At 64.1% G+C, this 50,465-nt stretch carries 51 protein-coding genes and 1 tRNA gene (1 of these 52 running past the window's edge); 26 read left to right on the plus strand and 26 right to left on the minus strand.

The annotated features are described in order from the left end of the window. The 3 genes from phnE to phnC all read right to left on the minus strand — a co-directional run. Positions 1–790: the 5' portion of a phosphonate ABC transporter, permease protein PhnE gene (phnE, locus tag AC2FLM_RS14820; protein ID WP_496858941.1), read on the minus strand. Its footprint begins 92 nt before the window's first position; only the first 790 of its 882 coding nucleotides appear in the window; it begins with the start codon at positions 788–790; its stop codon lies off the left edge, out of view. Positions 791–854: 64 nt separating this feature from the next. Further along, positions 855–1,757, minus strand: coding sequence for a phosphonate ABC transporter substrate-binding protein (gene phnD / locus AC2FLM_RS14825; RefSeq protein WP_496858943.1), 903 nt, complete (start codon positions 1,755–1,757; stop codon positions 855–857). A gap of 60 nt (positions 1,758–1,817) precedes the next feature. Continuing rightward, the gene (gene phnC, locus AC2FLM_RS14830) at positions 1,818–2,639 is read right to left on the minus strand and encodes a phosphonate ABC transporter ATP-binding protein (RefSeq protein WP_496858945.1); all 822 of its coding nucleotides are present in this window, start codon (positions 2,637–2,639) and stop codon (positions 1,818–1,820) included. Positions 2,640–2,813: 174 nt separating this feature from the next. Between phnC and rpe the strand changes: the two genes are divergently transcribed. Beyond that, a complete protein-coding gene (rpe, locus tag AC2FLM_RS14835; protein WP_496858947.1) occupies positions 2,814–3,503 on the plus strand; it encodes a ribulose-phosphate 3-epimerase in 690 nt (229 codons plus the stop codon). 43 nt (positions 3,504–3,546) lie between these two features. Here rpe and AC2FLM_RS14840 read toward each other — a convergent pair whose 3' ends face one another. After that, positions 3,547–3,762: a hypothetical protein gene (locus tag AC2FLM_RS14840; RefSeq protein WP_496858949.1), complete on the minus strand. Its 216-nt coding sequence runs from the start codon at positions 3,760–3,762 to the stop codon at positions 3,547–3,549. Positions 3,763–3,854: 92 nt separating this feature from the next. Here AC2FLM_RS14840 and AC2FLM_RS14845 point away from each other — a divergent pair, with 92 nt between their 5' ends. Beyond that, a complete protein-coding gene (locus tag AC2FLM_RS14845; RefSeq protein ID WP_496858951.1) occupies positions 3,855–4,742 on the plus strand; it encodes a LysR family transcriptional regulator in 888 nt (295 codons plus the stop codon). A 114-nt stretch (positions 4,743–4,856) separates the two neighbouring features. Here AC2FLM_RS14845 and AC2FLM_RS14850 read toward each other — a convergent pair whose 3' ends face one another. From AC2FLM_RS14850 to AC2FLM_RS14895, 10 genes are all read right to left on the minus strand, one after another. Then, positions 4,857–6,347 (minus strand): class I adenylate-forming enzyme family protein, encoded by a 1,491-nt coding sequence (locus AC2FLM_RS14850; RefSeq protein WP_496858953.1) that lies wholly within the window; start codon positions 6,345–6,347, stop codon positions 4,857–4,859. 22 nt (positions 6,348–6,369) lie between these two features. Continuing rightward, positions 6,370–7,140 carry an oxepin-CoA hydrolase, alternative type gene (locus AC2FLM_RS14855; protein ID WP_496858955.1) on the minus strand — a complete coding sequence of 257 codons (771 nt, stop codon included), beginning with the start codon at positions 7,138–7,140 and terminating at the stop codon, positions 6,370–6,372. Beyond that, entirely contained in the window at positions 7,137–7,508 is a 372-nt protein-coding gene (locus tag AC2FLM_RS14860) for a PaaI family thioesterase (protein WP_496858957.1), read from the minus strand. Before AC2FLM_RS14860 ends, AC2FLM_RS14855 begins: the two co-directional genes overlap by 4 nt. A gap of 43 nt (positions 7,509–7,551) precedes the next feature. Beyond that, positions 7,552–8,679: an acyl-CoA dehydrogenase family protein gene (locus AC2FLM_RS14865; protein WP_496858959.1), complete on the minus strand. Its 1,128-nt coding sequence runs from the start codon at positions 8,677–8,679 to the stop codon at positions 7,552–7,554. Between the two features lie 5 nt (positions 8,680–8,684). Beyond that, positions 8,685–9,875 (minus strand): acyl-CoA dehydrogenase family protein, encoded by a 1,191-nt coding sequence (locus tag AC2FLM_RS14870; RefSeq protein ID WP_496858960.1) that lies wholly within the window; start codon positions 9,873–9,875, stop codon positions 8,685–8,687. A 106-nt stretch (positions 9,876–9,981) separates the two neighbouring features. Next, positions 9,982–11,157 (minus strand): acetyl-CoA C-acyltransferase, encoded by a 1,176-nt coding sequence (locus tag AC2FLM_RS14875; RefSeq protein WP_234221603.1) that lies wholly within the window; start codon positions 11,155–11,157, stop codon positions 9,982–9,984. Next, positions 11,154–13,253, minus strand: coding sequence for a 3-hydroxyacyl-CoA dehydrogenase NAD-binding domain-containing protein (locus AC2FLM_RS14880; RefSeq protein ID WP_496858962.1), 2,100 nt, complete (start codon positions 13,251–13,253; stop codon positions 11,154–11,156). Before AC2FLM_RS14880 ends, AC2FLM_RS14875 begins: the two co-directional genes overlap by 4 nt. Before the next feature lie 140 nt (positions 13,254–13,393). Beyond that, a complete protein-coding gene (locus AC2FLM_RS14885; protein ID WP_496858964.1) occupies positions 13,394–15,013 on the minus strand; it encodes a tripartite tricarboxylate transporter permease in 1,620 nt (539 codons plus the stop codon). After that, a complete protein-coding gene (locus tag AC2FLM_RS14890) occupies positions 15,013–15,543 on the minus strand; it encodes a tripartite tricarboxylate transporter TctB family protein (protein WP_234140081.1) in 531 nt (176 codons plus the stop codon). The genes AC2FLM_RS14885 and AC2FLM_RS14890 overlap by 1 nt, the downstream gene beginning before the upstream one ends. A 57-nt stretch (positions 15,544–15,600) precedes the next feature. Continuing rightward, on the minus strand, positions 15,601–16,545 hold the full coding sequence (locus AC2FLM_RS14895) for a tripartite tricarboxylate transporter substrate binding protein (protein ID WP_234140082.1): 945 nt from the start codon (positions 16,543–16,545) through the stop codon (positions 15,601–15,603). A gap of 168 nt (positions 16,546–16,713) precedes the next feature. Here AC2FLM_RS14895 and AC2FLM_RS14900 point away from each other — a divergent pair, with 168 nt between their 5' ends. Then, positions 16,714–17,487, plus strand: coding sequence for an IclR family transcriptional regulator (locus tag AC2FLM_RS14900; RefSeq protein ID WP_496858967.1), 774 nt, complete (start codon positions 16,714–16,716; stop codon positions 17,485–17,487). 2 nt (positions 17,488–17,489) lie between these two features. Here the strand turns inward: AC2FLM_RS14900 and AC2FLM_RS14905 are convergent, their stop codons facing one another. From AC2FLM_RS14905 to AC2FLM_RS14920, 4 genes are all read right to left on the minus strand, one after another. Beyond that, the gene (locus AC2FLM_RS14905) at positions 17,490–18,182 is read right to left on the minus strand and encodes an FkbM family methyltransferase (RefSeq protein ID WP_234217129.1); all 693 of its coding nucleotides are present in this window, start codon (positions 18,180–18,182) and stop codon (positions 17,490–17,492) included. Between the two features lie 185 nt (positions 18,183–18,367). Next, positions 18,368–18,682 carry a 2Fe-2S iron-sulfur cluster-binding protein gene (locus tag AC2FLM_RS14910; RefSeq protein WP_496858969.1) on the minus strand — a complete coding sequence of 105 codons (315 nt, stop codon included), beginning with the start codon at positions 18,680–18,682 and terminating at the stop codon, positions 18,368–18,370. Positions 18,683–18,692: 10 nt separating this feature from the next. Next, positions 18,693–19,982, minus strand: coding sequence for a type I glutamate--ammonia ligase (locus tag AC2FLM_RS14915; RefSeq protein WP_496858970.1), 1,290 nt, complete (start codon positions 19,980–19,982; stop codon positions 18,693–18,695). 39 nt (positions 19,983–20,021) lie between these two features. After that, positions 20,022–21,281 carry a cytochrome P450 gene (locus AC2FLM_RS14920; RefSeq protein WP_496858971.1) on the minus strand — a complete coding sequence of 420 codons (1,260 nt, stop codon included), beginning with the start codon at positions 21,279–21,281 and terminating at the stop codon, positions 20,022–20,024. Between the two features lie 84 nt (positions 21,282–21,365). Between AC2FLM_RS14920 and AC2FLM_RS14925 the strand changes: the two genes are divergently transcribed. Further along, the gene (locus AC2FLM_RS14925; RefSeq protein ID WP_234221610.1) at positions 21,366–22,079 is read left to right on the plus strand and encodes a type 1 glutamine amidotransferase; all 714 of its coding nucleotides are present in this window, start codon (positions 21,366–21,368) and stop codon (positions 22,077–22,079) included. Between the two features lie 81 nt (positions 22,080–22,160). Here the strand turns inward: AC2FLM_RS14925 and AC2FLM_RS14930 are convergent, their stop codons facing one another. After that, positions 22,161–22,811 carry a GntR family transcriptional regulator gene (locus AC2FLM_RS14930; protein WP_496858972.1) on the minus strand — a complete coding sequence of 217 codons (651 nt, stop codon included), beginning with the start codon at positions 22,809–22,811 and terminating at the stop codon, positions 22,161–22,163. Between the two features lie 194 nt (positions 22,812–23,005). On the opposite strand from AC2FLM_RS14930, the gene AC2FLM_RS14935 reads away from it, so the two are divergent. From AC2FLM_RS14935 to AC2FLM_RS14990, 12 genes are all read left to right on the plus strand, one after another. After that, positions 23,006–23,824 carry a cyclase family protein gene (locus tag AC2FLM_RS14935; protein ID WP_234143046.1) on the plus strand — a complete coding sequence of 273 codons (819 nt, stop codon included), beginning with the start codon at positions 23,006–23,008 and terminating at the stop codon, positions 23,822–23,824. A gap of 3 nt (positions 23,825–23,827) precedes the next feature. After that, entirely contained in the window at positions 23,828–24,223 is a 396-nt protein-coding gene (locus AC2FLM_RS14940; RefSeq protein ID WP_496858973.1) for a carboxymuconolactone decarboxylase family protein, read from the plus strand. Positions 24,224–24,363: 140 nt separating this feature from the next. Beyond that, positions 24,364–24,582: a DUF1127 domain-containing protein gene (locus AC2FLM_RS14945; protein WP_496858974.1), complete on the plus strand. Its 219-nt coding sequence runs from the start codon at positions 24,364–24,366 to the stop codon at positions 24,580–24,582. A 221-nt stretch (positions 24,583–24,803) separates the two neighbouring features. Next, positions 24,804–26,006, plus strand: coding sequence for a 3-oxoadipyl-CoA thiolase (gene pcaF / locus AC2FLM_RS14950; protein WP_496858990.1), 1,203 nt, complete (start codon positions 24,804–24,806; stop codon positions 26,004–26,006). A 15-nt stretch (positions 26,007–26,021) separates the two neighbouring features. Continuing rightward, positions 26,022–27,014, plus strand: a complete 993-nt coding sequence (gene paaA / locus AC2FLM_RS14955) for a 1,2-phenylacetyl-CoA epoxidase subunit PaaA (RefSeq protein ID WP_234140093.1) — start codon at positions 26,022–26,024, stop codon at positions 27,012–27,014. A 95-nt stretch (positions 27,015–27,109) separates the two neighbouring features. Then, positions 27,110–27,394 (plus strand): 1,2-phenylacetyl-CoA epoxidase subunit PaaB, encoded by a 285-nt coding sequence (gene paaB, locus AC2FLM_RS14960; RefSeq protein WP_011046505.1) that lies wholly within the window; start codon positions 27,110–27,112, stop codon positions 27,392–27,394. Next, positions 27,394–28,155, plus strand: a complete 762-nt coding sequence (gene paaC / locus AC2FLM_RS14965) for a 1,2-phenylacetyl-CoA epoxidase subunit PaaC (RefSeq protein WP_496858975.1) — start codon at positions 27,394–27,396, stop codon at positions 28,153–28,155. Before paaB ends, paaC begins: the two co-directional genes overlap by 1 nt. Before the next feature lie 4 nt (positions 28,156–28,159). After that, on the plus strand, positions 28,160–28,621 hold the full coding sequence (gene paaD, locus AC2FLM_RS14970; RefSeq protein WP_496858976.1) for a 1,2-phenylacetyl-CoA epoxidase subunit PaaD: 462 nt from the start codon (positions 28,160–28,162) through the stop codon (positions 28,619–28,621). Between the two features lie 10 nt (positions 28,622–28,631). Then, complete coding sequence (paaE, locus tag AC2FLM_RS14975) at positions 28,632–29,705, plus strand: 1,2-phenylacetyl-CoA epoxidase subunit PaaE (protein ID WP_496858977.1); 1,074 nt, start codon at positions 28,632–28,634, stop codon at positions 29,703–29,705. Positions 29,706–29,715: 10 nt separating this feature from the next. After that, positions 29,716–30,474, plus strand: coding sequence for a Phenylacetic acid catabolic protein (locus AC2FLM_RS14980; protein ID WP_234221616.1), 759 nt, complete (start codon positions 29,716–29,718; stop codon positions 30,472–30,474). A gap of 417 nt (positions 30,475–30,891) precedes the next feature. Next, the gene (locus AC2FLM_RS14985) at positions 30,892–32,124 is read left to right on the plus strand and encodes a hypothetical protein (protein ID WP_496858978.1); all 1,233 of its coding nucleotides are present in this window, start codon (positions 30,892–30,894) and stop codon (positions 32,122–32,124) included. An 11-nt stretch (positions 32,125–32,135) separates the two neighbouring features. Next, positions 32,136–32,330 carry a hypothetical protein gene (locus tag AC2FLM_RS14990; RefSeq protein ID WP_496858979.1) on the plus strand — a complete coding sequence of 65 codons (195 nt, stop codon included), beginning with the start codon at positions 32,136–32,138 and terminating at the stop codon, positions 32,328–32,330. A 232-nt stretch (positions 32,331–32,562) separates the two neighbouring features. On the opposite strand, the gene AC2FLM_RS14995 is transcribed toward AC2FLM_RS14990, so the two are convergent. Genes AC2FLM_RS14995 through paaG form a run of 4 tightly spaced genes read right to left on the minus strand, consistent with a single transcriptional unit; the run spans position 32,563 to position 35,705 of the window. Beyond that, complete coding sequence (locus tag AC2FLM_RS14995) at positions 32,563–33,159, minus strand: TetR/AcrR family transcriptional regulator (RefSeq protein WP_496858980.1); 597 nt, start codon at positions 33,157–33,159, stop codon at positions 32,563–32,565. A gap of 3 nt (positions 33,160–33,162) precedes the next feature. Then, positions 33,163–34,473, minus strand: coding sequence for a phenylacetate--CoA ligase PaaK (gene paaK / locus AC2FLM_RS15000; RefSeq protein WP_496858981.1), 1,311 nt, complete (start codon positions 34,471–34,473; stop codon positions 33,163–33,165). A 15-nt stretch (positions 34,474–34,488) separates the two neighbouring features. Beyond that, the gene (gene paaI / locus AC2FLM_RS15005; RefSeq protein WP_234177991.1) at positions 34,489–34,917 is read right to left on the minus strand and encodes a hydroxyphenylacetyl-CoA thioesterase PaaI; all 429 of its coding nucleotides are present in this window, start codon (positions 34,915–34,917) and stop codon (positions 34,489–34,491) included. A gap of 2 nt (positions 34,918–34,919) precedes the next feature. Further along, positions 34,920–35,705 carry a 2-(1,2-epoxy-1,2-dihydrophenyl)acetyl-CoA isomerase PaaG gene (gene paaG, locus AC2FLM_RS15010; RefSeq protein ID WP_234164040.1) on the minus strand — a complete coding sequence of 262 codons (786 nt, stop codon included), beginning with the start codon at positions 35,703–35,705 and terminating at the stop codon, positions 34,920–34,922. Positions 35,706–35,807: 102 nt separating this feature from the next. Here paaG and AC2FLM_RS15015 point away from each other — a divergent pair, with 102 nt between their 5' ends. The 8 genes from AC2FLM_RS15015 to AC2FLM_RS15050 all read left to right on the plus strand — a co-directional run bounded on the left by AC2FLM_RS15015 (position 35,808) and on the right by AC2FLM_RS15050 (position 46,450). Then, on the plus strand, positions 35,808–37,853 hold the full coding sequence (locus AC2FLM_RS15015) for an FAD-dependent oxidoreductase (protein ID WP_496858982.1): 2,046 nt from the start codon (positions 35,808–35,810) through the stop codon (positions 37,851–37,853). Positions 37,854–37,925: 72 nt separating this feature from the next. Next, positions 37,926–38,945 carry a TRAP transporter substrate-binding protein gene (locus tag AC2FLM_RS15020; RefSeq protein WP_496858983.1) on the plus strand — a complete coding sequence of 340 codons (1,020 nt, stop codon included), beginning with the start codon at positions 37,926–37,928 and terminating at the stop codon, positions 38,943–38,945. A 56-nt stretch (positions 38,946–39,001) separates the two neighbouring features. Next, complete coding sequence (locus AC2FLM_RS15025) at positions 39,002–39,508, plus strand: TRAP transporter small permease (RefSeq protein WP_234221620.1); 507 nt, start codon at positions 39,002–39,004, stop codon at positions 39,506–39,508. Next, complete coding sequence (locus AC2FLM_RS15030) at positions 39,505–40,857, plus strand: TRAP transporter large permease (RefSeq protein ID WP_496858984.1); 1,353 nt, start codon at positions 39,505–39,507, stop codon at positions 40,855–40,857. Before AC2FLM_RS15025 ends, AC2FLM_RS15030 begins: the two co-directional genes overlap by 4 nt. A gap of 156 nt (positions 40,858–41,013) precedes the next feature. Then, a complete protein-coding gene (gene paaZ / locus AC2FLM_RS15035) occupies positions 41,014–43,035 on the plus strand; it encodes a phenylacetic acid degradation bifunctional protein PaaZ (RefSeq protein WP_496858985.1) in 2,022 nt (673 codons plus the stop codon). 78 nt (positions 43,036–43,113) lie between these two features. Beyond that, a complete protein-coding gene (locus tag AC2FLM_RS15040) occupies positions 43,114–43,914 on the plus strand; it encodes a PaaX family transcriptional regulator C-terminal domain-containing protein (RefSeq protein ID WP_496858986.1) in 801 nt (266 codons plus the stop codon). A 75-nt stretch (positions 43,915–43,989) separates the two neighbouring features. Next, the gene (locus AC2FLM_RS15045) at positions 43,990–45,459 is read left to right on the plus strand and encodes a flavin-containing monooxygenase (protein WP_496858987.1); all 1,470 of its coding nucleotides are present in this window, start codon (positions 43,990–43,992) and stop codon (positions 45,457–45,459) included. Between the two features lie 13 nt (positions 45,460–45,472). Continuing rightward, positions 45,473–46,450 carry an alpha/beta hydrolase gene (locus tag AC2FLM_RS15050; RefSeq protein WP_496858988.1) on the plus strand — a complete coding sequence of 326 codons (978 nt, stop codon included), beginning with the start codon at positions 45,473–45,475 and terminating at the stop codon, positions 46,448–46,450. Between the two features lie 12 nt (positions 46,451–46,462). On the opposite strand, the gene glpD is transcribed toward AC2FLM_RS15050, so the two are convergent. From glpD to AC2FLM_RS15065, 3 genes are all read right to left on the minus strand, one after another. Continuing rightward, the gene (gene glpD, locus AC2FLM_RS15055; protein WP_234221627.1) at positions 46,463–48,034 is read right to left on the minus strand and encodes a glycerol-3-phosphate dehydrogenase; all 1,572 of its coding nucleotides are present in this window, start codon (positions 48,032–48,034) and stop codon (positions 46,463–46,465) included. Continuing rightward, on the minus strand, positions 48,027–48,800 hold the full coding sequence (locus AC2FLM_RS15060) for a DeoR/GlpR family DNA-binding transcription regulator (protein ID WP_234140112.1): 774 nt from the start codon (positions 48,798–48,800) through the stop codon (positions 48,027–48,029). The genes glpD and AC2FLM_RS15060 overlap by 8 nt, the downstream gene beginning before the upstream one ends. 270 nt (positions 48,801–49,070) lie before the next feature. Then, positions 49,071–49,146: transfer RNA gene (locus tag AC2FLM_RS15065), tRNA-Trp, on the minus strand. Between the two features lie 142 nt (positions 49,147–49,288). Here AC2FLM_RS15065 and AC2FLM_RS15070 point away from each other — a divergent pair. Both AC2FLM_RS15070 and AC2FLM_RS15075 read left to right on the plus strand, forming a co-directional pair. Next, on the plus strand, positions 49,289–49,993 hold the full coding sequence (locus tag AC2FLM_RS15070; protein ID WP_234222186.1) for a lysophospholipid acyltransferase family protein: 705 nt from the start codon (positions 49,289–49,291) through the stop codon (positions 49,991–49,993). A 248-nt stretch (positions 49,994–50,241) separates the two neighbouring features. Next, on the plus strand, positions 50,242–50,465 hold a 224-nt coding region (locus AC2FLM_RS15075; protein WP_496858989.1), incomplete at its 3' end, for a hypothetical protein.

The following is a 50,465-nucleotide window of genomic DNA, read 5'->3' on the forward strand; positions in this document are numbered from 1 at the left end:
GGATAAAGATGGCGGCAGCCTCGTCGTAGCGCCCCTGCCCCCAGGACATGGCGTTGCGCAGCTCATAGCCGATGCCGCCCGCGCCCACAAAACCCAGGATGGCCGAGGCGCGGATGTTGATTTCAAAGCGCAACAGCGCATAGCTGACGAAATTGGGGCCCACTTGCGGGATCACGCCCAGATACATCCGCTGCGCCCAGTTGGCGCCGGTCGATGCCAGCCCCTCGACCGGCTTCAGCGAGGCATTCTCGGCAACCTCGGAGAAGAGCTTGCCCAGTGCCCCGGCGGTGTGGATGGCGATGGCGATCATCGCGGGGACCGGCCCGCCGCCAAGGACAAAGATCAGCACCAGCGCGATCACGATCTCGGGCACCGCGCGGCAGATATCGGCGATGCGGCGAAACAGCGGGATGAGGCGCGGCCAATAGGCCAGACCGCGTGTCGAAAGGAGCGCCAGAACGGTGCCACCCAAGGTGCCCAACAGGGTGGCGGCGGCGGCGATGTTCAGCGTCTCGACCAGCGCGGGCAGGAAATGCACCAGATGGGCGGGCAGCTGCGCCGATTTCTCCAGCGCCTCGGTCAGCACCTCGGCCGGATAGTCGAGGATGCGCCGCCAGCCGTCGATAAACCCGCCCGCGTTGCGGTCGTCGGCGGTTCGGAACCCGGCAGCCATCAAAGAGACAAACAGAATCAGGAGGATACCGCCATAGACCCGCTTGCGCCGGGTCAGCGCGGTATAGTCTTCGCGGATGCGGGCAAGGTCGCCTTGCCCGGCGGTCAGGTCTGTCATGGAATGCTCCCGATGCAGGAACGGGGCCCGCATGGTGCGGACCCCGCTGTGAGGGTAAGCCGGATCAGTTCGACTTGAGCTTGCGCGCCTCGATGATCACCTCATAGGCGTCATGGGTGATCGGCATGAAGCCCTTGGCGTCGCCCTGGAGCACGCCATAGGCGCAGTCCTCGTCCATCGACTTGAGCGAGGCCAGGAGGCCGGTCATCTTGACCTTGACGTCGGCAGGCAGCGCCTTGCGGACGACAAACGGGCCTTCGGGGATGGGTTTCGATTGCCAGATCTGCACCAGGTCGTTCATGTCGACCAGACCGGCATCGACCGCCTTGCGCAGGGCGCCCGAGTTGAACCCGTCTTCCCATGCGCCCAGACCGTCGGCCCAGGTCACGCCGCCGTCAACCTCGCCATTGCTGACCGCGACGATGGTCTGTTCGTGGCCACCGGTGAACTTGACCTCGCCGAAGTAATCGCCCGAGGTCATGGTGGCGCCGGTTTCCTGCGGGATTTCGATCGAGGGGATCAGGAAGCCGCTGGTCGAGTTCGGATCGCCAAAGCCGAACACCTTGCCCTTCATGTCCGCCAGCGAGGTGATGCCGCTGTCCTTGCGGGCAAACCCGATGGAGTAATAGCCGTAACCGCCGTCATTGTTGACCTTAACCAGGATCGGCTCGACCGCTTCGGGGTCGCTCAGATAGGTCTTGGCATAGCCCGAGGCGCCCAGCCAGGCCATATCGATGGTGCCGCCCAACAGGCCCTGAATGACACCGTTATAGTCGGCAGGGGCAAAGAGCTTGGTCTCGACGCCCAGCAGATCCTCGGCCTTTTCGCGCAGGCACTCGTTCGAATTCAGACGGTCCTGGGCGTTTTCACCGCCGAGAATGCCGATGCGGAATTCGGTGATCTCCTGCGCCAGCGCCGGGGTGGCAAGGGCGGTGGTGGCCGCCAGAACTACAACAAGCTTTTTCATCTCTGGTCTCTCCGGTTGGTTGGTCCGGCCCATCCCAAGGCCGGGATCGGTGGAAAAGGGTCAGGCCGTGGCCCCGGCGCGCTGCGGCGCGGGGTGCGGGGCATCGAGCGTGTCGATCTCGGTCGAGGTCGCGGCCTCGGAAAAGCTGGCATCGGCGCCATAGATCTCGCGCGCGACGCCGGTGGTGAGTTGTTCGGGCAATCCGTCGAACACGATGCGCCCGTCGCGCATGCCGACGACGCGGTCGCAATAGCGGCGCGCGGTATCCAGCGTGTGCAGGTTGGCGATGACGGTACGGCCGTCCTCTTCGTGGATGCGGCGCAGGGACTGCATGACCACCTGCGCGTTCATCGGGTCGAGCGAGGCGATGGGTTCATCGGCGAGGATGATCGCGGGGTCCTGCATCAGGGCGCGGGCGATGGCGACGCGCTGTTGCTGGCCGCCCGACAGCGCCTCGGCCCGTTTGGCCGCATGGGCGGCGATGCCGAGCCGGTCGAGAATGTCTATGGCGCGGTGGATATCCTCGGTCGGGTAGAGGTTGAACATGGTGGCCAGCGTCGAGCGGCGGTTCAGCGTGCCGTGCAGCACGTTCGAGACCACGTCCATGCGCGGCACCAGGTTGAACTGCTGGAAGATCATCGCGCATTGCGCCTGCCATGCGCGTTTTTCGGCGCCGCGCAGGCGGGTGATGTCGCGACCCTGAAACAGGATGCGGCCGTCGCTGGCGTCACTCAGCCGGTTTATCATCCGCAACAGCGTCGATTTCCCCGCGCCCGAGCGGCCGATGATGCCGATCATGCAGGGCTTGTCCACGTCCAGCGTCGCGGCATTCACCGCGATATTGTCGCCGAACCGCTTGGTCAGTTTTTCGATGCGCAGCACGTCTTTCCCCCGGTCTTGCTGAGGGGGCTTGCTAAGCCTGCCAGACGAAGCCGATATGTCAGGGGGGTGAAAGTTTTGTAACGCGCCCAGCGCAGCCCTGGGCGCCTGACCCTACCCATCGGATGCGAGAGCCTGTATAGGGCGGGCGACTCTGCAATCCACCGTGAGGCCGCCATGAGCTTTGACCGCAAGATCAAGATCGCCCCGTCGATCCTGTCCGCCGATTTCGCCAATTTCGGCGCCGAGATCCGCGCCATCGAGGCCGAGGGCGCCGATTGGGTGCATGTGGACGTGATGGACGGCCATTTCGTGCCGAACCTGACCTTTGGCCCGATGGCGGTCAAGGCGTTCCGCCCGCATGTGAAGACGGTGATGGACGTGCATCTGATGATCGCGCCGGTCGATCCCTATATCGACGCTTATGCCGACGCGGGTGCCGATGTGCTGACCGCGCATGTCGAGGCCGGGCCGCATATCCACCGCACGCTGCAAGCGATCCGGGGCGCGGGGATGAAGGCGGGCGTGGCGCTGAACCCCGGCACCCCGGCCGAGGCAGTGGCGCATCTTCTGGAACTCACTGACCTCATCTGCGTGATGACGGTGAACCCCGGCTTTGGCGGCCAGAAATTCATCGACATGACCGCCAAGATCGCCCGCCTGCGCGAGATGATCGGCGACCGGCCCGTACATATCGAAATCGACGGCGGCGTTAACCCGAAGACCGCGCCGCTGGTGGCACAGGCCGGGGCCGATGTGCTGGTTGCGGGCTCGGCAGTGTTCCGCGGCGGTTCGGTCGACAATCCGGGCGTCTATGGCCAAAACATTGCCGAGATCCGCGCCGCCGCCGAAGGGGTTTGGGCCTGACACGTCAGGCCAGCAGGCGCGCGCACACCTCCTGAGCCGGACATCAGAACCGGTCGGGACACAGCAGCATTGCAGCTTCGATATCGTAGGCGCTGGAAAACGAGTCCGGCGACCGGGTCAGCATCTCGTCAATGAACTCCCGTCGATGACGCTGGGTGGATCGGCTCTCGGGGGCGGAACGGGGCTCTGGCGCCTTGGAACCGAACAGGCTGTGAAACGGGTTGCGCAAAAAGATGAACGGCAGGCTGAGCGTGGGCATGTAGCGTGTCCCTTCCTTGTCAAAGTCCCCCTCAGCTTAGCCCTGGCCACACCACGCTGGTATCGGGCGCGATTTTGTGCTGTTCTACATATATGAAGAACGGGCTGCGCGACTGGTCGAACCTGCGTGTCTTTCTTGCCGTCTTGCGCGAGGGATCGACCCTTGCCGCCGCAAGCCGCCTGGGCATGTCGCAACCAACCGTGGCCCGGCGCATAGACGTGCTGGAACACGAGACCGGCCTGACCCTGTTCGAGCGCGACACGCGCGGATTTCACCCAACCGCCTCTGCCCGGAAACTCGTCGGCGCGGCAGAAGCGGTCGAGGCCGCCATCGCAAAGCTTGCCGATCAGGCCGGCACGCTCGCTTGTCCGCGCCCGATCCGGATCACCGCCTATGGCGGCAATTTCTCAGCACGGGCGCAGGCGATCTTCAGTGCATTCTCGCTGGCCAACCCCACAATAGCGTTCGAGTTTCTGCCCGATGTCCGGGTTCTCGACCTGATGGCGGGTGAAGCGGATATCGCTTTGCGGCTGGCGATGCGCGAACCTGACCCGGCTCTGATCTGTCGTCCGATCAGCATCGCGCAATGGGGCCTGTTCGGATCACCCGCTTACGCGGCGAAATACGGCCTGCCCTCCTCTGCGGATGCGCTGAGAGGGCACCGCTTCGTCGGCTACCGGCGCGAGGGGGTGCCACCCCGGCTCTATGAATGGCTGGCGCGGCATGTGACCCCTGAGCAGATCGTACAGACATTCTCCGAGATCGACCTGGTTCATGCCGCGATCCGGGCGGGGCACGGGCTGGGGCTGATCAACCTGCGGCTGGTGTCGGACAACCCGGCCTATTTGCCCTGCTTCGGACCGATCGAGGAACTGTCGCGGCCGCATGTCCTGCTGGTGGCCCCCGAGGCATGGAAGCGTCCCGACGTCAGAAAATTCGTGCGGTTCTTCACCCCTCGTTACGCCGCACTCTACCGCTAGGCGGCTTACCCCGCTCCTGATCTTGCCGGCACTCCTGCTTCTTTCTGGTTCGAAATACTCCCGCCGGAGGCTTGGGCGGCCCGCAAGGGGCGTCCAAATGGCCGCTGCCCGTTTTCATTCCAGTCTGTCGGCGAAATGGTCGAGCAGCTTGTGCTTGAGTATCTTTCCGGTCGGCGCGGCCGGCAGCGACGTGGCAAGCACGATCTGGCTGGGACGTTTGTAACCGGCGAGGCGTGCCGCGGCAAAGGCGCGCAATTCTTCGAGATCGGGCGCATCATCCGGCGCGATCTGGACAAAGGCCACCACCTTCTCGTCGCCTCCGACCATGCGCCCGACCACTGCCGACTGGATCACCTGCGGATGGTCGTTCAGCGCCGCCTCGACCTCGGGCGGGTAGACGTTGAAGCCCCCGTGGATGATCAGCTCCTTGCTACGCCCCGCGATATGCAGATTGCCATCGGCGTCGTATCGGCCCAGGTCGCCGGTGCGGAACCAACCGTCTTGTAGCGCCGCCTGGGTGGCCTGCGGGTTGCGGTAGTAGCCCTTCATCACATGCGGGCCACGGGTCAGAACCTCGCCTACCCCATCGCCGCCGCCGGGCACATCTTCGTCCAGCCGGACCTCGACCTGCGGCAGCGGCTTTCCGACCGAGATATCCGGCAGTCCGATCGGGTTGCGCGTGGCCGAGACACCGGCGGTGGTTTCGGTCAGCCCATAACCGTTTTGCAGGGCAACGCCATAAAACGCCTCGGCCTTGCGTTTCCACGCAGGATCAAGGGGCGCCGCGCCCGAGGAGGTATAGCGCAGCGTGCCGCCCGGCAGGTGATCATACCCCTGTTCGCGGGCGTATTGCATCAAGAGCGCATGCATCTGCGGCACGGCGGAAAACAAGGTCACCCCCGAGGTCAGCGCCGCATAGCTGCGCGCGGCGGTGAACCGCGCATCGAGCCGCACCGGCGCGCCGATACAGGTGGCCGCCGTCACCACCGAGGCGAGGCCAAACACATGGGTCACCGGCAGCACGCCATAGATCACGTCATCCGTCGTCATGTCGCGCAGCTCTGCCGAGCTGCGCCCGCCAAAGAGCAGATTGGCATGGGTCAGCATCACCCCCTTGGGCGTGCCGGTGGTGCCGGTGGTGAACAGCATCACCGCCACATCGCTCAGCACCGGATCGGGGTTGCTGTTGTGGGGTGTCGCCAGATGCATCCGGCCAAAGGCGCCTTCGATCGGATGCGCGCCCAGACGCGCGGCATGGGCGGCGGCATCCGTCGATATGTCCGAGGCGCAGAGGATCGCGGCGGGTTCGGTATGGGCGACGATCTTGTCGACCTCGGGCCCGGTCTGGCGCGCGTTGATCGGCACCGCGCAGGCCCCCAGCCGCGAGACGGCAAAGAGGGCGGCCACCACCGCACAGCAATTCTCGGCCAGGATCATCACCCGGTCGTTGGCCTGCACGCCCTGGGCGGCAAGCACATCGACCAGCGCCGAAATGGCGCGGTCCAGATCGCCATAGCTCCAGTCAGCGCCGCCGCTGTCGGAAAACGCGGGCGCGTCGGGGCGGCTGGCGATCTGTGCGCCGGGGTAGTCGTGCCATTTCTCCATCGCCTGATCCCCTGTTGCCCGGTCAGAACCGGGGCTTGCGCTTGTCCAGAAAGGCCGCGATCCCTTCGGCAGCCTCGTCCCCGCCCGCCGCGCGCGCCATGGCATCCCGTTCCGCATCGAGCTGTTGCGCTTCCGAGACCTCATAGGCCTGGGCCACCAGCCGACGGATCACGCCTTGCGCACCGCGCGGCCCCTGCGCCAGCGCATCGGCCAGCGCATGGGCCTGCGCCTCGGCCTCGCCCGGCGCGGCCAGGACGTTGACCACGCCCAGATCGGCCATGCGGGCAGCACTGACAGGGCGGGCCAGCAGGCACATCTCCATCGCCAGCTGCCGGGGCAGCATCCGCGCCAGCGCCGAGGTGAGCCCCGCATCGGGCACCAGCCCCGCCTTGACATAGGCCGCGGTGAATTTCGCACCCTCGGCCGCGACCAGCAGGTCGCAGGTCAGCGCCAGGGAGGCACCCGCGCCGGCTGCACCGCCTTCGACGGCGGCGATCACCGGCACCGGGCAGTCGCGGATGGCGCGGATCAGGTCATGCAACAGATCGACCTTGCCGCGCCGCTCGGCTTCGCTCAGTTGCCGCCGTTCGATCAGCACGTTCAGGTCGCCGCCGGCGCAAAAGAACCCGCCTTCGGACGACAGGATCACCGCGCGGATGCGCGGTTCCGCCGCCTTCTCCATTGCCTCGGCAATCGCGGCATAAAGATCGGGCGACAGCGCGCCGCGCCGGGCGCTGTTCATGTTGACGACTACCAGCCGGTCGCCCCGGTCCTCCACCCGCGCCAGCGTCATGTCTTCTTCCTCAGGCTTCCGCGCTTGAACACGCCCGCCGCCGTTGCCAGCAGGCGGCCGTCCTCGTCGCGCAACTCGCCGTTGACGTAAGCCAGCGTGCGGCCATTGCCCGACGGGATGCCCACCGCCGTCACCCGCCCAGCCCGCGCGGCCGCCACGAATTGCACGTTGAGCGAGACCGTAACCACCGGGGTCGGATCCTCGGGCCGGAACATCGCCGATGCGGTCTGGCCGCAGGCCACGTCCAGCAGCATCGACACCAGCCCGCCATGCAGGATGCCGTGATAGTTCAGGTGCTGTGGCCCAAGGTCGAGGTGACAGACCCGGCTGACGCCGGTCCGGTTGTGGTCAAGTTCATAACCCACCATCGACTGGCAGCCGGATTTATCCCGCGTCCAGGACGCGGGCAGATCAGGCGGCGCTGAGGGCAATGAACCGCTCCAGATGGTAATCGGCATCGCCGAACCGGTGATCGGCCATCACGATGCGCTTGGCGATATGGGCCAGTTCGTATTCCTGCGTCATGGCGATGCCGCCATGCATCTGGATCGCCTCTTCGGCGACCAGCCGGCCAACGCGGGCAATCAGGTTGCGGGCGGCGGCGATCTGGCGGTCGCGGTCGGCGCTGTCGAGGTGGCCGCTCGCATTGATCAGGGCCGAGCGCGCCTGTTCCAGCTCGATCAGCATGTCAGCGAACCGGTGTTGCAGCGCCTGAAAGGTGCCGATGGGGCGGCCAAACTGCTTGCGCGTCATCAGATAGCCGCGCGTCAGTTCCACCGCGCTTTGCATTGCGCCCACGCATTCGGCACAAAGCGCCACATTGGCGGCGGCAATCGCATCCATCAGCGGCGCCAGCCCGCCCCCCGCCGCGCCCAACCGCGCCGACTGCGGCAGGTGGACATTGTCCAGCGTCACCTCGGCGGCGCGTCCCCCCGCCAGCATCGGATAGCCATGCAGCGTCACGCCCGGCGTTCCCACTGGCACCAGGAACAGCGAAATGCCGTCCAGGTCAAAGATCCCGCCGCTTTCGCGGGCCGAGACGATCAGGTGGCCGGCAGCTTCGGCATTCACCACCACCGCCTTGCGACCATTCAGCACGATCTCGTCACCGTCAACGCGTGAGGTGGTCTCCACCCGCGTCAGGTCATAGCGGCTGGCCGGTTCGCCATGGGCCAGCGCCAGATGCGCAGCCCCGCCGATGATCTCCTCCAGCAGCCCGCGCTGGGTATCGTCGCCCAGCGCCGCGATCAGACGTCCGCCCAGAATGGCGGTGTCCAGCATCGGCTCGACGACGCCCGCGCGGCCCAACTCCTCGAACACGGTGGCAATGTCGAAACCGGCGCCGCCAAACCCGCCGTCTTCTTCGGAAAACAGCGCCCCGATCACGCCCAGTTCCGCCAGACCGGCCCAGATATCCGCGCTCATGCCGCTGTCACTGTCCAGGATCGTGTTGCGGACGGATGTCGTGTAACGGTCCGCCAGATAGCGGCGCAGGGTATCCTGCAACATCTGGCGTTCTTCGGTCAGGTTGAAATCCATATCCCTCAGCCCCCCATCTTGACCTTGGCGATGATCCCGCGCTGGATCTCGTTCGACCCGCCAAAGATCGACAGTTTGCGGTTGTTGAAATAATGCGCCGCCACCGGCCCGGCATAGTCGGGGCCAATGGGCGCATTGTCGCCCTCGACCGCTTCCGAGACGAAGGGCATCGCATAAGGCCCCACCGCGCGGCGGGTCAGGTCGTTGATCTCCTGCCGGATGATGGTGCCCTTGACCTTGAGCATCGAACTTTCGACGCCCGGCGCCTGGCCACTGGCGGCCTGGCTGATGATGCGCATGTTGGTGGTGGCCATCGCCATCAGGTCGATCTCGACCTGCGCCAACCGGGCGGCGAAATGCGGGTTTTCGATCAGCGGACGACCGTTGGCCGTCTCGATCCGGGCGATGCGCTTGACCGCGTCCAGACCCGCCTGGCTGAATCCCACGCCCGCTATATTGGTGCGCTCATGGGTCAGCAGGTACTTGGCATAGGTCCAGCCCTTGTTCTCCTCGCCCACCAGGTTCTCGACCGGCACCCGCACGTCGTCAAAGAAGACCTCGTTCACCTCGGGCGTACCATCCAGCAGCACGATGGGGCGCACGGTGATGCCCGGCGTGGTCATGTCGATCAGCAGGAAACTGATGCCTTCCTGCTGCTTGGCCTCGGGGTCGGTGCGGACCAGGCAAAAGATCCAGTTGGCGTATTGGCCCAGCGTCGTCCATGTCTTCTGCCCATTGACCACATAGTGGTCACCGTCCCGCACCGCGCGGGTTTTCAGCGAGGCCAGATCGGACCCGGCGCCCGGCTCGGAGTAGCCCTGACACCACCAGTCGTCGCCCGACAGGATACGCGGCAGGTAATGGTCCTGCTGTTCCTTGCTGCCGAATTTCTGCAGCACCGGCGCCAGCATCGACAGGCCAAAGGGGACGATGCGGGGCGCATAGGCGGCGGCGCATTCCTCTTCAAAGATGTGCCGCTGCACCGCGTTCCACTCGGCCCCGCCAAATTCACGCGGCCAGTTATAGGCCAGCCAACCGCGCGCATTCAGCGTGGCATGCCATTTCTCATGGCCTTCCTTGCCCAGGCTGATGCCGCGCCGCACCTTGTCGGACACCTCCGCCGGCAGGTTCTCGGCCAGAAAGGCGCGCACCTCGGCGCGAAACGCCTGTTCCTCGTCGCTGTAATTCAGGTCCATATCCGCTTTCCTCCCTTGCCGCCGGTCTCCGGCGGCCCAGCCCGGCGCTCTGCGTCGGGCCGCGTCCGGGCGGGCCTCGATGGCCCGCCCGGACGCACACGCCCGCTCAGAAGATCTCGAACAGTCCAGCCGCGCCCATGCCGCCGCCGATGCACATGCTGACCACGCCCAGCTTGGCGCCGCGCCGCTTGCCTTCCAGCATCAGATGCCCGGTCATCCGCGCCCCGGTCATGCCGAACGGGTGACCGATTGCGATCGAGCCGCCGTTCACGTTGTACTTCTCCGGGTCGATGCCCAGCTGGTCGCGGCTATAGAGGCACTGGCTGGCAAAGGCCTCGTTCAATTCCCACAGGTCGATATCGTCGACCTTCAGCCCGTGCCGCTCCAGCAGGCGCGGCACCGCGAACACCGGCCCGATGCCCATCTCGTCCGGCTCACAGCCCGCCACACAGAACCCCTTGAACGCGCCCAGCGGTTCCAGCCCCCGGCGCTCGGCCTCTTTCGCCTCCATCAGCACCAGCGCCGCGGCACCGTCCGACAGTTGCGAGGCATTGCCGGCGGTCACGAAATTGCCCGCGCCCCGCACCGGCTCCAGACCCGCCAGACCCTCCAGCGTGGTCGAGGGCCGGTTGCATTCGTCGCGGTCCACGGTGACCTCGTGCATCGAGATTTCGCCGCTTTCCTTGTCCTTGACCGCCATCTTGGTGACCATCGGCACGATCTCGTCGGCGAACTTGCCCTCGGCCTGCGCCGCCGCGATAAGCTGCTGGCTGCGCAGCGAATATTCGTCCTGATACTCGCGGCTGAGGCCATAACGCTGCGCCACGATATCCGCCGTCTCGATCATCGCCATGTAGATGGCGGGCTTGTGCTCCTGGATCCAGGCCTCGGGCGCCGGGCGCGTCTTGGGCTGCACCATCGAGATGCTCTCGACCCCGCCTGCCACCATCGGACCCGACCCGCCCTCGGTGATTGCCTGCGCCGCAAGGGCAACGGTTTGCAGGCCAGACGAGCAGAACCGGTTCACCGTCATGCCCGATGCGGTGATCGGCAGGCCTGCGCGAATGGCGATCTGGCGGCCGATATTGCTTCCGGTCTCACCTTCGGGGAACCCGCAGCCGATGATGCAATCCTCGATCTCCGAGCCATCCAGCCCCGCGCGCGACACCGCCGCCTGAACCGCATGGCCACCCATGGTGGCCCCGTGGGTCACGTTGAACGACCCGCGAAAGGACTTCGCCAGCCCGGTCCGGGCGGTGGATACGATAACGGCTTGTTTCATGACACGGCTTCCTTGTTCAGATCGTCGAAAGAGCGGCCCTCGGCCACCAGTTGTTCCAAAAGCGGCGCGGGTTGCCAGAAAAAGGCATCCTCCGCCGCCCAGCGCTTGATATCGGCCAGCAGTTCCGGCAGGCCCTGCATGTCGGCCCATTTCAGCGGCCCGCCGCGATAGCGCGGAAAGCCGTAACCGTAGAGCAGGGTCACATCCACATCGAGCGGCCGGCGCGCTATGCCCTCGCCCACCACCTTGGCCGCCTCGTTGACCATCGCCGCCATGTAGCGGCGCACGATCTCGTCCTTGCTGAACGTACGCGGGGTGATCCCCTGCGCGGCGCGCTCACCCTCGATCAGCGGCATCACCTCGGGGTTCGGCACGCGTGCCTTGGCACCGGCGGCATAGTCGTAATAGCCCTTGCCGGTCTTCTGGCCAAAATGACCCGCCTCGCACAGCTTGTCGGCATAGGCGCTGTCACGGGAGCGCGGGTCCAGCCCCTCGGCCCGCTTGCGCTTGCGCACCGCCCAGCCGATATCCAGCCCGGCCAGATCGGCCACTGCGAACGGCCCCATTGCAAATCCGAACTCTTCCAGCGCTTCGTCGATCTCATAGGGCGATGCCCCGTCCAGGATCATGTGATCGGCGCAGGTGCGATAGACCGACAGGATGCGGTTGCCGATGAACCCGTCACAGACCCCGGCCCGGACCGAGACCTTGCCCAGCCGCTTGCCAAGCGCAAAGCCGGTGGCCGCGACATCGGGCGCGGTCTGGTCGGCAATCACGACCTCCAAAAGCTTCATCACATGCGCGGGCGAGAAGAAATGCAGCCCTAGCACATCCTGCGGCCGGCTCGTCACAGCCGCGATCTGGTTGATATCGAGATACGAGGTGTTCGAAGCCAGCACCGCACCCGGCTTGCACACGGCGTCAAGCTTGGTGAACACCTGCTTCTTGACCTCCATGTCCTCGAACACCGCCTCGATCACCAGATCGGCCTCGGAAAGGGCCGCGTAATCGGTGGCCAGCGTCAGCGCCTTGGTGGTCAGGTTGTCGAACTGCTGCGATGTCAGCTTGCCGCGTTTCAGCGCACCCGACAGATTGCCCTCGATCCGGCCTTTTGCGGCTTCGGCGGCCTCGGGTGTCATCTCCAGCATGGTGACCGTCAACCCCGACAAAAGCGCGGCGGTGGCGATGCCTGCCCCCATGGTGCCGCCACCGATGACGCCGATCGCGGCCAGCGGGCGCGGCGCCACACCTTCCAGTTCCGGCAGCTTGCCGACTGCGCGGTCGGCGAAAAACGCATGGATCAACCCCTCGCGCTGGTCCGAATTCATGAGTTCCATGAACAACTCGCGCTCGCGCTTCAGCCCGGCGGCAAAGCTCTCGGCCTCGCACGCCGCCTGCACCGCGCGCACCGCAGTGGCGGGCGACAGCTGGCCCCGACCCTTTTTCAGCACGGCGGCATAGACCGCGTCGAAATCGACCGGCGCGGGTGCGGGCATTTCGCCGACCGGGCGGCGCGGGGCGCCCTCGTCCAGCAGTTCGCGCAGGTAGCTCAGGCCGATCTCGCGCGGCTCACCCTCGGCGACGCGGTCGATCACCCCCAGGCGCAGCGCCTCGTCGGCGCGCACATGGCGGCCCGTGGTGATCATGTCGAGCGCCGCCTCGACCCCCGCCACTCGCGGCAGGCGCTGTGTGCCACCGGCGCCCGGCAGGATGCCCAGATGCACCTCGGGCAACCCGACCTTGGCTTGCGGCACCGCGATCCGGTAATGGGTGGACAGCGCCACCTCGAGCCCGCCGCCCAGCGCGGTGCCGTGCAGCGCCGACACGACAAGCAGCGGCGAGGCCTCGATCCGGTTGCACAGCTCGGGCAGGTGCGGTTCCTTGGGCGGCTTGCCGAATTCACGAATATCGGCCCCGGCGAAAAAGGTCCGCCCGGTGCCATAGATCAGCACCCCGCGCGCACCCTCGGCCTCGGCCCGGTCAAGTCCGTCGGCCAGCCCCTGACGCACCACGTGGCCCAGCGCATTGACCGGCGGATTGTCAGCCGCCAGAATGACGATATCTCCAACGCGTTCGTATCCGATGGCCTCGGGCATGGGGCCTCTCCTCCCTGTTTCAATCTGCGAAATGGCGTTCCGCGCGCTGGCAGGGTGATCCGCCGCGCATCCGAGATCAAGGGGGAATGGCCAAAGCGACGTAGGGTCCGGTTGGAGTCCGACGCCGCGCGGATGCGGCCCTAGAACAGGTCCTTGAGCGCGCGCAGCCGCTTGGCATGGCGGGCGCGCACCAGCTTGAACCGGTCCTTGACGAAGCGCCCGCGCCGCCGTCCCAGCATCTGGCCGAACCGGTGCCCCGATTTCAGCGCGCCCCGTTCGGCGGCCTTGATCTCGGCCCGTTCGCGCAGAACCCGGCGGAAATGGCCGATCAGTACCAGCACGATGGCAAGGAACAGCAGGAATGCGACCGGACGGTCGATGAAATCGAGCGGCTCCTTGACGCGGGCCATGCCGGCGCGCAGCTTCACCTCCATGATACCGCCCAGGACCATGCCCAGGATGATCGGCACCGAGGGCATCGACAGGCGTTTGAGGATATAGCCCAGCACCCCGAACAGCGCGGCCATCACGCAATCGGTGGCCGAATTGCGCAGCGAATAGACCCCGACAAAGCTGAGCGTCAGGATACAGACCCCCAGAAAGCGGTTGGGGATCCGGACCACCTGGATCAGCGACCGGGTGGCGAACAGCAGGAACACCAGAACCAGCACGTTGAGTATGAGGAGCGCGAGGTAGAGCGCCACCACGAAATCCATCTGGTTCTGGAAAAGGCCCGGGCCGGGCACCACGTTATGTACGTAGAACACGCTCAGCATCATCGCGGTCAGCGCCTCGCCCGGAATGCCCAGTGCCAAGAGCGGCACCATGGCGGCGGCGGGCACCGCGTTGTTGGCGGTCTCGGCGGCAATCAGCCCTTCGGAAGAGCCATTGCCGAAATCCTGCGGTCGCTTGGACGAGCGTTGCGCATAGGTATAGGACATGAACTGCGCGGTGAACTCGCCGACGCCGGGGATCATCCCCATCACCACGCCGAAACTGGCCGATACCGTCGCCACGCGCGGGTGACGCGCCAGTTCGCGCAGACCCTGGAACATGCCGCCGCGCAGGCGGGTCATGCGGATTTTCTCATCCTCCGAGGTGAGCAGGACAAAGGCCTGGCTGAGCGCAAAAAGACCCAGCACCACAACGATCAGGTTGATGCCGCCCGACAGGAACGGCTGGTCGAACGTATAGCGCGAGGTGTATTTCACCGGCTCCAGCCCGATCGACTGGATGAAGACGCCAAAGGCCGCCAGAGCCCCGGCAATCAGGGTCTGGCCGCGATGGGCCACCACCATCAGGATGATGCCCAGAAGGGCGGCAAGAAAGATCTCGCGGCTGCCGAAATAGGGCGCCACCCGCGCCAGCACCGGCGCGAACAGGATCAGGCAGATCACCGAGAAGATGCCACCGAAGAAACTGGCGGAATAGGCCAGGCTCAGCGCCCGGCGCGGCTCGCCCCGCGCGGTCATCGGATAGCCGTCATAGGTGGTCAGCGCATTCACCGCGGTGCCGGGCGTGTTGATCAGGATGGCGGGAATGGCGCCGCCATACATGGAACTGCCATAGATCCCCAACAGCACGGTCAGCCCCACGATCGGGTCCATCGAAAAGGTGGCCGGCAGCAGGATGGCGATGGCCACGGCAGGGCCGACACCAGGAATGGCGCCGATCAGGACCCCACCCACCGAGCCGGTTAGCAGCGCCAGCGCCACGTCCCAGCGCATCAGGATGTCGAGAGCGGAAAGAAGCAGGTCCATCAGAGATACAGGATAAAGAAGCTGCGCAACGCGCCGGGAAGGTATTCGTAGATCGCGCCGCCGGGGATCTTGACCCCCAACAGCCCCTTGAACAGAACCACCACCGCCACCGCGAACAGGATCGACAGGCCCAGCATCCGCCGGTCTCGATAGCCCATGCGCCAGGCCAGCAGCGGCACAAAGACCAGCGTCACCGGCAGATAGCCGATCAGCGGCACCAGCAGCACATAGGCCAAGAACCAGATCGCGAATTCCAGCACCTGCGCCCATTTGCGCAGCTCCCACCAGTCATAGCGGGTCGCCCGGCGCCAGGGCAGCAGATAGAGGTGAACGCCACCCAGCAGCACCATGCCGCCCAATCCGACGGCGGGCCAGAACCGGGGCTGGGCGAACAGCTTGGTCTTGGCGACCCAGCGGGTCTCGGTCCCGATCTGGCCAAGCAGCAGGATCGACACCGCGACAAAGAACAGGGCAAAGATCAGCTGGCCGCGCCGGGGACCGACAAAGCGGCGCTCGCGTTCAGTGGGCATGAGGCAGGGTTCCGGCAGAGAAAGGGGCCGGGGCGCATGGCCCCGGCCCGGTCGGCATCATTCCAGCAGGCCGCCGATACGGGCCATGGTGGCGATGTCATTGTCGATCCGCGCGGCGCTTTCGGCCGCGTCCTGCCAATAGACCAGCGCGCCGGTCTCCTTGGCCACCGCCTGGGCGCGATCGCTCATCATCGATTCCTTGGCGACGGCAACGATCTTGTCGCGCACGTCCTGCGGCGTGTCCTTGGTCACGAAGAGGCCGTTCCACAGCGCGATGTTCAGATCGGCATCCAGCTCGCCGATGGCGGGCGCATCCGGCACCAGCGGGATACGCTCGTCGGTGATCGAGGTCAGCACCTTGACGCTGTCCAGACAGGGCAGGATCAGTTGCAGCGTGGTGTTGATCACGTCCGCATCGCCCGAGGCAAGCGTATTGCAGTCGAGCGCGTCAAAGGCCGCGTCCGAGCCCCATTCGAAACCTGCATTCTTGGCGAATGCCTTGGTCACCTGCGTCGGGGTCAGCACATCTCCGAAATGGCCCAGCGCCACATCGTTGGATTTGGCGTATTCGGCCAGTTCCGCCATGCTGCTATAGGGCGCGTCGCCCGAGGTGGCGATGACAAAGGGATAGGTCAGGAAAATCCCCAGCGGGTCGAATTTCGCGGGCGTCAGCGGCGCGATGTCGATCTGGTGGCCCATCACCGGCACCCCGATCACGAAAGAGCCGATGGTATAGCCGTCGGCGGGCGCATTGGCGACCTCGATGGCGCCCGGGAAGGGGCCACCGCCACCGCCGGGCTTGTTCACCACGGCTGCCGCGACACCGTATTTCTCCTGGAAATCATCGGCGATCATGCGGGTCAGCACGTCCTCGAGATCGCCCGGCGGCCATGGCACGATGAAATTCACCGGTTTCTCGGGGTATTCGGCTGCGGCCATGCCTGCGCTCAGCGCAATCGCTGCGGTCGCAAGGGCGCCCGCGATCTTGGTCTTGATGGTCATGTTGTCCTCCCAGTTCGGTTTTCTTCCGCAAATCGGTTCATTATTTGAACCTACGGTTTAATTACAGATTGACAGGCGAGACTACCATCTGTCAACTATTTCTGCCAAAAGGCGCCCTGAAATCGCGAAACGCCCCTGTTTCGCACAGATCGGTGACGGAAAGGCAGGATGGGAACGGTTTCCAAGGCATTGTCCCTGCTGGCATTGTTCAACCACGGGCGGCTCGAAATGGGCCTGAGCGAGCTGACGCGTCTGTCGGGCATGAACAAGGCAACGGTCTATCGGATGATGACCGAGCTTCAGGCGGCGGGATTCGTCGAACAGATGAACGGCGACCGGGCCTATCGGCTGGGTCCCGAAGTGCTGAGGTTGGCCGCTTTGCGCGAGGCGGCGGTACCGCTGCTGTCGGTGTCGCGCGACGTGCTGCGGCGCCTGTGCGACGAGACCGGAGAGACCTCGCATATGTCGATCCAGCGCAATGGGCAGCTGACCACGCTGACCCATGCCTATAGCAGCCACCACGGCACCCGCGTGGCGATGGAGGATGCCGAGATCCTGTCGCTGCATGCCACCGGGTCGGGCCTGGCCTTCCTCGCCTTCTCACCCGAAGAGGTGGTGACGCGCGCGCTGTCGGCACCGCTGGTCAAACACACACCCCAGACCGAAACCGACCCCGAGCGCCTGCGCCATGCGCTGGCCGAGGCACATGAGAGCGGTATCGCGGAATCGGTGGGCGGGTTCGAAGCGGATGTATATTCCCACGCGGCGCCGATCTTTGGCGCCGACCAGCGCCCGATCGGGGCGCTGGCGGTGGCGGCGCCTGTGTCGCGGATGACCGCCGAACTCAAGAGCCGCGTGCGCGCCGCGCTCAAGGTGGCGGCACTTGACCTGACCCAGCGCACCGGCGGGTTCTGTCCACCGGACTATCCCGGCGCGGCCTAGGGTCAGGCGTCAGGACGCAGACAGGTCCAGACGGTGCGGGTGGATTTCTCCTCAACCTTCGTGAACCCTGCCTGGGTCAGGATACTCTTGCATTCGCGCATGCCTGCGATCTCATAGGCCTCGGGGTGGAATTCCAGCACGATGGCACGGAACTGGCTTAGATCGGCATGGCGCAGCAACTCCAGTTCGCCGCCCTCGATATCCATGATCAGAACGGTGGCACCGGTCTCGGCACAGACTTCGGCGAAATCGGCAGTGGGCACCTCGACCACGGTCGAGGGCCGCTCGGCCGGGTTGAGAAGCGATGAGCCGAGATAGCTGCTGCGGATGTGAAAGGGGATGGTTTCGGGCCGGTCCGGGGCGCTGATCAGGATCTGATTGCGCAGACTGATCTTCTTTCCCAGCCCGTTGAGCGCATAAAGCGCCTCGATCTCGGGCACCAGTTCGGGGTTGGCCTCGAACGAGGTTACCGATTTCGGCTTGGCGTTCCTGGCCACCACCGCGCCGACGATGCCAAGCCCGGCGCCGATTTCCAGCACCACGTCCTTGGGGCCGGTGACATGCAGCGCGCCCGCGATTTCCTGCCCCTCATAGCGGGCGGTGTTGATGCGTTCGATCCGGGTCTCGTTGAGAAATCGCGAGGCCGGGACCTTGACGCCCAGACACTCGGCGGCGACGGAATTCGTTTCGGGCACTGCCTTGCCTCACCTTATGCTTGTCTTGCGCGCATCCTGTGTTTCAAGGGGCGAAAAGGCAAGCCTTATGCGGTGTTCGCCTTGGAAAATGAGGCGTCTGCCGCTGGTTTGGGATGCCTCCGGCGGGAGTATTTTCGGCAAAGTGAAAGGGGCAGAGCCGTGCGCTGAACAGGTGCCAGCAGTTGTCAGGCCTCGGGCACGTGCAAAACCAGCCCGTCGAGATCTGGATGCGCCTCGATCTGGCAACTGAGGCGGCTTCGCGGCTGACGCTCGGCGGCGGTGATGTCGAGCATGGCGTCCTCGAACTCACCCGGCACGCCGGTCCGGTCGGCCCAGTCCGGATCCACCACCACATGGCAGGTGGCGCAACTGAGGCAGCCGCCGCATTCACCGATCACGCCGGGCACGTTGTTGGCCTGCGCCGCCTCCATCAGCGACAGGCCGGGGGCGACCTCGGCCGCAATCTCGCGGCCGTCGGCCAGTTTCCAGGTCACGCGCATGGCAAGTTCCTCAGATGAAGTAGACATAGAAATCGCGCAGCGCGTCGCCTTCGAGATCGCGGGTCTTGCGCACTTCCTTGGCTTTCATGAACACATGGTTGGCCACCAGTTCGGCGCCCACCGCCTGGGCCAGTACGGTGTCACGCTCCAGATCGCGGACCGCGCCGGCGAGGTCGATGGCGGTGCCTTCCTTGGCATCGGTACTGTCGAACCCGTCGCCGGTTTCCATCGGCGGCAGCGCATGACCGTTCTCGACCCCGAGCCGTGCCGCCTGCAAGACGGCGGCAACGGCGGTATAGGGGTTCGCGGAGGCATCGGCCATCCGGTGTTCCAGCCGCGCCTTGGCGCCACCTTCGGAGCTGATGCGGGTGGTGACGTTGCGGTGATCGCCGCCCCAGTTCTGCCAGTACCCCGACAGCGAGCCCGGTTGCAGCCGCATGTAGGAATTGGCGGTTGGCGCGATCAGCCCCGCCAGCCCCTTGTGATGGTGCAAGAGTCCCGCCAGGCACCCACGCGCCAGATCGTTCATATGCTCGGGCCCGCCGCGCGGGCCGGAGGACAGCGCATTGGCGCCGGTCGCATCCTGGAAGGAGAAGTTGATATGCATGCCCGAGCCGCCCGCCTCGGCGATCGGTTTCGGCATGAAGGTCAGCACGATGCCGTATTCCAGCGCGATCTCGCGCGCCATCAGGCGGAACAGCACGATATCGTCCACCGCCTTGAGCGCATCGTCAAAGGTCAGCGTATATTCGAACTGCGGGCTGTCGAACTCGGCGGTGATCATGTCGAGGGAGAAACCCATCTCCTCGGCCATCGCCCAGATCCGGTCGTTGAACCGCAGGGGATCGGCAAAGGGACCGGTGCCATAGACCACGCCGCCCGGCGCGTCATAGGGCACCAGCCGCCCATTGTCGTCGGCCTGAAGCGCGAAACACTCCAGCTCAATCCCCACCTTGGGGCTGAGACCATGCGCCTGCCAATCGGCCACCGCCCGTTTCAGCGCGCCGCGCGGGCAGAGCGGCAGCGGCTGGTCCTGGTCGTCATAGAGATCGCCCAGAACCACCCTGGTGCCGGTGTGCCAGCTGTCGCGGATATCGTCATGGACCCATTTCAGTTCCATATCCGGCAGGCCCTGCTTCATCATCGCGCCGGGCGCGTCCAGCAGGTCGCGGTCGTAATGCACGCCAAAGGTCGAGCGGCAGAACCGGGTGGAACTGTCGGCGATCTTGGAATTGGGCAGGTATTTGCCCCGCATCACGCTGAGATGGTCGCAGAACATCGCGCGCAATCTGTCTTTCATGTCGGGGCTCCTCCCTGTTGAGCCTGTTATGATGCCGGGTCAGGCGCGGCGGACGGTGACCGGCAGTTCCTTGATCCCGCCCACGAAATTCGAGCGCAGGAACCTGTGCGGTCCGGCCGGTTCGATCGAGCTTAACCGCTTGGCCAGCTCCTGGAACAGCACTTTGACCTCGAGCCGGGCCAGCCACATGCCCAGGCAGACATGCGGTCCACCCTGGCCGAAACTCAGATGCCGGTTCGGGTTGCGGTAGAGATCGACCCGGAACGGGTCGTCGAACACCGTCTCGTCGCGGTTGGCCGAGGACCACCAGTACAGCACCTTGTCGCCTGCCCGGATGGTCTTGCCATGCATCTCGTGATCCTGAAGCGCGGTGCGCCGGAAATAAAGCGCGGGCGTCGCCCAGCGGATGATCTCGTCCGGCGCGGTCTCCCAGATATCGCCGCCCGCCTGCATCTGTTCCAGCAGCTCGGGCTGGTGGCACATGGCCTGGATACCGGCGGCGATGGAATAGCGCGTGGTGTCGTTGCCCGCCGCCACCACGAGGCAAAAGAAGTTGCGGAACTCGGTATCGCTGATAACCGAGCCGTCCTTGGACGGTTGCAGGATCATGTGCAGCACGCCCGAGGTATCGCCGGCCTTCTCCTTCTGCTCCATCAGGTCCTTGGCATAGAGGTACAGCTCGGCCCCGGCGGGCGAGTTGAAGGGCATCATCCGGTATTCGTCGGTGTCGAGCTTGTCGAGCACATGGGTGGTGAAATCGGGATCGGTATTGGCGATCAGCGCGTCACCCTTTTCCACCAGCCAGGGCAGATCAGCATCGGGCAGGCCGACGATGCGGCCCAGCATCCGCATCGGCAGCTGGCGCGCGATTTCCTTGGTGGCGTCGAACGTGCCCTTGTCCAGCACCTCGTCCAGGATATCGACGCAGATCGCCCGGATGTCGTCCTCGTACTGCGCCATGGTGGTACGCGAGAACGCCTTCATCAGCTTCATCCGGGTCTGGCTGTGCTCGGGCGGGTCGGTCTCCTGAAAGGTGCGGCGGGCCAGGTATTCCTCATAGCTCTGATCCTCCATCCGGATGCCGCGGGCCGAGGAAAACACCGCGGTGTTCCTGTTCATCTCGGCAATGTCAGCATGGCGGGTGACCGACCAGAAATCCTGCCCATCGGTGTATTCGGTCCAGTGGAGCGGATCCTCGCGACGCAGCCGGGCAAAGGTGTTGTGCGGCGCGCCTCCGGCAAAGGCGTCATGGCTGGTCAGATCGGCATGGCCGTCATCGGTGGGGGTCCAGACCGTCATGTTTTTCACCTTCCCTCATGTCGCGAACGAATGTATATTATAAGAGGTCATAAATATGTAAACGAAAATCTCTCGGGGAAAAACATGCACCTGGCGATCCTGATGACAAATACGGACGAAAGCGATTTCGCCCAACGCCACCCCAAGGACGAGCAGAAATTCGCAGAGCTGATCCAGATGGCGCGCCCCGACTGGACCACCACGGCCTATGTGGTCAAAGACGGGCAGTTTCCGGAAACGCTTGACGGGGTCGACGGGGCGATGATCACCGGCAGCCCCGCCTCGGTATTGGACGACGCGCCCTGGATCGAGCGTCTGTTGGACCTGATCCGGGACATGCACGCGCGCCGCCTGCCGGTCTTTGGCGCCTGCTTCGGCCATCAGGCCATAGCGCTGGCTTTGGGGGGCAGCATCGGGCGCAATCCCGGTGGCTGGGTGCATGGGCTGACCCGCAACCGGATACTGGAGCGCCCAGACTGGACGCGCGACCTGCCGGACGAGGTCAGGCTTTATGGATCTCACATGGAGCAGGTGACCGCCTTGCCACAGGGCGCACGCGTGATTGCCGAAGGGCCGGATTGCCCGGTCACCGGCTTCGTGCTCGGCCAGCACATCTATACCACCCAGCACCACCCCGAGATGACTCATGACTTCGTCGAGGCCCTGACCGAGGAAATGGCCGAGGAACTGGGAGAAGAGATCTGTGCCCGCGCCCTGGCCTCGCTCTCGGAGCAAGCGGACATGGCCACCTTTGCCGAAAGCATCGCGCGCTTCTTCGAACAGGCGCGCCCTGAATAGGGCACACCAGCCCTGCCGCTTCTTTCTGGTCAAAAATACTCGAATCCCGCCCCCTCGGCCGCCGCAACGGCCAGGACAGGCTCACCCCAGCGCGGCCAGCAGGTCCATCACCGTCACCTGATCGAACTGCACATGGCGGATCATTGCCGCCTCGGCCTCTTCGCGCCGCCGGTCAAAGATCAGCGTAGCGATTTCGCGGTGCTCCCGCGCCGAGGCCGGGATCGACCCCGGATAGCTGTAACGCGCCCGGTAATAGGCCAACAGCTTGCGGGCATGGGTCTTGATCATCTCGACCAGATAGGGGTTGCCCGCGCCCAGCGCGACGGTCTCGTGAAACTTCAGGTTCAACCGGTAATAGCCGAACGGATCCCCGTCGCCCTTGTCGCGGGCATGGGCCTCGCAGGCGGCCACCACCGCCTCCAGTTCGGCCGCCTGCGTCGCGTTCATGCGCCGTGCGGCAAGCCCTGCCGCCTGCCCCTCCAACCGGGCGTGAACCTCCAGAATGGCCAGGAACTCTTCCAAGGTCGGCTTGAACACGACCGCGCCCTTGCGCGGCAGCCGGCGGATCAGACCTTGGGTTTCCAGCTGGATCAGCGCCTCACGCACCGGGGTGCGCGACACGCCATGCCGCTCGGTCAGCGCGGCCTCCTCCAGCAGATCGCCAGGCCCCAGGCGGCCATGCTCGATATCTTCGAGCACCCCATTCAAAACCTGTTCGGTCTGTCCCGCCATCGTCTTCACCCTGCTTGGATGTGCCAACCCTAGGACCGGCGCGCGCAGGGTGCAACGCGGGGGCGCACGCAAATGTGACGGCCAGCGCGGCCCGTACCAAAGACTTGACCCGAAACCGAAGTAACTGTGCTAGGCTGCCCCTTGGTTACAGGGCGCAGCAGACGCCGGATCACCACCAGACAGGGAGACCACATATGTGTGATATTTGCGTAATGAATGCAGTGAAAGACCGGATGCTGAGCCGCCGCGACCTGTTCCGCTCGGGCGCGGCGGTTGCCGCAGGGGCGGCGCTTGGCACCGTGGCGGCACCCCCGGCCATGGCGGCCGGCATCGGCGAAGTGACGGATATGACCCATGTCTATGACGCCGATTTCCCCACCTATTTCGGGGCACCCGGCGTTGAGGCCACGCAGAACTTCAATTTCAAGGAACACGGGTTCAACCTGTTCACGCTCACGCTGAACGAACATACCGGCACCCATGTGGACGCACCGTTGCATTTCTCGGCCGATGGCCAGTCGGTTGACGAGATTCCCGTTGGCAACCTGATCTGCCCGCTTTGCGTGGTGCATATCCATGAAAAGGCGGCAGCGGATGCCGATGCGCAGGTCACCCCCGATGACCTCAAGGCCTGGATCAGCGCCCATGGCCCGATCCCCGACGGCGCCTGTGTGGCGATGCACTCGGGATGGGGCGGCAAGACAGGCGGGCCCGGCTTCCGCAACGCCGACAGCGAAGGCAAGATGCATTTCCCCGGCTTCCATGTCGAGGCGGCGCAGATGCTGATCGAGGAAACCGGTGCCGTGGCCATGGCGGTGGATACGCTGTCGCTCGATCACGGCCCCTCGGCCGATTTCGCCACCCACTACGCCTGGCTGCCCACCAACCGCTATGGCATCGAGAACCTCGCCAATCTCGACAAGGTACCCGCCAGCGGCGCCACCCTGATCGTCGGCGCCCCCAATCATCGCGGCGGCTCGGGTGGCCCTGCCCGCATCTTTGCCATGGTCTGAACCATGGCAACTGTCCCTCTGCTGAGTGACGAGGAGGCCAGCACCGAGGCGCTGGCCGTCTTCGACGACATCCGCGCCACCCGCGGCACCGATTACGTCAACAATTTCTGGCGGGCCCTGGCGCATGACCCGGCGTTGTTGCGCGCCACCTGGGAACGACTGAAGGTGGTTATGGGCCCCGGCGCGCTGGACCCGCTTGTCAAGGAAATGATCTATGTCGCCGTCTCGACCGCCAATGGCTGTGAATACTGCGTGCATTCCCATACTGCGGCGGCGCGGGCCAAGGGCATGACGCCTGCGCAACATAGCGAGATGTTGGCCGTGATCGGCATGGCAATGCAGACCAACGGCATCGTAACGGGATTGCAGGTGCCTGTGGACGATCTCTTCAAGGCCTGAGCGCCGCGTCGAAAAGAAGGGTTTTCGCCGCAGATTTGCGCGCGATGCACGTCAGCTATGCCTTCCGCGACATGGCACATCCGGACCGAGCAGCCTATACAGTCGGGCAATTCGGATGACCCAAAGATCAGGATCGCGCCATGGCCCAGTCGACCCTCCACCTCCGCTCGCTTGCGACCCTGCCCCACGTGCTGGGCGATATCTTTGCAGGCATCTTCGACGCTCTGGTCCGCATCGGCGAGGCAAACGCCCGGATCCGCCGTATCAATGCCCTGTCCGCCCTGACCGATGCGGAGTTGGCCGCACGCGGCTTGCGGCGGGCGGACATCATCCGATGGGTGATGAGCGACCGCGTCTGACCCCGGACAAGATCACCAAATTTTCAACGAAAATTTGACCAGAAAATTCGACGAATTTTCTGGTCCGACCCGTTTCGCGGTTTCGCGCCAGCAAACATGTTACCGAATTTCAATTCATGACTTGTCTCTGTTACATTTAACTTGCCGCGAATCGTTTTCCATCGTATTACCCGACCAAGCGGTCACCTAATGGTGACGGAGGAGACGGAGAGAACATGACCATGGACGCATTCATCTGCGACGCGCAGCGCACCCCGATCGGACGCTATGGTGGCGCCCTGAGCCAGGTACGCACCGACGATCTGGCCGCCGTGCCGCTGGCCGCCCTGGTCGCGCGCAACCCGCAGGTGGACTGGGCCAGCCTTGACGATGTGATCTATGGCGATGCCAACCAGGCCGGTGAAAGCAACCGCAACGTTGCCCGCATGGCCGCTCTGCTGGCCGGGCTTCCGGTCGACGTGCCCGGCACCACGGTGAACCGCCTCTGTGCCAGCGGCATGGATGCGGTGGGCATGGCCGCCCGCGCCATCAAGGCCGGTGATTATGACCTGGCCGTAGCCGGCGGTGTCGAGAGCATGAGCCGGGCGCCTTTCGTGATGCCCAAGGCCACCAGCGCCTTTACCCGCGCCAACGCGGTCTATGACACCACCATCGGCTGGCGTTTCATCAACAAGAAGATGCACGAGATGTACGGCACCGACTCGATGCCGCAGACCGCCGACAACGTGGCCGAGGACTACGACATCTCGCGCGCCGATCAGGACGCATTCGCCGCCCGCAGCCAGGCCCGCTGGGCGGCTGCCCATGCGGCTGGCGTCTTTGGCGACGAGATTACCCCCGTGACCATCCCCCAGCGCAAGGGCGACGCCATCGTGGTGGATACCGACGAACACCCCCGCCCCGGCACCAGCGCCGAGCAGCTGGGCAAGCTCAAGGGCGTGAACGGCCCCGACAAGAGCGTGACCGCAGGCAATGCCTCGGGTGTCAATGACGGCGCCGCAGCGATCCTGATGGCCAACGAAGCCAGCGCCGCGAAAAACGGCCTGACCCCGATCGCCCGCGTGGTGGGCATGTCTGTCGCAGGTGTCGAGCCGCGCGTGATGGGCATCGGCCCGGTTCCCGCCAGCCTCAAGGTACTTGTACGCGCGGGGCTCACCATCGAGCAGATGGATGTGATAGAGTTGAACGAAGCCTTCGCTTCGCAGGGTCTGGCGACTCTGCGGGCGCTGGGGGTTGCCGACGATGCGCCGCATGTGAACCCCAATGGCGGCGCCATCGCCATCGGCCACCCGCTGGGCATGTCCGGCGCGCGTCTGGTGATGACCGCGGCCTATCAGTTGAAACGCACCGGCGGACGCTATGCGCTCTGCACCATGTGCGTCGGAGTTGGTCAGGGTGCCGCCCTGATCCTGGAACGTGTGTAAGGGAGGAGAGCCCGAATGTATGCGCAGATGATCAAGACCGCCAGCGATGGCATTAAGTCCCGCGATGAGATGTCCGACGAGGAACGCACGTTCCAGGACAAGATCGACGCGGATATCAAGATCGAGCCCAAGGACTGGATGCCAGAGGATTATCGCCGCACATTGATCCGCCAGATCGGCCAGCACGCCCATTCCGAGGTTGTCGGCCAGTTGCCCGAAGGCAACTGGATCACCCGTGCGCCGACGCTGGAACGCAAGGCGATCCTGCTGGCCAAGGTGCAGGACGAGGCAGGCCACGGACTCTACCTCTACTCTGCCGCCGAGACCCTGGGTGTCAGCCGCGATGAACTGGTCGAGATGCTGCTTTCGGGCAAGATGAAATACTCTTCGATCTTCAACTACCCGACCCTCAACTGGGCCGATATCGGCGCGGTCGGCTGGCTGGTCGATGGGGCGGCAATCATCAACCAGGTGGCGTTGCAGCGCACCTCTTACGGCCCCTACAGCCGCGCGATGATCCGCATCTGCAAGGAAGAGAGCTTTCATGCCCGCCAAGGGTATCACGCGATCATGGCGATGGCGTTTGGTACGCCCGAGCAGAAGAAGATGGCACAGGACGCGGTCAACCGGCTGTGGTTCCCGGCGCTGATGATGTTCGGCCCCTCGGACAAGGACTCGGTCCATTCGGAACAGTCGATGGCCTGGAAGATCAAGATCAAGACCAACGACGAGCTTCGCCAGCAATTCGTGGACCAGACGGTGCCGCAGATCCTGTATCTGGGCCTCGATCTGCCCGACCCGAATATCCAGTGGAACGAGGAACGTGGCCATTACGATTTCTCGGACCCGGACTGGTCGGAATTCTTCAACGTGATCAAGGGCAACGGCCCCTGCAACACCGACCGCCTGGCAGCCCGCCGCAAGGCCTGGGACGACGGCCAATGGGTGCGCGACGGTTTGCTGGCCCATTCCCGCAAGAAAGCAGCCGCCCGGATGGCGGCCGAGTAAGACCGAAGACACAAAACGCAAAGCATCGCAGCGCGCGGCTCCGGGGTATTGCCACCGGGTTCTTGCCCCGCGCCCAGTCAGGAGGAGATCGACTGATGAAAAACGAATGGCCCCTGTGGGAAATCTTTATCCGCGGCCAGCACGGCATGAGCCACCGCCATGTGGGCAGCCTGCACGCCCCCGACGCGGCAATGGCGATCAAGAACGCCCGCGACGTCTATACCCGCCGCAACGAAGGCGTCAGCATCTGGGTGGTCGAGGCGCAGCATGTCGCCGCCAGCTCGCCCAGCGACAAGGGCCCGCTCTATGAGCCCAGCGAAAGCAAGGTCTATCGTCACCCGACCTTCTTCGACATTCCCGAAGAAGTGGGGGCCATGTAATGATCCGCGACGACGCATTCCTGCAATTCCTGCTCAGGATGGGGGACAATACCCTGGTCCTCGGCCACCGGGTCAGCGAATGGTGCGGTCACGCACCGGTGCTGGAAGAGGATATCGCACTGGCCAACACGGCGCTGGACCTGATCGGCCAGACGCAGATGTGGCTGGCCCTCGCCGGCGAAGTTCAGGGCGACGGCAAGAGCGCCGACGACCTGGCATTCCTGCGTGACGCCTGGGATTTCCGCAACGCGCTGCTGGTCGAGGTGCCCAACGGCGATTTCGGCCGCACCCTGATGCGCCAGTTCCTGTTCGACAGCTGGCACAAGCTGATGCTTGAGCGGCTCAAGGGCTCCTCGGACGAGCGTGTCGCCGCCATCGCCGAAAAGGCGGTGAAAGAGGTCACCTATCACGTGGAACGCTCGCGCGACACGGTGATCGGCCTGGGCGACGGCACCGAGGAAAGCCATGCGCGCATGCAAGAGGCGCTGGACTACCTGTGGCCCTATGTGGGCGAGCTGTTCACCGGCGACGCGGTGGATGCAGAGATGGTCGCGGCAGGCATCGCCCCGGATCCGGCCAGCCTGCGCGCCGATTACGACGCGATCCTGGCCGAGGTCATGGCCGAGGCGACGCTGAGCATCCCGAAATCGGGTTTCGCACACAAGGGCGGCCGCGACGGGCGCATGCATACCGAGCACCTGGGACATCTCCTGACCAGCATGCAATGGCTGCAACGCGCCTATCCCGGCGCACGCTGGTAAGCCCATGGACCGGCCGTCGGAACAGCAGGTCTGGGATTGGCTCGACACCGTTCCAGACCCCGAGATCCCCGTGATCTCGGTTGTCGATCTGGGCATCGTGCGCGATGTCGCCTGGGAGGGGGAGTTTCTGACCGTGACCGTCACCCCCACTTATTCGGGCTGCCCCGCAACCGCGATCATCTCGATGGATATCGAGACCGCGTTGCGCAACCGGGGGGTCAGGGATATCCGGGTCAAGACCCAGATATCGCCCGCCTGGACCACCGACTGGCTGAGCGACAAGGGCAAGGTGAAGCTGGAGGAATACGGCATCGCCCCGCCCCGCCCTGCCGGCGGCCCCGAACGCTGTCCGCGCTGCGGCAGCAAGGCGGTCGAAAAGGTGAGCCAGTTCGGCTCGACCCCGTGCAAGGCCCATTGGCGCTGTACCGACTGCCTGGAACCCTTCGACTATTTCAAATGTATCTGAGGAGGACCAGATGGCACGCTTTCACGATCTGGAAGTCACCGACATCCACAAGACGATCCGCGACGCTGTCGTGGTCACGCTGAAACCCGTCAACGGCGCGGCCAGCGAGTTTGATTTCACCCAAGGCCAATACCTGACCTTTCGCCGCGAATTCGAGGGCGAAGAGCTGCGCCGCTCCTACTCGATCTGTTCGGGCAAGGATGACGGCGTGCTCCAGATCGGGATCAAGCGCGTCGATGGCGGCGCCTTCTCGACCTGGGCCAACGAAGAGCTGAAGGTGGGCGACACCGTTCAGGCGATGCCGCCGATGGGGGGCTTTCACACCCCGCTCGATCCCGGCGCCGAGAAACAGTATCTGGGCTTTGCCGGTGGCTCGGGCATCACCCCGGTGCTATCGATCATCAAGACCACGCTGGCGCGCGAGCCCCGGTCCGAGTTTACCTTGGTCTATGCCAACAAGGGCGTGAACACGATCATGTTCCGCGAGGAGCTGGAGGATCTGAAGAACCTCTATATGGGCCGGTTCAACGTGCTGCATATCCTGGAAACGGATGCGCAGGAGATCGAGCTGTTCACCGGTCTGGTCACGCAAGAGAAATGCACCCAGCTGTTCGAGCACTGGATCGACATCCAGCATGTCGACACCGCCTTTATCTGCGGGCCTGAGCCGATGATGCTGGGCATTGCCGCAGCACTTCGCGCGCACGGGCTGAACGATGCGCAGATCAAGTTCGAGCTGTTCGCCAGCGCCCAACCCGGCCGTGCCAAGCGCAAGGCGGTCTCGGCCGAGGCGGCCAAGGGGGCGAACCAGACCCGCGCCGCCGTCACGCTGGACGGCTCCACCCAGAGTTTCGACATGCCCAAGGACCTGTCGATCCTGGATGCGGCCCTGCAAAACAGCCTGGATGCGCCTTATGCCTGCAAGGCAGGAGTTTGTTCAACATGTCGCTGTAAGGTGCTGGAAGGCGAGGTCGAAATGGTCGCCAACCACGCGCTTGAGGATTACGAGGTCGAGAAGGGCTACGTGCTCAGCTGTCAGGCCTATCCGCTGACCGACAATGTCGTTGTCGACTACGACCAGTGAGGAGAGAGACATGGCCGAAGATATGACGATCGACAGCTATCTCGCCGCTGGCGGGATGCTGACAAACCCAACCAACGTGCCCGCGCGCTATCGCGCCGAACTGATGAAGCTGATGGCCACCTTCGTGGACAGCGAACTGGCCGGTGCGGCGGGGTTTGCCGATATCATCAACCAGGGTCCGGGCATCAAGGAGCGGATTGCCGCCGCCAAGATCGTGCTGGAAAAGACCGACAATGCCGACCGCGTGCTGCGGATCATGGGAGAGTTCGGGGCCGACACCCAGCGCTATGCCAACCATCACCCCTGGACCGCACGGCTGGAGCGGGATGCCGATATCGGCGCCGCCCGGACCGAGCAGGACATGCGGCTGGCGGTGTTCAACTACCCGATCCAGGGCTGGGCCGACGCGGTGATGATGAACCTCCTGATGGCACGCGCCGTGGTGGTGCAGCTGGCCGATTTCACCATGATCTCGTATCAGCCGCTGGCCGAGGCGTTCCGCGCCATTGCCCCGATCGAGACCCGGCATGGTGAACTGGCGCTGGAAGGCGCGGCAAAGCTGGTCGAAGACGGCGGTGCCGGGGCCCTGCAAGCCTCGGCCGATTACTGGTGGCCGCGCGTCGCCGCCAGCTTTGGCACCGGCAGCGCCGGGCGGACCGAGGCGCTGCGCGCCATGGGCCTGCGCCGCACCGGCAATGCCGAGATGCGCACCCGCTGGGAGGCCGAAGCCGCCAACCTGCTGGACAGCCTGGGCCTGAAACGCCCGTGAATTGCCGCCGGGGCGCCCCAAGCGCCCCGGTAGCGCACGCAGAGACCGGCCCGATCCGCCACCCGGCTTGCTGCCCGCTGGCTCTGCGAGAATGGCACCGCAGAGCACGCCGGATGATTCCGCCCTTGGCTTTCCACGTTATCGCCATAGGTGCGGACGCCGATACTCGACGACTGGATGGGCGAATGGCGGGGTTGAGTCCTTCCACGACGTTCATGATCTTCGCAGAAGCCGTAGCGTAGGGCGGGAAGTGTGCATTCGCCGCTCTGCAACGAGAACTCGCGGGGATCGCCAAAGTGGACATTGGACACCACAAACCCTATGGATGTATGGAAGAAAGTTCGACATATTGTCGTCAATGACTCACGCAGCTCATGATGTGGTAGGCGATACCGAATGACCTCAGAAGTATGCCTGATGAACAGCCTGTCGGTGGTTCTGGCCGCCGATAGTGCGACCACCGTTGAGTATTATGGGCGGAACGGGGCCGAAAAACGCTACTTCAAAGGTGCGAACAAGATATTCCAACTCTCCGAGGCCCATTCGGTTGGCTTGATGATCTACAATTCGGCCAGTCTCTTGAGCGTCCCTTGGGAAGTCACGATCAAAGAGTTTAGGAAGGAACTTGCCGACAAGTCCTTCAATACGGTTGAGGGATTTGCTGACGAATTCATCGAGTGGGTGAACGCTTCGCAGAGGCTGTTCCCAGATGACATTCGACGGTCTGGCTTTGTCCAACAAGCTGGCGGCTCGCTGATAAGAATAATCATTGAATTCAAACAGCAGCGCCAAGAAGACGATACCCTTGATTTTCCAACTTGGGTGGACGCCTACATTGAAAATGAGGGAACTGGTGTACAAAACTCAGAGCTTAGCGATGATGAGATTGAGGAGCTTACGGTATCTACCAAGAATGATCTGATAGGTGAGTTCGACAAATGGGTGGGGCTTGCCAACGTCACTGGCGCGGACGAAGCCACCCGCGATAAGGTCATTGAGGAGGCCCAAAAACAGGCGCTCGATATGTTGGCCCGTGAAAACAACTATACTGGCCTGATATTTGCTGGCTTTGGCGACCACTCTATATTCCCGGAATTGGTGTCGTACTCACACTGCAAGCTTTGGGGTACCAAATTTATCGCAACCGGCAAAAAGGTCGAGAAAGTCACCCACGACATTCCTGCTGTTCTGTCTGCCTTTGCCCAAAGCTCTATGACGGACACGTTTGAGATCGGCCTCAGCTTTGAAGTTTTTTCCAAGATGCAGGAAACGTTCGCTGGGGAATTGAAGGCAATCTCCGACAGCCTGAACGAATTGGCTGGCGGCACTATACCGGACGCGAAAATCAATGAGCTAATCAGTGAACGGCTCACGAGTTCCAAGGACAAAATTTTCGACTATGCGAGGATTGAGCACTCGCTTCCGCTGCGTCGCGTTTTGGGTGTTTTGCCCGTGGACGAGATGGCGGAGCTTGCGGAGACCTTGATAAATCTGCAATCTCTGAAGGAAAAAGTAACCAAACCCTCGGAAACTGTCGGTGGTCCTGTTGATGTGGCAGCCATCACGCGAAGCGAGGGTTTGGTCTGGATAAAGCGCAAACACTTCTTTGATCCGAGCTTGAACAGCCGCTTCTTTGAACGTAGGCGATAGGGGAGGAACCGATGGCGGACAAGACAATGCAGACAGATCGCGAGAAGCAACTCGCACGCGAGGAACTGGATAGCCTGCTTGAAGAACTCGGCGTGTCAGCCGAAACGGCCAAAGATGAGTATCGAAGCAGAGTTGAGAGCTTCAACAAGCTTACTTTGTGGCAAGATCAGCGGAACACACAAATCGCGCAACTAAGTGCGACATAACGGTACTATTACACTCGCAGCGAACGGCAGCAATGCGGGTGGCAACCGCAGCCCCAAGCCAGTCGGACGGATGTCGGGTCTGGGCCATTCACACCAGTTCGAGAGGGATCGCCGAAGGTCGAGAAAGGCTGCGTTGCGGACTTTCAAAGCGGGAAGCTCCGTGTGGCGCATCAAACCAACGCGGCAGCTCTTGCGCATGTGAAGAACTCTACCGGTCGCCTCTTTCCCGTTATCAGAGACCCTTGAGCCCGTGCAGCGTCAGGTCGCTGACCATGCGGGCATACTCCTCGCGCGCGGTGGTGTCGGCGCCGGAATTCCACATGTAATACCAGTTCAGCATGCCGAAGACCGACATGGTGGCGCCGCGCAGCTTGCCGGGGTTGCCGGCAAAGGTTTCGGGCGCGATGCCGTTCAGGATATCGCTGAGAAACCCGATCATGTCGCGCTGGTAGCCGCGCAGCTGTTTCTGCTGCTCGACGGGCAGGGCCGACATGCCGCTGGTCTGCACCCGGTGTTCGTCATCCACACCCTGATAGGCGAGCAGGATCTCACGCACCACCGTATGCAACCGCTGCGGCCCGCTCAGCCCGTCGATCTCGATCCCGCAGATGCGGTCGCGCAAATCGTGCAGATAGGTTTCAAGGATGTCGAACAGGATCGCATCCTTGCTGTCGTAATAGTGATAGATATTGGCCTTTGAGATCCCGCATTCGCGCGCGAGCTGGGTCATCGAGGCGCGGTCGAACCCCTCGCGTGCAAAGACGCGCGCCGCAGACTTCAATATCTGGGCGCGCTTCTGATCGTGGTCCTTGGCAATCGTCCGGGCCAAACCCTACTCCTTGTCGCGGTTGTCGACGACGCGCTTGGCCTTGCCCTGGCTGCGTTCGACATCTCCGGGATTGCCTACAACAATCTCGGTCGAAACGCCAACGATGTCCTTGATCCGCTTGGTCAGCATCCGCGCGGCGGCGGTCTTGCTCAGTTCGTCGGTCTTGTTGGGCAGCGCCTCGACAAAGACGCGCATCGCATCCATGCGCCCGGCCTTGTAAAGCTCGATCTGGTAATGCGGGGCAATGCCGCCGGTGGCCATCACCTGTTCCTCGACCTGGCTGGGGAAGACGTTGACGCCGCGCAGGATGATCATGTCGTCGCTGCGCCCGGTGATCTTTTCCATCCGCCGCATCGAGCGCGCGGTGCCGGGCAACAGCCGGGTCAGGTCGCGGGTGCGATAGCGGATCATCGGCAGGCCCTCTTTGGTCAGCGTGGTGAACACCAGCTCTCCCATCTCGCCATCGGGCAGCACCTCACCGGTGGCCGGGTCGATGATCTCGGGCAGGAAGTGATCCTCCCAGATAACCGGGCCGTCCTTGGTCTCGACGCATTCATTGGCCACACCCGGCCCCATGATCTCGGACAGGCCGTAGATATCGACGGCGTGCATGTCGAACGCCTCCTCGACCTCGCGCCGCATGGCGTCGGTCCAGGGTTCGGCACCGAATACCCCCACCTGGAGCGAGCTTTCGCGCGGGTCCATGCCGACCTTGTGATACTGCTCAAGGATGTTGAGCATATAGGACGGGGTCACCATGATGCCGGTGGGTTTGAAATCGGTGATCAGGCTCACTTGTTTCTCGGTCTGGCCGCCCGACATCGGCACCACGGTGGCGCCCAGCCGCTCGATCCCGTAATGGGCGCCAAGGCCCCCGGTGAACAGACCATAACCATAGGCGTTGTGGACCATGTCGCCCTTGCGCAGCCCCGCCGCGCGCAAGCTGCGCGCCACCAGATCGGCCCAATTGTCGATGTCACCCTTTGTATAGCCCACCACGGTCGGCTTGCCCGTGGTGCCCGACGAGGCATGCAGGCGGATGATCTGTTCGCGCGGCACCGCAAACAGGCCAAAGGGATAGTTGTCGCGCAGATCGTTCTTGTAGGTGAACGGGAACTTGGCCAGATCGGCCAGCGTTTGCAGATCGTCGGGGTGTACGCCCGCCTCGTCGAACCGCTTCTTGTACATCGGCACGTTGTCATAGGCATGGCGCAGCGACCATTTCAGCCGGTCCAGCTGCAATGCGCGGATCTCGTCGATCGAGGCAATCTCGATCGGATCCAGGTCTTCTTTCTTGGGGCTCAGGTCCTTCATGACGTCCTCCTCGCCTTAATCCTCGTCGAACAGGTGGCCCTTGATCGCCCGGGACATGCCCCGGAATTCGGCGATGGTGCGGCCGTCCTGATTGGTCACTTTCACGTCGTAAATCCCGCTGCGCCCGGTCAGGCTGAGCTCGGTCGCGGTGGCGGTCAGCCGGTCGCCCAATTGGCCCGGCGCGATATAGCTGATCACGTTATGCTGGGCGACGGTCGACTGGTTGCGGCTGTTGCAGGCAAAGGCAAAGGCGCTGTCGGCCAGCATGAAGGTCACGCCGCCATGGCAGATGCCGTGCCCGTTGCAGTGATGCGCGGCGACGGTCAGTTCCAGCACCGCCAGCCCCTCGTCGACGCGGGCAATCTCCATCCCCGCCCATTTCGAGGCGTTGTCGTCCGACCACATGGCCGCAGCCGACCGTTCCGCCCGTTCTTTTGGTGTCATGCTCACTTACCCTGAAACCTTGGTGCGCGCTTTTCCAGAAAGGCGCTGACACCTTCGGCATAATCGGCGCTTTCACCACAGGTTTTCATGGCATCCGCCTCGAGTTCAAGATGATCTTCGAGCGTGTCGACGCAGGCCGCCTGAATGCAGCGCTTGGTCAGGCCAAAACCCAGCGTCGGGCCATTGGCGAATTGCTCGGCCATGGCGCGGGCCTCGGTCATCAGTTGATCGTCGGGCAGCGCCTTCCAGATCAGGCCCCAATCCTCGGCCTGTTTCGCGGGCAGCGGCTGCGCCGTCAGCGCCAGCCCCTTGGCGCGCGCCTCGCCCAAGAGGCGCGGCAGATGCCATGAGCCGCCAGTATCGGGGATCAGCCCCACCTTGGCAAAGGACTGGATGAACTTGGCGCTTTCGCCCGCCAGCACGATGTCGCAGGCGAGCGCGATGTTGGCGCCCGCCCCCGCGGCCACGCCGTTGACGGCGCAGATCACCGGGAAGTCAAGCGATCGGATGAGCCGCACCAAAGGCGCATAGAAGGTGCGCACGGTATAGCCCAGATCGGGTGGGCCATCCATTTTCGACGGGTCGCGGTCGCCCAGGTCCTGACCGGCGCAGAACCCGCGCCCTGCCCCGGTAAGCAGTACCGCACGGGCGCCATTGTCGCGCGCGGCCTCAAGCGCGGCACGCAGCGCCAGGTGCATCTCGTCGGTGAAGCTGTTCAGCCGATCCGGGCGGTTCAACGTGATTTCCACCCAGTTCCCATGATCTTGCGCAAGAATCGTATCGCTCATCTCCGCCCCGCTTTGCGAATGTTTCAACAACCATCTTGCATAAACCGAACGGTTGGTCAATAAATTCTTCGCAATTGATTCTCGACCTATGGAGGCGGGCAGATGGGCGAAAACGAGGTGGTTACGGTAAGGCGCGAATGCGATATCGCCTGGGTCGAGATCGACAGCCCGCCGGTCAACGCGACCTCGACCCCGGTGCGTGCCGGGCTGGCCCGTGCGGTGGCCGAGGTGCAGGGCGCCCGCGTCGCGATCCTGACCTGCGCCGGCCGCACCTTTGTCGCCGGTGGCGACATGACCGAGTTCGACCGTCCCGCCGAGGAACCGCATCTGCCCGACGTGGTGCAGATGATCGAGGACAGCGAAACACCCTTTGTCGCAGCGATGCATGGCACCGTTCTGGGCGGCGGGTTCGAGATCGCACTAGCTTGCGCCTGGCGCATCGCCGCGCCGGGAACCAAATTCGGCCTGCCCGAGGTCAATGTGGGCCTGATCCCCGGCGCGGGCGGCACCCAACGCGCGCCGCGACTGATCGGCATGCAGGCAGCCATCGACATGGCCTGTTCCGGCAAGATGCTGGGCGCCGAGCAGATGCTGGCGCTGGGGGGTCTCGACCAGGTTGCAGAGGGCGATTTGCGGGCTGCGGCAAGGGCTTTTGTCAGTAACCTGCCCCCGCGCCCGGAAAAGATCCGGCTGCGGCAGGTGCAGGCGCTGGACAGCGAGGCGCTCGCCGATGCCAGAGACGCCCTGACCAAGGCTGCCAAGGGCCGCGCCGCGCCGCTGCACAACCTCGACGCGTTGCAATGGGCTGCCCTGCCTTTTGACCAGGGCCAGCCGCGCGAACGCGCCCTGCATCTGGAGTTGCGCCAGTCCGACGAAAGCCGCGCCCTGCGCTATGCCTTCTTTGCCGAGCGTCTTGTCGCCCGGCCCGATGCCATCGCGGGGGTCGCCCCGCGCGAGGTGACCCGCGTTGCCATTGTCGGCGGCGGGCTGATGGGCGCCGGAATCGCCATGGCCTGCCTGAGCGGCGGGCTGACGGTCACCGTCATCGAACGCGACGCGGCGGCGGCACAGGCGGCACATGAACGGGTTGCCGGGCTGGTCGCGGCGGGCGTCAAGCGAGGCAAGATCAGCCCCAGCGCCGAGGCCGACATGCTGGCGCGGCTCAGCACCACCGACACCTATGCCGGTGCATCTGATGCTGATCTGGCCATCGAAGCGGTGTTCGAGGATCTGGACGTCAAGCGCGCGGTCTTTGCTGAACTGGCCGCCGTGATGCGGCCCGATGCCATTCTGGCCACCAATACCTCCTACCTCGATCCGCAACTGATCTTTGCCGGTATCCCAAACCCTGCGCGCTGTCTGGGCCTGCATTTCTTCAGCCCCGCGCATGTGATGAAGCTGCTCGAAATCGTCAAAACCCCCGATACCGCGCCCGAGGTGCTGGCCACCGGCTTTGCGCTCGGCAAGCGGCTGCGCAAGGTCTCGGTCCTGTCGGGCATCTGCGACGGGTTCATCGGCAACCGGATGCTGGCCGCCTATCGGTGCGAGGCGGAATACCTGCTGGCCGACGGCGCCCTGCCGCATGAGGTGGACGCCGCGATGCGGGCCGAGGGGCTGCCGATGGGCCCGTTCGAGTTGCAGGACCTGACCGGGCTGCAAATTGCCTGGGCCAACCGCAAGCGGCAGGCCGCCACCCGCGACCCCGCCGAACGCTATGAGCGCATCGCCGATACGCTCTGCGAGATGGATCGTCTGGGCCAGCGCAGCGGCAAGGGTTGGTACCGCTACTCCGAGGGATCGCGTTCCCCGGAACGCGACCCCGAGGTCGAGGCGCTGATCGTCGACTACTCGGCCAAACGGGGCATCACCCGGCGCCCGTTCAGCGCCGAAGAGATCGCCCAGCGCCTGCTTGCGGTGCTCGCCAACGAGGGCGCGCGAATCGTTTCCGAGGGCATCGCCGAGCGCGCCGAGGATGTCGATATGGTGCAACTGCACGGATACGGCTTTCCCCGGCACCGGGGCGGGCCGATGCATCTGGCCCAATCGCAAGGTTGGGAAAAAACCATGGAAATCATGACATTGGTCGCCACAGAAAGCCCCGGCTCGTGGATTCTGGCGACACGGGGAAACCCACCAGCAGAAATCTAACCGCCGTTGATGGTTACAAAAAGGACCATTAACGCATTCTCGACTCACGTTTTCAGGGAGGAGTAAAAACCCATGAAACTGACCAAACTCAACACCCTTCTGGCCTCGGCGGCGATGGCCGTCAGCGGCACCATCGCGATGGCGGCGGATTACACGCTGACCATCTCCAGCTGGGCGCCCCCGACCCATGGCATCAACGCGATGATGTGGCCCAAATTCGTCGAGATGGTCGAAGAGGCCACCGATGGTCAGGTCACCGCCGAGCTGAAGCTGGGCATCGCCCCGCCCCCCGCGCAGATGGACCTGATCCAGGACGGTGCCGCCGATCTGTCGATCATCTTCCACGGCTACCAGCCGGGCCGCTTTGTCACCACCAAGCTGATCGAACTGCCGGGCTATGAGGGGTCGGCCGAGGCCGCTTCGGTCGCCTATTGGCGCGCCTATGACCAGTATCTGAGCAAGGCCGACGAGCATCGCGGCGTCAAGCTGATCGCGCTGCATACACATGGCCCGGCGCAGCTGCACTCGACCGCGCCGGTCACCGACATGGCACAGATCGCGGGCCTCAAGGTGCGCATCCCCGGCGGTGTCGGCGGCGATGTGGGCACCGCTCTGGGCGCCACGGGCATCCAGGTTCCGGCCCCCAAGGTCTATGAAACGCTCGCCTCCAAGGCTGCCGATGGCGTGGTGATGCCGATGGAATCGCGCAAGGGTTTCAAGCTGACCGAGGTTGCCCAGAACGTCTATGAGATGCCCGGCGGCCTCTATCGCGGCTCCTTTGCCTTCATCATGAACGAAGATACCTTTGCCGACCTGCCTGAGGACGTTCAGCAGGCGCTGGAGGAAAAGGTGTTCGGCGAGCCGCTGAGCCGCGAGATCGGCAAGATCTGGGACGAGATCGATGCCATCGGCCGGACCGAGACCGAAGCAACCGCAGGCAACGCGATCAATGCAGCCTCGGCCGCCGATCTTGAGAAATTCGCCACCATCGCCGCCGATGTGCGCGAAAAGGTGATTGCTGAGGTCGCCGCCGCCGGGGTCGACGCCCAGGCCGCTTATGACCTGATCAAATCGGAAATGGCCGCCAACTGAGCCTTTTCACCGGGGCGGCGGTTTTCGCCGCCCCAGCCAGCCCGCCGGAGGAACCCATGACGTCCCTGATCCGGCTTGCCCGCCACGCCAGCTTTGCGCCTGTGCTGGTGGCCTGCCTTGCCCTCTTCATCCTGATGGTGATGACCTTCTGCGACGTGATCCTCAGATCCGTCCTGAACGCGCCCATCGAGGCCGCGACCGAACTGACCCGCATCCTGATGGCGGTGCTGGTGTTCTCGGTCCTGCCCATCATCTCGGTCACCAACGGCCAGATCGCCGTCGACCTGACCGATGGCCTGTTTCATCGCCTGCGGCTGGACCGGATCCGCGACGGGGTGATCCATCTGGTCAGCGGCATCATGCTGTACTGGCCGATGAGCCGAGTCTGGATCCTGGCCGAACGCTCGCGCGATTATGGCGACGTGACCGAGTATCTGGCGATCCCGACCTATATCGTGGGCTGGTTCATCGCCATTTCGGTGGGCATCAGCGCGGTGGCGCTGATCTTGACCGGCCTCTTGCATCTCTTCGCTCCCCGCCTGCTTTCGGAGGCCCTGAAATGACTGCCGCACTGATCGGTTTCGCACTTGTCCTGGTGCTGGTGCTGCTGCGCCTGCCCATCGTCTTTGCCATGGGTCTGGTCGGCACGCTGGGCTTTGCCTATGAGCGCGGCGGCTCGATCCTGGACGAACGCGGGCTCAAGGCCGCGATGTCCATGGTGGGGCGTCAGGTTATGGATACCGCGCAGGATTATGGCCTGAGCGTGGTACCGCTGTTCATCCTGATGGGGCTTTTCGTCAACAAGGGCGGCATGGCGCGCGAGCTTTACGCAGTGTCGAACGCCTTTCTTGGTCATTTCCGGGGTGGCATCGCCATGGCAACGGTTGCCGCCTGTGGTGGCTTCTCGGCCATCTGCGGTTCGTCGCTGGCAACCGCAGCTACAATGTCCAAGGTCGCGATGCCAGAAATGCGCCGATACGGCTATACCGACGAGCTGTCGACCGCCTCCATCGCGGCGGGTGGCACGCTGGGCATTCTGATCCCGCCCTCGGTCATTCTGGTGATCTATGGCCTCTTGACCGAAACCTCGATCGGCAAGCTGTTCATGGCGGGGATCATTCCGGGTGTCCTGGGCATCCTGTTCTACCTCTTCGCCGTGCGCTGGACCGTGTGGCGCAATCCCGCGGCGGGTCCGGCCGGCGAGCGCGCCGGATGGGGCGAGCGATTCCGCGCGCTGGGGTCGGTCTGGGCGGTGCTGTTGCTGTTCTTCCTGGTGATCGGCGGGCTGTATGGTGCCTTCGACTTTCACCCGCTTAACCTGACCTTTTCGCCGACCGAGGCGGCGGGCATGGGTGCAGCAGGCGCGTTCCTGATCGCACTTTTCCGGGGCGGGTTGACGATTGGCTCCACCTTCGAGGTGCTGAAAGAAACCAGCTTTACCGCCGCGTCCCTGTTTTCGGTGCTGATCGGGGCGCAGGTGTTTTCCAACTTCATCAACCTCGCCGGCCTGCCCGAGGCGCTTATCGCCATGGTCACGGCGTACGATGTGGCGCCGTTTGTGGTGATCCTGATGATCCTCGGCATCTACATCATTCTGGGCTGCGTGTTCGAATCGCTGTCGATGCTGCTGCTCACCGTGCCGATCTTCTTTCCGCTGGTCACCTCGCTGGGATACGACCCGATCTGGTTTGGCATCGTCGTGGTGGTGGTGACCGAGATCAGCCTGATCACGCCACCGGTGGGCCTCAATGTGTTCATCCTCAAGGGCGTGGTGGGCGATGTGTCGACCGGCACGATCTTTCGCGGAGTGACCCCGTTCTGGATCGCCGACATCTTCCGCCTGGCGCTGATCGTGCTGGTGCCGGTGGTGGTGCTCTACCTGCCCCAGCAGATGGGCGCGATGGGCCACTGACCCCTGATCCGCCGGGCCGAAAGGTCCGGCGGATTTCGTTTACGCGCGCCACTATGTTGGAATTTTATTGACCGACCGTTCGGTCGCGAATACCATCCCTCACAATTCGCGCCCGGAACCGGCTAGACTGGCGGGCGACAGGAACAGGAGACTGCCATGGCCCTTCAACAGATTTCCAGCTTTGCCGCCGGCCAGTGGGTCGCACCCGGCGCGGGCGCCCGCACCATCGCCTCGGCCATCACCGGCGCGCCGATCGCCAGCGCGGGCAATGACGCGCTCGATGTACTGGCGATGCTCGATCATGCCCGGAACACCGGCGGACCCGCCCTGCGCAAGCTGGGGTTCCATGACCGCGCCCGCATGATCAAGGCGCTGGGTCAGGCGCTGACCGCGCGCAAGGCAGAGCTTTACGCCGCCAGCTTCGACACCGGCGCCACCCAATCCGACCACCTGATCGACATCGACGGCGGCATCGGCACCATGTTCGTCTTCGCCTCCAAAGGGCGGCGCGAGATGCCGGACGGCCAGATCTATCTGGATGGCGAGGTGGAACAGCTGAGCCGCAATGGCACCTTCCTGGGCCAGCACGTCTGCACCCCGCTGCAAGGCGTGGCGGTGCATATCAACGCCTTCAACTTCCCGGTCTGGGGCATGCTGGAGAAGCTGGCCCCTACCCTCTTGGCCGGTGTCCCCTCGATCGTGAAGCCCGCGACCAACAGCTGCTATGTCACCGAACTGGCGGTCAGGATCATGCTGGAGGCCGACATTCTGCCCGCGGGCGCCCTGCAACTGGTTTCGGGCGGCCTTGGCGACATGCTGGATCATCTGGACTGCCAGGATGTGGTCAGTTTCACCGGCTCCGCCGATACCGCTCTGAAACTGCGCTCGAACCCGGTGATCCTGCAAAACGCGGTGCGTTTCGTGGCCGAACAGGACAGCCTCAATGCCTCGATCCTTGGCCCTGATGCGGAACCCGGCACGCCCGAGTTCGACCTCTTCATCAAGGAGGTCGCGCGCGAGATGACCACCAAGGCGGGGCAGAAATGCACCGCGATCCGCCGCATCATCGCGCCGCAGCCGCGTGTCGAGGCGGTGATCGAGGCGCTGAGCGCGCGCCTCGCAAAGACCGTGATCGGCGACCCGCGCGACGAGGCCACCCGCATGGGCGCGCTGGTCTCGGGCGGGCAAAAGGCCGATGTGCTGGCCAAGGCCGCGATCATCGGGCAAGAGGCCGAGCAGGTGTTCACCATGGATCCCGGCCTGTCGGGCGATCTGGCCAACGGCGCATTCGTGCCGCCGATGCTGTTCCACTGCGCCGATCCCGACCACGCCCAGCGCGTGCACGATACCGAAGCCTTCGGCCCGGTCTCGACCGTCATGGGCTATCGCGACATGGATCATGCGGTGGCGCTGGCCAATCGCGGTGGCGGCTCGCTGGTGACCTCGCTGATCACCCATGACGCCGATGTGGCGCGCGATGTGGTGATGGGCGCGGGCGCCTTTCATGGGCGCATCTACATCAACAACCGCGACTCGATGAAGGAATCGACCGGTCACGGCTCCCCCCTGCCCCACATGGTGCATGGTGGCCCGGGCCGCGCCGGCGGTGGCGAGGAAATGGGCGGCGTGCGGGGCGTGAAGCATTACATGCAGCGCACCGCCGTGCAGGGCTCGCCCGAGATGCTGGCGCGGATTGGCGGCAAATGGGTGCCCGGCGCGACCGAGGTCGCAGGCCCCGCGCATCCCTTTACCCGCCGCTATAACGAGCTATCGATTGGCGAGACGCTGCATACCCAGTCGCGCACCGTCACCATGGACGATATCGAACATTTCGCCCATTTCACCGGTGACACATTCTATGCCCATATGGATGACGCCGCCGCCAAGCGGAATCCGTTCTTCCCGGGCCGGGTGGCGCATGGCTATCTCTTGCTCAGCTTCGCCGCCGGTCTGTTCGTCGAGCCGAACGAAGGGCCTGTTCTGGCCAATACCGGGCTGGATGGTCTGCGCTTCATGAAACCGGTTTCGGCCGGGGACAGCATCAAGGTGCGCCTGACAGTCAAGAAAAAGACCCGCCGCACCGACGAATACGGCGAGGTCCGCTGGCATGTGACGCTGACCAACCAGGATGACGAGATGGTCGCGGAATACGAGCTGTTGACCATGAACGCCTATTGAATGCACTGGCCCCCGGTCATGGCTGCCGGGGGCCAGAAAGCGATTCTCATTTATGTCCGGGCGACTTAGACTGTCTGCATGATACGAGATACCTCTTGGTTTGACACGGCCGTCACCCGGCTGACCGACCCGCAGAACCAGCGGGTCTGGTCGATCATCGTCTCGCTCTTCGGTGATCTGGCCCGGCGCAAGGGCGACCGGATCTCGGGCAGCGCACTGACCCGCATCACCCAGCCGATGGGTATCAAGCCCGAAGCGATGCGCGTGGCCCTGCACCGGCTGCGCAAGGACGGCTGGATCGAAAGCAGCCGCGAGGGGCGCAGCTCGGTCCATTACCTGTCCGAGTTTGGCCGCACGCAATCGGACCGGGTGACACCGCGCATCTATACCCGCGCACCCGAGTTGCCCGAGACCTGGCATATCCTGATCGCCGAGGATGGCGGCAGCCTGAACACGCTCAACGACCTGTTGCTGACCGATACCTATACCGGGCTAGGCCGCACCGTGGCGCTGGGGTCGGGGCCGGTGCCGGGCGATTGCGACGATCTGGCCGGGTTCGACGTCACCGCGCGTGCCGTTCCCGGCTGGCTTCAGACCCGGCTCTTTCCCGAGGATCTGGGGGCGGCCTGTCACAGCCTGCAACAGGACTGTGCCGCGTTGCGGGCGGCGGGCATACCGGCGTTTCTGACACCGGTTCAGGTGGCGACGCTGCGGACATTGCTGGTGCATCGCTGGCGGCGGGTGGCGCTGCGCCACCCGGATTTGCCCCTGGCCTTCCAGCCCAGGGGCTGGACCGGGCCTGCCTGCCGCGAACAGGTCTTTGCCCTGCTTGACGCGTTGCCCCTGCCCCGACTGGCCGATCTGAATACCACGGATTGACCCCACGACAAGACTGTGTCCCTGCGACGCGGATCCGCTAGACTTGATCATGGCAAGGAGCGGAGGCCGGACAGAATGGCGACACGCGAAACGGATATGCTCATCGTGGGGGCAGGGTTTTCCGGGCTGATCATGGCGATGGAGGCCCGCAAACGCGGCCTTGCGCGGATCGACATACTGGAAAAGGCCGATGATATCGGCGGCACCTGGCGCGAGAACACCTATCCCGGTGTTGCCTGCGACGTGCCCTCGCATCTCTATTCATTGGCCAGTCACCCGAATCCGGGCTGGTCCACGGCCTATGCGGGTGGCGGCGAAATCCAAAGCTATCTGCAAAAGGTCGCCCGCGACGAGACGCTCTATGACCTCTGCCATTTCGGCCAGACCCTGCGCGCCGCGCGCTGGGACGGCGTGCGCTGGCAGGTCGAGACCGACGAGGGGCAGCATTGGTCGGCGCGGTTCCTGGTCTCGGCCATCGGCGCGCTGCATGTGCCGAACATCCCCGACCTGCCCGGCGCCGACAGCTTTCCCGGCCCGGCTTTTCACTCGGCCCGATGGGATCATGGCGTAGATCTGGCGGGCAAACGGATTGCGGTCGTGGGCACCGGCGCCTCGGCGGTGCAATTCGTGCCCGAAATCGCGCCCAAGGCCGCCCAGGTCAGCATCTTTCAGCGCACACCGCCCTATGTCCTGCCCCGACCGGACGGGCCAATCGCCCCCTGGGTACGGCGGCTATATGCCCGCCTACCGCTGTTGCCACGTATCCGCCGCGCCCTGATCTATGCGGTGTTCGAGTTCCGCCATGCGGTGTTTCGCGGCAAGCCGAGGGCCGTCGATTTCGCCATGCGCATGTGGCAAAAGGCGCTGACCGACGCCATCCCCGACCCCGAGGAACAGGCCAGGCTGACCCCGCCTTATCGCATCGGCTGCAAGCGCATCCTCAGTTCCAACGACTGGTACCCGGCCTTGGCCCGGAAGAATGTCGAGGTGATCCCCCATGGTGTTGCGCGGGTCGAGGGCGACACGCTGATCGCCACCGACGGCACCCGGGTTCAGGCCGACATACTGATCTGGGGCACCGGGTTCCACGTCACCGACGCCGCCGAACGGCTGGACATCACCGGCGCCGACGGGCTGACCATCCGCACAGCCTGGGCCAAGGGCATGTCCGCGCATCTGGGCACTTCGGTTGCAGGTTTTCCCAACTTCTTCGTCCTGCTTGGGCCGCATACCGGGTTGGGCCATAACTCGGTCGTGCTGATGATCGAGGCGCAGGTCGAACATATCGGACGGCTGCTGGACGCCATGCAGAAACAGCACCTTGCCACGATCTCGCCGAAACCACAGGCGCAGGCCGCGTTTGAAGCCGAGATGCAGGAGCGGTTGACAGACTCGGTCTGGCAGGCCGGCGGCTGTTCCTCGTGGTATCAGGACAGCACCGGCCGCAACACCACACTTTGGCCCGGCACGGTTGGCGAATATCGCAAACGCATGGCTGGCGCCGGGATGGAACAATATCTAACCTCGCCCCCGACGCATACCTGATCCCGGAGCTGCCATGTCCACCCTGCTTCTGCTCGTCTGCCTGCCCTTTGCCCTGATTGGCGTGATGCTGGGATTGGGCTGGCTCAGAACGCGGTCGCTGGCGCGGCGGGGCGCGGCGCTGGTACCGCAAGCGGGCGAGGTGCAACCGGTGACCGGCGGCACCATCCACTATGTCGAGGCAGGCGATCCGGCCAAACAGACTCTGGTGCTAATCCACGGGCTGGCCGGGCAGTTGCAGCATTTCACCTATGCGCTGGTTGACCGGCTGGCACAGGATCATCACGTCATCGCGCTGGACCGGCCCGGCTGCGGTTACTCCACCCGTGACGGCGCAGCCCTGGCCGGGTTACCTGAACAGGCCCGGATGATCGGAGAGTTCCTTGATGCGAAGGGGGTCAAGGATCCGGTGCTGGTGGGTCATTCGCTGGGCGGCGCGATTGCGCTGGCCATGGCACTGGACCGCCCGCGAAAGGTGGCCGGGCTGGCGCTGATCTGTCCGCTCACCCATCACATGGCAGGCCCGCCCGCCGTGTTCCGCCCGCTGGAAATCCGCAATACCCGGCTGCGCCACCTGATCGGGGATACGATCGCGGTGCCGATGGCGAACTGGACCGCAGAGCAGACCCTGACCCAGGTCTTTGCCCCCGAGAATTTCCCCGAGGATTTCCTGGACCGGGCCGGTGGTGCGCTGGGGCTCAGGCCACAGGCCTTTGTCACCGCGTCCGAGGACGTGGTGGGCGCAGATGCCAGCATAGCGGCACAGGCACAGCGCTATCGCGAACTCGATGTCCCCGGTGCCATCCTGTTCGGGGCCGAGGACGCGGTACTGCTCCCCACCCAGCATGGTGTTCCGATGAAGAAATTCGGCCTGCGTTGCGAACTGTTGCCCGGGCGCGGCCATATGCTGCCGATCACCGCGCCGGATGAATGCGAGGAGTTCATTCGCGGCGTCTCGATCTCGACCCGGGTGCCTGCCACCCTGCGCGGATGAACAAGCGCGGGGTCAGCTCCGCGCCGCGATATGGGCCTCGACCCGCGCCACCTGTTCCGGGGTGAGCCGCAAACCCAGCTTGGTGCGGCGCCACAGAAAGTCCTCGGCACTGCGCACCCATTCCCGTGACATGGTCCAATCCAGCTCGGACGCGGTGATGGTGGCGCCGAAATCCTCGCCCAGCGCCTCGGCGCTGTCGGCCTTGCCCAGCATCTCTGCCGCCTCGGTGCCATAGGCCCGCACCAGACGTGCGGCCCAGGCCTGCGTCAGGAACGGGTATTGGCGCAGCAGGTCCCCGGTCAGCGTCGCCACCCCGTCGACCGGAAAGTCGCCACCCGGCAGGGCAACACCCGCCGTCCAATTTCCGGAGAGGCCCGGAAAGAAAGGCGCGATCTTGTCCAAAGCCGATTCCGCCAGCCGCCGATAGGTGGTGATCTTGCCGCCAAAGACGTTCAGCACCGGCGCCCCGCCCGCCTGATCGACCTTGAGGACATAATCGCGCGTCGCCGCAGTGGCCGAACTGGCCCCGTCATCATAAAGCGGGCGTACCCCGGAATAGGTCCAGACCACATCCTCGGGCGTCAGCTGTTGCTTGAAATAGTCCGAGGCGAAGCGCAGCAGATAATCCCGCTCACCCTCGGTACAGGTGGGGCTTGTGCCCGGATCCGTATGCTCCTGATCGGTGGTACCGATCAGGGTGAACTCTCCCTCGTAGGGGATCGCGAATATGATCCGCCCATCAGTGCCCTGAAAGAAATAGCAGCGGTCATGATCGAACAGCCGCCGGGTCACGATATGGCTGCCCCGCACCAGTCTCACCCGCTCTGAAGAGTTGAGCCGAAGCGCGCCGTGGATCAGCTCTCCCACCCAGGGACCGCCGGCGTTCACCAACACCCGGGCGCAGAGTTCGCGGGTCTCTCCCGTCAGCGTATCCTCAAGCGTGACAGTCCAGTGATCGGCGCCGCGGGCGGCCGAAACCACCCGTGTCCGCGTCATGATCCGTGCCCCGCGCGCCGCCGCGTCGCGTGCGTTCAGCACGACAAGGCGAGCATCCTCGACCCAGCAGTCGGAGTACTCGTAGGCCTTGCGAAACCGCTCTTGCAAGGGCACCCCAGCCGGGTCGCTGCTCAGGTCCAGCGTCCGGGTGCCGGGCAGGATCTTGCGACCGCCCAGGTGGTCATACATGAACAGGCCCAGCCGGATCAGCCAGGCCGGGCGGCGTCCCTTCATCCAGGGCATGACCGTCGACAACAGCCGCGAGGTGGGCGTGTCATTCTCGAACCGCATGTCGGGGTGATAGGGCAGCACGAAACGCATCGGCCAACTGATATGCGGCATCGCACGCAGCAGCGTCTCGCGCTCGATCAGCGCCTCGCGCACCAGCCGGAACTCGAAATACTCCAGATAGCGCAGCCCGCCATGAAACAACTTGGTCGAGGCCGATGAGGTGGCCCAGGCCAGATCCTTCATCTCGGCCAAGGCCACCGACAACCCCCGCCCCGCCGCATCGCGCGCGATGCCGCAGCCGTTGATCCCGCCACCAATGACGAAAAGGTCATAGACCCGGTTGTCGGTCTCAGTCATCAGTATACTCCGCAATCAGAATTTCGGTCTCTGCCGCTTCGGCACGCCGCAGGAACTCGGCCGGTGGTGCCCGGTCGGTCACCACGTAATCAAGCTCGGCCAGATCGCAGATCCGCACCGGGGCGGCGATGTCGAACTTGGACCCGTCACAGACCAGAATCCGGCTGCGCGCATTGCGCAGGATGGCGCGGGCCACCGACACTTCGCGGGCGTCGAAATCCAGGATCGCGCCGTCGGCATCCATCGCCGAGGCGCCGATGACCGCAAAATCCACCTTGTAGCGCGAGATGAACTCGACCGCATCCTCGCCCACGATGGCGCCATCGCTTTGCCGGACGGCACCGCCGACCAGCACCAGTTCCTTGGACGGCGTGCCGATCAACAGGTTGATGATGTTGATATTGTTGGACAGCACGGTCAGGCCGCGATGCCCGGCCAACGCGCGCGCGACCTGTTCCGTCGAGGTCCCGATATTCAGGGTGACCGAGCTGTCATCGGGGATCAGCGTTGCCGCCAGCGCCCCCATCGCCGCCTTTTGCCCACGGTGCAGCTGCCGGCGCGCACCGTATTCACGGTTCGACACCGTCTCGACCCGCACCGCGCCGCCATGGGTTCGCTTGAGCAGTCCGCGGTCGTGCAGATCGCGCAGATCGGCCCGCACCGTCTGACTGCTGACACCGAAATCCTGGGTGAGTTCGTCGACCCCAACCCGCTCCTGCTGGCGCAGCTTCTGCAATATCTCATGCTGTCGTGCTTCCGCGTCCATGACTCGCGCCTCCTGTATCGGTCGTTATAGACTCGGCCCAGGAAACTGTCACTCACTTTGCTTTCATATTTCTTCGGTTTATCGACTTATGAAACCATTCATGCGCAATTTCGCAAGACTCCAATTCTCTCGACGGAAGGTTGCCACCGACGCCGGAACAGACGTTCCAGCGTAACAGCATACCTCTTCAGACGACGCGCAAGGGCCGAGCAGAGAAATCAGCGTGACACCGGGTCCGCTGCGTCGCCGAATACTGATCAAGTCGGAAAATGGCAGGGGCAGCAGGGTTCGAACCCGCGACCTACGGTTTTGGAGACCGTCGCTCTACCAACTGAGCTATACCCCTATCGTGGCGATGGAGATATGCCACCGATGCGGCGGACTCAAGCCCCTTTTCGCCAATCAGGCGCAAAAAGACAGCAGGGAAAGGCGTTGCACCGCCGCGCCCGTCGGGTATGACAGAACCGGTCCAAACCGAAGGAGGCGCCATGAGCCTGCGCAAGAAGATCGCCGACAGCGAAGCAGTGCTGAATTGGGTCGCCCGACGGATCGCATCCTATATCCGCCTGATCCATCGCAACACCAAATGGCAGCGGATCGGCTATGAGGAACTGGATCAATTGGCGGCTGCGGGGGAACCGGTGATCGTGGTGCTATGGCACCAGCGACTGGCGCAATCGCCCTATTTCTTTCCGCTCGACAAGGGGAGGATCTGTTCGATTACTTCCGCCGCGCGTGCAGGCAGCATGGTGGGCCGGGTACAGAAACTCTTCGGCATGGATACCATCGCCATGTCCAGCCACAAACGCCATGTGGCCCTCTCGCGCGAAGTGCTGGGCAAGATGAAGGACGGAATTTCCATCGGGATTGCAGCAGACGGCCCGCGCGGGCCGGAACGGGTTTCGTCCACTGTCCCGCTGATCTGGGCGCGCAGTTCAGGAAAGCGGGTGTTCGGTATTACATATTCTGTCCGGCACGGACGCGAGATGAGGAGTTGGGACCGGCTGCTGCTACCGCGCCCCTGGCGCAACGAAGGTGTGTTCTTGTGTCGGGAATGGCACGATCCGGTGCCGCGCAAGGCATCGGAAGAAGAGATCGAGACACTGCGCCAGAGCCTGGAACGTCATATGAACGAGATAACGGAAGAAGCTGACCTTATGGTCGGGCGGAGCCCGTGGTCTCCGTCTGCCTGACCCAAGCGAAGTATGACCTCGGGACTGCCTGGTCCGGCGCTTGTTGCCGACGGTCAGAACGATCCTGCCGAGGGTGCAACGGATCAGTGCAGCTTGTTCACACGGTTCTGCATCATAGCGCAAAGGGCTATCGACCGGTAAACGGCTCCCATAATCTTGGCGGGATTGGTTTTGCTGAGGAACGGCATTCGTCTCACTCCCTGTCTTGATTGACACAGACAGATTGACCCCACGTAATGATTCTGTCTGTGACCCAGTTCACCGCGATCGAAAACGGCGCACTGCGTGGCGGCCTGCGAGATTATTCGTCGAATAATCTCGGTTATCGGATCGTTTGTGGACATGAAAAAGGCCGCTCCGGGGGAGCGGCCTTTTCTGTTTGTCGCCCTTGTTGTGCTTGGCAGATTTTCCTGCGGAAAATCTCCTCGAGCAACCAGGCGTGTCTCGGGACCACCGATTACTCGATGATCTT

Source organism: Ruegeria sp. SAZD011, assembly GCF_059612545.1.

What these genes read in the sequence shown, in the direction of transcription:
- phnD (WP_496858943.1), bottom strand. Translation starts at nt 1,757, where the DNA reads ATGAAAAAGCTTGTTGTAGTTCTGGCGGCCACCACCGCCCTTGCCACC.
- rpe (WP_496858947.1), top strand. Translation starts at nt 2,814, where the DNA reads ATGAGCTTTGACCGCAAGATCAAGATCGCCCCGTCGATCCTGTCCGCC.
- AC2FLM_RS14840 (WP_496858949.1), bottom strand. Translation starts at nt 3,762, where the DNA reads ATGCCCACGCTCAGCCTGCCGTTCATCTTTTTGCGCAACCCGTTTCAC.
- AC2FLM_RS14845 (WP_496858951.1), top strand. Translation starts at nt 3,855, where the DNA reads ATGAAGAACGGGCTGCGCGACTGGTCGAACCTGCGTGTCTTTCTTGCC.
- AC2FLM_RS14850 (WP_496858953.1), bottom strand. Translation starts at nt 6,347, where the DNA reads ATGGAGAAATGGCACGACTACCCCGGCGCACAGATCGCCAGCCGCCCC.
- AC2FLM_RS14855 (WP_496858955.1), bottom strand. Translation starts at nt 7,140, where the DNA reads ATGACGCTGGCGCGGGTGGAGGACCGGGGCGACCGGCTGGTAGTCGTC.
- AC2FLM_RS14860 (WP_496858957.1), bottom strand. Translation starts at nt 7,508, where the DNA reads ATGGTGGGTTATGAACTTGACCACAACCGGACCGGCGTCAGCCGGGTC.
- AC2FLM_RS14865 (WP_496858959.1), bottom strand. Translation starts at nt 8,679, where the DNA reads ATGGATTTCAACCTGACCGAAGAACGCCAGATGTTGCAGGATACCCTG.
- AC2FLM_RS14870 (WP_496858960.1), bottom strand. Translation starts at nt 9,875, where the DNA reads ATGGACCTGAATTACAGCGACGAGGAACAGGCGTTTCGCGCCGAGGTG.
- AC2FLM_RS14875 (WP_234221603.1), bottom strand. Translation starts at nt 11,157, where the DNA reads ATGAAACAAGCCGTTATCGTATCCACCGCCCGGACCGGGCTGGCGAAG.
- AC2FLM_RS14880 (WP_496858962.1), bottom strand. Translation starts at nt 13,253, where the DNA reads ATGCCCGAGGCCATCGGATACGAACGCGTTGGAGATATCGTCATTCTG.
- AC2FLM_RS14885 (WP_496858964.1), bottom strand. Translation starts at nt 15,013, where the DNA reads ATGGACCTGCTTCTTTCCGCTCTCGACATCCTGATGCGCTGGGACGTG.
- AC2FLM_RS14890 (WP_234140081.1), bottom strand. Translation starts at nt 15,543, where the DNA reads ATGCCCACTGAACGCGAGCGCCGCTTTGTCGGTCCCCGGCGCGGCCAG.
- AC2FLM_RS14895 (WP_234140082.1), bottom strand. Translation starts at nt 16,545, where the DNA reads ATGACCATCAAGACCAAGATCGCGGGCGCCCTTGCGACCGCAGCGATT.
- AC2FLM_RS14900 (WP_496858967.1), top strand. Translation starts at nt 16,714, where the DNA reads ATGGGAACGGTTTCCAAGGCATTGTCCCTGCTGGCATTGTTCAACCAC.
- AC2FLM_RS14910 (WP_496858969.1), bottom strand. Translation starts at nt 18,682, where the DNA reads ATGCGCGTGACCTGGAAACTGGCCGACGGCCGCGAGATTGCGGCCGAG.
- AC2FLM_RS14915 (WP_496858970.1), bottom strand. Translation starts at nt 19,982, where the DNA reads ATGAAAGACAGATTGCGCGCGATGTTCTGCGACCATCTCAGCGTGATG.
- AC2FLM_RS14920 (WP_496858971.1), bottom strand. Translation starts at nt 21,281, where the DNA reads ATGACGGTCTGGACCCCCACCGATGACGGCCATGCCGATCTGACCAGC.
- AC2FLM_RS14925 (WP_234221610.1), top strand. Translation starts at nt 21,366, where the DNA reads ATGCACCTGGCGATCCTGATGACAAATACGGACGAAAGCGATTTCGCC.
- AC2FLM_RS14930 (WP_496858972.1), bottom strand. Translation starts at nt 22,811, where the DNA reads ATGGCGGGACAGACCGAACAGGTTTTGAATGGGGTGCTCGAAGATATC.
- AC2FLM_RS14935 (WP_234143046.1), top strand. Translation starts at nt 23,006, where the DNA reads ATGTGTGATATTTGCGTAATGAATGCAGTGAAAGACCGGATGCTGAGC.
- AC2FLM_RS14940 (WP_496858973.1), top strand. Translation starts at nt 23,828, where the DNA reads ATGGCAACTGTCCCTCTGCTGAGTGACGAGGAGGCCAGCACCGAGGCG.
- AC2FLM_RS14945 (WP_496858974.1), top strand. Translation starts at nt 24,364, where the DNA reads ATGGCCCAGTCGACCCTCCACCTCCGCTCGCTTGCGACCCTGCCCCAC.
- pcaF (WP_496858990.1), top strand. Translation starts at nt 24,804, where the DNA reads ATGGACGCATTCATCTGCGACGCGCAGCGCACCCCGATCGGACGCTAT.
- paaA (WP_234140093.1), top strand. Translation starts at nt 26,022, where the DNA reads ATGTATGCGCAGATGATCAAGACCGCCAGCGATGGCATTAAGTCCCGC.
- paaB (WP_011046505.1), top strand. Translation starts at nt 27,110, where the DNA reads ATGAAAAACGAATGGCCCCTGTGGGAAATCTTTATCCGCGGCCAGCAC.
- paaC (WP_496858975.1), top strand. Translation starts at nt 27,394, where the DNA reads ATGATCCGCGACGACGCATTCCTGCAATTCCTGCTCAGGATGGGGGAC.
- paaD (WP_496858976.1), top strand. Translation starts at nt 28,160, where the DNA reads ATGGACCGGCCGTCGGAACAGCAGGTCTGGGATTGGCTCGACACCGTT.
- paaE (WP_496858977.1), top strand. Translation starts at nt 28,632, where the DNA reads ATGGCACGCTTTCACGATCTGGAAGTCACCGACATCCACAAGACGATC.
- AC2FLM_RS14980 (WP_234221616.1), top strand. Translation starts at nt 29,716, where the DNA reads ATGGCCGAAGATATGACGATCGACAGCTATCTCGCCGCTGGCGGGATG.
- AC2FLM_RS14985 (WP_496858978.1), top strand. Translation starts at nt 30,892, where the DNA reads ATGAACAGCCTGTCGGTGGTTCTGGCCGCCGATAGTGCGACCACCGTT.
- AC2FLM_RS14990 (WP_496858979.1), top strand. Translation starts at nt 32,136, where the DNA reads ATGGCGGACAAGACAATGCAGACAGATCGCGAGAAGCAACTCGCACGC.
- paaK (WP_496858981.1), bottom strand. Translation starts at nt 34,473, where the DNA reads ATGAAGGACCTGAGCCCCAAGAAAGAAGACCTGGATCCGATCGAGATT.
- paaI (WP_234177991.1), bottom strand. Translation starts at nt 34,917, where the DNA reads ATGACACCAAAAGAACGGGCGGAACGGTCGGCTGCGGCCATGTGGTCG.
- paaG (WP_234164040.1), bottom strand. Translation starts at nt 35,705, where the DNA reads ATGAGCGATACGATTCTTGCGCAAGATCATGGGAACTGGGTGGAAATC.
- AC2FLM_RS15015 (WP_496858982.1), top strand. Translation starts at nt 35,808, where the DNA reads ATGGGCGAAAACGAGGTGGTTACGGTAAGGCGCGAATGCGATATCGCC.
- AC2FLM_RS15020 (WP_496858983.1), top strand. Translation starts at nt 37,926, where the DNA reads ATGAAACTGACCAAACTCAACACCCTTCTGGCCTCGGCGGCGATGGCC.
- AC2FLM_RS15025 (WP_234221620.1), top strand. Translation starts at nt 39,002, where the DNA reads ATGACGTCCCTGATCCGGCTTGCCCGCCACGCCAGCTTTGCGCCTGTG.
- AC2FLM_RS15030 (WP_496858984.1), top strand. Translation starts at nt 39,505, where the DNA reads ATGACTGCCGCACTGATCGGTTTCGCACTTGTCCTGGTGCTGGTGCTG.
- paaZ (WP_496858985.1), top strand. Translation starts at nt 41,014, where the DNA reads ATGGCCCTTCAACAGATTTCCAGCTTTGCCGCCGGCCAGTGGGTCGCA.
- AC2FLM_RS15040 (WP_496858986.1), top strand. Translation starts at nt 43,114, where the DNA reads ATGATACGAGATACCTCTTGGTTTGACACGGCCGTCACCCGGCTGACC.
- AC2FLM_RS15045 (WP_496858987.1), top strand. Translation starts at nt 43,990, where the DNA reads ATGGCGACACGCGAAACGGATATGCTCATCGTGGGGGCAGGGTTTTCC.
- AC2FLM_RS15050 (WP_496858988.1), top strand. Translation starts at nt 45,473, where the DNA reads ATGTCCACCCTGCTTCTGCTCGTCTGCCTGCCCTTTGCCCTGATTGGC.
- glpD (WP_234221627.1), bottom strand. Translation starts at nt 48,034, where the DNA reads ATGACTGAGACCGACAACCGGGTCTATGACCTTTTCGTCATTGGTGGC.
- AC2FLM_RS15060 (WP_234140112.1), bottom strand. Translation starts at nt 48,800, where the DNA reads ATGGACGCGGAAGCACGACAGCATGAGATATTGCAGAAGCTGCGCCAG.
- AC2FLM_RS15070 (WP_234222186.1), top strand. Translation starts at nt 49,289, where the DNA reads ATGAGCCTGCGCAAGAAGATCGCCGACAGCGAAGCAGTGCTGAATTGG.